At 63.7% G+C, this 46240-nt stretch carries 41 protein-coding genes, 1 tRNA gene and 3 pseudogenes; 21 read left to right on the top strand and 24 right to left on the bottom strand.

The window, feature by feature from the left end:
* Window positions 1-781: 781 nt before the first annotated feature.
* From BRA1253DRAFT_RS38935 to BRA1253DRAFT_RS46405, 4 genes and pseudogenes are all read right to left on the bottom strand, one after another.
* Window positions 782-1333 (bottom strand): recombinase family protein, encoded by a 552-nt coding sequence (locus BRA1253DRAFT_RS38935; protein WP_007603365.1) that lies wholly within the window; start codon window positions 1331-1333, stop codon window positions 782-784.
* A gap of 232 nt (window positions 1334-1565) precedes the next feature.
* Window positions 1566-3131 (bottom strand): porin, encoded by a 1566-nt coding sequence (locus BRA1253DRAFT_RS38930; protein WP_007603364.1) that lies wholly within the window; start codon window positions 3129-3131, stop codon window positions 1566-1568.
* Between the two features lie 474 nt (window positions 3132-3605).
* Window positions 3606-5834 carry a glycosyltransferase family 41 protein gene (locus BRA1253DRAFT_RS38925; protein ID WP_256375826.1) on the bottom strand — a complete coding sequence of 743 codons (2229 nt, stop codon included), beginning with the start codon at window positions 5832-5834 and terminating at the stop codon, window positions 3606-3608.
* Window positions 5835-5836: 2 nt separating this feature from the next.
* Window positions 5837-6082, bottom strand: a pseudogene (locus BRA1253DRAFT_RS46405) (tetratricopeptide repeat protein); the annotation flags it as partial.
* On the opposite strand from BRA1253DRAFT_RS46405, the gene BRA1253DRAFT_RS44840 reads away from it, so the two are divergent.
* Together BRA1253DRAFT_RS44840 and BRA1253DRAFT_RS38915 are read left to right on the top strand one after the other, a co-directional pair.
* Complete coding sequence (locus BRA1253DRAFT_RS44840; protein WP_035994775.1) at window positions 6041-6283, top strand: hypothetical protein; 243 nt, start codon at window positions 6041-6043, stop codon at window positions 6281-6283. The pseudogene BRA1253DRAFT_RS46405 and the gene BRA1253DRAFT_RS44840 overlap by 42 nt on opposite strands.
* Before the next feature lie 401 nt (window positions 6284-6684).
* Window positions 6685-6777, top strand: a tRNA-Ser gene (locus tag BRA1253DRAFT_RS38915).
* 154 nt (window positions 6778-6931) lie between these two features.
* On the opposite strand, the gene BRA1253DRAFT_RS38910 is transcribed toward BRA1253DRAFT_RS38915, so the two are convergent.
* The 9 genes from BRA1253DRAFT_RS38910 to BRA1253DRAFT_RS38870 form a co-directional block, all read right to left on the bottom strand.
* Window positions 6932-7198 carry a hypothetical protein gene (locus tag BRA1253DRAFT_RS38910; protein ID WP_007603354.1) on the bottom strand — a complete coding sequence of 89 codons (267 nt, stop codon included), beginning with the start codon at window positions 7196-7198 and terminating at the stop codon, window positions 6932-6934.
* Between the two features lie 1710 nt (window positions 7199-8908).
* Complete coding sequence (gene gatB / locus BRA1253DRAFT_RS38905) at window positions 8909-10393, bottom strand: Asp-tRNA(Asn)/Glu-tRNA(Gln) amidotransferase subunit GatB (RefSeq protein WP_007603352.1); 1485 nt, start codon at window positions 10391-10393, stop codon at window positions 8909-8911.
* Complete coding sequence (locus BRA1253DRAFT_RS38900) at window positions 10390-11286, bottom strand: class I SAM-dependent methyltransferase (protein ID WP_007603351.1); 897 nt, start codon at window positions 11284-11286, stop codon at window positions 10390-10392. The genes gatB and BRA1253DRAFT_RS38900 overlap by 4 nt, the downstream gene beginning before the upstream one ends.
* The gene (locus BRA1253DRAFT_RS38895) at window positions 11283-11588 is read right to left on the bottom strand and encodes a hypothetical protein (RefSeq protein WP_035994772.1); all 306 of its coding nucleotides are present in this window, start codon (window positions 11586-11588) and stop codon (window positions 11283-11285) included. The genes BRA1253DRAFT_RS38900 and BRA1253DRAFT_RS38895 overlap by 4 nt, the downstream gene beginning before the upstream one ends.
* Complete coding sequence (gatA, locus tag BRA1253DRAFT_RS38890; RefSeq protein ID WP_007603340.1) at window positions 11579-13054, bottom strand: Asp-tRNA(Asn)/Glu-tRNA(Gln) amidotransferase subunit GatA; 1476 nt, start codon at window positions 13052-13054, stop codon at window positions 11579-11581. Before gatA ends, BRA1253DRAFT_RS38895 begins: the two co-directional genes overlap by 10 nt.
* A complete protein-coding gene (locus tag BRA1253DRAFT_RS38885; protein ID WP_007603337.1) occupies window positions 13051-13263 on the bottom strand; it encodes a hypothetical protein in 213 nt (70 codons plus the stop codon). The genes gatA and BRA1253DRAFT_RS38885 overlap by 4 nt, the downstream gene beginning before the upstream one ends.
* 83 nt (window positions 13264-13346) lie before the next feature.
* Window positions 13347-13634: an Asp-tRNA(Asn)/Glu-tRNA(Gln) amidotransferase subunit GatC gene (gene gatC, locus BRA1253DRAFT_RS38880; protein WP_007603335.1), complete on the bottom strand. Its 288-nt coding sequence runs from the start codon at window positions 13632-13634 to the stop codon at window positions 13347-13349.
* 78 nt (window positions 13635-13712) lie between these two features.
* Window positions 13713-14789: a nitronate monooxygenase family protein gene (locus BRA1253DRAFT_RS38875; RefSeq protein WP_007603334.1), complete on the bottom strand. Its 1077-nt coding sequence runs from the start codon at window positions 14787-14789 to the stop codon at window positions 13713-13715.
* Between the two features lie 17 nt (window positions 14790-14806).
* Window positions 14807-15781 (bottom strand): nitronate monooxygenase family protein, encoded by a 975-nt coding sequence (locus BRA1253DRAFT_RS38870; RefSeq protein ID WP_007603332.1) that lies wholly within the window; start codon window positions 15779-15781, stop codon window positions 14807-14809.
* A 95-nt stretch (window positions 15782-15876) separates the two neighbouring features.
* On the opposite strand from BRA1253DRAFT_RS38870, the gene BRA1253DRAFT_RS38865 reads away from it, so the two are divergent.
* From BRA1253DRAFT_RS38865 to BRA1253DRAFT_RS38850, 4 genes are all read left to right on the top strand, one after another.
* Complete coding sequence (locus BRA1253DRAFT_RS38865) at window positions 15877-16767, top strand: LysR family transcriptional regulator (RefSeq protein WP_007603331.1); 891 nt, start codon at window positions 15877-15879, stop codon at window positions 16765-16767.
* Window positions 16768-16996: 229 nt separating this feature from the next.
* Window positions 16997-17803 (top strand): methyltransferase domain-containing protein, encoded by an 807-nt coding sequence (locus BRA1253DRAFT_RS38860; protein WP_007603330.1) that lies wholly within the window; start codon window positions 16997-16999, stop codon window positions 17801-17803.
* Between the two features lie 66 nt (window positions 17804-17869).
* Window positions 17870-18361 carry a Holliday junction resolvase RuvX gene (gene ruvX, locus BRA1253DRAFT_RS38855; RefSeq protein ID WP_007603328.1) on the top strand — a complete coding sequence of 164 codons (492 nt, stop codon included), beginning with the start codon at window positions 17870-17872 and terminating at the stop codon, window positions 18359-18361.
* A gap of 3 nt (window positions 18362-18364) precedes the next feature.
* Window positions 18365-19288, top strand: a complete 924-nt coding sequence (locus BRA1253DRAFT_RS38850; protein ID WP_007603326.1) for an AEC family transporter — start codon at window positions 18365-18367, stop codon at window positions 19286-19288.
* Here the strand turns inward: BRA1253DRAFT_RS38850 and BRA1253DRAFT_RS38845 are convergent.
* The 4 genes from BRA1253DRAFT_RS38845 to BRA1253DRAFT_RS38830 all read right to left on the bottom strand — a co-directional run bounded on the left by BRA1253DRAFT_RS38845 (window position 19285) and on the right by BRA1253DRAFT_RS38830 (window position 22875).
* Complete coding sequence (locus BRA1253DRAFT_RS38845; protein WP_035994769.1) at window positions 19285-20046, bottom strand: CPBP family intramembrane glutamic endopeptidase; 762 nt, start codon at window positions 20044-20046, stop codon at window positions 19285-19287. The genes BRA1253DRAFT_RS38850 and BRA1253DRAFT_RS38845 overlap by 4 nt on opposite strands.
* A gap of 23 nt (window positions 20047-20069) precedes the next feature.
* Entirely contained in the window at window positions 20070-21713 is a 1644-nt protein-coding gene (locus tag BRA1253DRAFT_RS38840) for an acyl-CoA dehydrogenase family protein (protein ID WP_007603320.1), read from the bottom strand.
* A 20-nt stretch (window positions 21714-21733) separates the two neighbouring features.
* Window positions 21734-22486, bottom strand: coding sequence for a M15 family metallopeptidase (locus tag BRA1253DRAFT_RS38835; protein WP_051058558.1), 753 nt, complete (start codon window positions 22484-22486; stop codon window positions 21734-21736).
* A 143-nt stretch (window positions 22487-22629) separates the two neighbouring features.
* Window positions 22630-22875, bottom strand: coding sequence for a hypothetical protein (locus tag BRA1253DRAFT_RS38830; RefSeq protein ID WP_007603317.1), 246 nt, complete (start codon window positions 22873-22875; stop codon window positions 22630-22632).
* Window positions 22876-23379: 504 nt separating this feature from the next.
* Between BRA1253DRAFT_RS38830 and BRA1253DRAFT_RS38820 the strand changes: the two genes are divergently transcribed.
* The 4 genes from BRA1253DRAFT_RS38820 (at window position 23380) to BRA1253DRAFT_RS38805 (ending at window position 27618) form a co-directional block, all read left to right on the top strand.
* Complete coding sequence (locus BRA1253DRAFT_RS38820; protein WP_007603315.1) at window positions 23380-24327, top strand: aspartate carbamoyltransferase catalytic subunit; 948 nt, start codon at window positions 23380-23382, stop codon at window positions 24325-24327.
* A complete protein-coding gene (locus BRA1253DRAFT_RS38815; protein ID WP_007603314.1) occupies window positions 24327-25634 on the top strand; it encodes a dihydroorotase in 1308 nt (435 codons plus the stop codon). Before BRA1253DRAFT_RS38820 ends, BRA1253DRAFT_RS38815 begins: the two co-directional genes overlap by 1 nt.
* 32 nt (window positions 25635-25666) lie before the next feature.
* On the top strand, window positions 25667-26263 hold the full coding sequence (plsY, locus tag BRA1253DRAFT_RS38810) for a glycerol-3-phosphate 1-O-acyltransferase PlsY (protein ID WP_007603313.1): 597 nt from the start codon (window positions 25667-25669) through the stop codon (window positions 26261-26263).
* A gap of 146 nt (window positions 26264-26409) precedes the next feature.
* Window positions 26410-27618, top strand: coding sequence for a patatin-like phospholipase family protein (locus tag BRA1253DRAFT_RS38805; RefSeq protein WP_007603312.1), 1209 nt, complete (start codon window positions 26410-26412; stop codon window positions 27616-27618).
* On the opposite strand, the gene BRA1253DRAFT_RS38800 is transcribed toward BRA1253DRAFT_RS38805, so the two are convergent.
* Window positions 27615-28859, bottom strand: a complete 1245-nt coding sequence (locus BRA1253DRAFT_RS38800; RefSeq protein ID WP_007603311.1) for an amidase — start codon at window positions 28857-28859, stop codon at window positions 27615-27617. The genes BRA1253DRAFT_RS38805 and BRA1253DRAFT_RS38800 overlap by 4 nt on opposite strands.
* Window positions 28860-28949: 90 nt before the next feature.
* Between BRA1253DRAFT_RS38800 and dprA the strand changes: the two genes are divergently transcribed.
* Window positions 28950-30092, top strand: a complete 1143-nt coding sequence (gene dprA / locus BRA1253DRAFT_RS38795) for a DNA-processing protein DprA (protein WP_007603310.1) — start codon at window positions 28950-28952, stop codon at window positions 30090-30092.
* Here dprA and BRA1253DRAFT_RS38790 read toward each other — a convergent pair.
* Entirely contained in the window at window positions 30089-30499 is a 411-nt protein-coding gene (locus tag BRA1253DRAFT_RS38790; RefSeq protein ID WP_007603309.1) for a helix-turn-helix domain-containing protein, read from the bottom strand. The genes dprA and BRA1253DRAFT_RS38790 overlap by 4 nt on opposite strands.
* Window positions 30500-30582: 83 nt before the next feature.
* Here BRA1253DRAFT_RS38790 and BRA1253DRAFT_RS38785 point away from each other — a divergent pair, with 83 nt between their 5' ends.
* Window positions 30583-31191 (top strand): FMN-dependent NADH-azoreductase, encoded by a 609-nt coding sequence (locus BRA1253DRAFT_RS38785; RefSeq protein ID WP_007603308.1) that lies wholly within the window; start codon window positions 30583-30585, stop codon window positions 31189-31191.
* Window positions 31192-31263: 72 nt separating this feature from the next.
* Here BRA1253DRAFT_RS38785 and BRA1253DRAFT_RS38780 read toward each other — a convergent pair whose 3' ends face one another.
* Both BRA1253DRAFT_RS38780 and BRA1253DRAFT_RS38775 read right to left on the bottom strand, forming a co-directional pair.
* Window positions 31264-31446 carry a hypothetical protein gene (locus tag BRA1253DRAFT_RS38780; RefSeq protein ID WP_007603307.1) on the bottom strand — a complete coding sequence of 61 codons (183 nt, stop codon included), beginning with the start codon at window positions 31444-31446 and terminating at the stop codon, window positions 31264-31266.
* A 178-nt stretch (window positions 31447-31624) separates the two neighbouring features.
* On the bottom strand, window positions 31625-32398 hold the full coding sequence (locus BRA1253DRAFT_RS38775; RefSeq protein ID WP_007603306.1) for an SDR family oxidoreductase: 774 nt from the start codon (window positions 32396-32398) through the stop codon (window positions 31625-31627).
* Between the two features lie 121 nt (window positions 32399-32519).
* Here BRA1253DRAFT_RS38775 and BRA1253DRAFT_RS38770 point away from each other — a divergent pair, with 121 nt between their 5' ends.
* Together BRA1253DRAFT_RS38770 and BRA1253DRAFT_RS38760 are read left to right on the top strand one after the other, a co-directional pair.
* Window positions 32520-32987, top strand: coding sequence for a helix-turn-helix domain-containing protein (locus tag BRA1253DRAFT_RS38770; RefSeq protein ID WP_007603305.1), 468 nt, complete (start codon window positions 32520-32522; stop codon window positions 32985-32987).
* A gap of 171 nt (window positions 32988-33158) precedes the next feature.
* Entirely contained in the window at window positions 33159-33713 is a 555-nt protein-coding gene (locus tag BRA1253DRAFT_RS38760; protein ID WP_007603304.1) for a flavodoxin family protein, read from the top strand.
* 319 nt (window positions 33714-34032) lie between these two features.
* Here the strand turns inward: BRA1253DRAFT_RS38760 and BRA1253DRAFT_RS38755 are convergent, their stop codons facing one another.
* Window positions 34033-34272 carry a hypothetical protein gene (locus BRA1253DRAFT_RS38755; protein ID WP_007603303.1) on the bottom strand — a complete coding sequence of 80 codons (240 nt, stop codon included), beginning with the start codon at window positions 34270-34272 and terminating at the stop codon, window positions 34033-34035.
* 227 nt (window positions 34273-34499) lie between these two features.
* On the opposite strand from BRA1253DRAFT_RS38755, the gene topA reads away from it, so the two are divergent.
* The 6 genes from topA to rpmG all read left to right on the top strand — a co-directional run bounded on the left by topA (window position 34500) and on the right by rpmG (window position 42675).
* The gene (topA, locus tag BRA1253DRAFT_RS38750; RefSeq protein ID WP_007603302.1) at window positions 34500-37244 is read left to right on the top strand and encodes a type I DNA topoisomerase; all 2745 of its coding nucleotides are present in this window, start codon (window positions 34500-34502) and stop codon (window positions 37242-37244) included.
* Between the two features lie 7 nt (window positions 37245-37251).
* On the top strand, window positions 37252-39603 hold the full coding sequence (gene rnr, locus BRA1253DRAFT_RS38745; RefSeq protein WP_007603300.1) for a ribonuclease R: 2352 nt from the start codon (window positions 37252-37254) through the stop codon (window positions 39601-39603).
* Window positions 39597-40031, top strand: coding sequence for a DUF983 domain-containing protein (locus BRA1253DRAFT_RS38740; protein ID WP_007603299.1), 435 nt, complete (start codon window positions 39597-39599; stop codon window positions 40029-40031). Before rnr ends, BRA1253DRAFT_RS38740 begins: the two co-directional genes overlap by 7 nt.
* A gap of 32 nt (window positions 40032-40063) precedes the next feature.
* Window positions 40064-40810, top strand: a complete 747-nt coding sequence (locus tag BRA1253DRAFT_RS38735) for an NUDIX hydrolase (RefSeq protein WP_007603298.1) — start codon at window positions 40064-40066, stop codon at window positions 40808-40810.
* 247 nt (window positions 40811-41057) lie between these two features.
* Window positions 41058-42383, top strand: a complete 1326-nt coding sequence (locus tag BRA1253DRAFT_RS38730) for an LLM class flavin-dependent oxidoreductase (RefSeq protein ID WP_007603296.1) — start codon at window positions 41058-41060, stop codon at window positions 42381-42383.
* 124 nt (window positions 42384-42507) lie between these two features.
* Window positions 42508-42675 (top strand): 50S ribosomal protein L33, encoded by a 168-nt coding sequence (gene rpmG / locus BRA1253DRAFT_RS38725; protein ID WP_007603295.1) that lies wholly within the window; start codon window positions 42508-42510, stop codon window positions 42673-42675.
* A gap of 1046 nt (window positions 42676-43721) precedes the next feature.
* Here rpmG and plsY (BRA1253DRAFT_RS38715) read toward each other — a convergent pair.
* A pseudogene (plsY, locus tag BRA1253DRAFT_RS38715) lies at window positions 43722-44405 on the bottom strand (glycerol-3-phosphate 1-O-acyltransferase PlsY).
* A 743-nt stretch (window positions 44406-45148) separates the two neighbouring features.
* The gene (locus tag BRA1253DRAFT_RS38705) at window positions 45149-46075 is read right to left on the bottom strand and encodes a hypothetical protein (protein ID WP_007603293.1); all 927 of its coding nucleotides are present in this window, start codon (window positions 46073-46075) and stop codon (window positions 45149-45151) included.
* Window positions 46076-46078: 3 nt separating this feature from the next.
* On the opposite strand from BRA1253DRAFT_RS38705, the pseudogene BRA1253DRAFT_RS43135 reads away from it, so the two are divergent.
* Window positions 46079-46240 (top strand): annotated as a pseudogene (locus tag BRA1253DRAFT_RS43135) (transposase); the annotation flags it as partial.

The following is a 46240-nucleotide window of genomic DNA, read 5'->3' as shown; positions in this document are numbered from 1 at the left end:
AGAACTTCTCGAATCTTCCGCATCGGCAATCTCTCGGCGGGCATCGGACCTCCCATTGCGTGAACCGCAAAAGGAGGGACCTTGCCCCGTTCAGATTGCCGACAACGCCCCCCGTCTCACCCTATCAACAGGGTGGCCGCCTTCGTTCGGATTGGGTGGCCGCTTTCGATCGGAATCGCTGGCCGCCTTCCGTCGGAATCGGTGGCCGCTTTGCCTCGGATTCCGCAGCCAACATAGGCTTCAGCTAACTATCTATTATTACTAGCTATAATTTGCTGGTATTGGCTATGGTGTATCTACCCCTGTTACCCCAGCGCAGGACCCTACCATATCGTGGAACGAATGTTTGGGGCCAAGCGGCCCGTATATGTGCAATAGGCCGCTGTACTAGCTTCGGGTGGATAAGGGGCATCCCTGCAAATGCCCCTGTGGGACTCTAGGAAGCCCGTGGGCGCCTTTGACGCTATGCCCAGGAAGACCGGCGGCTCGCTGTAGCGCCCACCAGAGGACTCCGCTGAATCTCCTAGGGGCATCGGCGCCAGAGTGCCCCTGCGGGGCGCCTGTTCCCATTGAGCCCCGGCCTGTTGGGTCCGACCCGGTACTTCTGGCAAAGCACGCCGCTCATGTCAGCCGAGCACAGGCCAAGGGCTTTAGCCCGAGCTTTTTGAAGGCGGGGCCCCGGCAACGATGGCCTAGGGCCCCACCGGGAGCCGGAGTCCCTTAGCTGCCGATTAGCTAGGCGGCAGCGCTAGCGAGGGAGCCGATGATCTTCCGCATGGGCTCAGCCCTCTTTGCCTTCCAGAGCGCGATAGACCGACGCACGGCCTATGCCAAGCTCCTTCGCGATGGCTGACGGCCCTTTGCCTTCCTCGTGCATTGCCTTCACCTTCGCAACATCCACCGAGGGCTTGCGACCCTTGTAGACCCCACGGGCCTTAGCGTCCGCTATGCCTTCCAGTTGGCGCTCGCGCCGTAGGTTGGTCTCAAACTCAGCGAATACACCGAGCATGTCGAGGAAGCATTTCCCCGCCGCTGTGCTCGTATCGATGGGCTGCTCTGTGGCTCGCAGGGAACCCCCACGGGCCTTCACCGTGCGCACGATGTCCTGAAGATCACCGATGCTGCGCGCGAGGCGGTCAATGCGCGTCACCATCAGCACGTCCCCAGCGCGAAGGAAATCGAGCACGGTGCGAAGCTCCTCCCGCCCAGCGGTGCTGGTGCCGCTGCGCTTCTCAGAGCGGATCAGGTCGCAGCCTGCCGCGCGCAATGCGTTCTCTTGGAGGTCGAGGTGTTGATCGGTGGTGCTCACGCGGGCGTACCCGATGATGGTCATTCGCCAGTCCTGTCTCATTAGGGCTTTAGACCATGAGACATTGATGTTTCGAAATTAAAATGTCAACCCTATTGAGACGGTATTTGTGTCTCAGGTGAATGTCTCGGGAGGGTAGGCCCATACGATCCGCTGTCGAGCTCTCGGACCGCTATTGCTCCTGAGGCGCCAAATGCAAAAAACCCCCGGCAGTTTCCTGCCGAGGGCTCTTGGAGGTTAGGTCGTTAGACCGAACTTACCAGTTGCGCTGAGCGCGCAGGAGCATAACGACCGAGTCTTGGTCCCTCAGCTCATAGGTCGCGATTGGCTTGGCCGCGACGCCGTTGATAGCCGTGGTGGTCACGACGCCAGCATACTTCTGGTCAAGGCGGGTCCAGGAGACGTCCGCCGAGAACGTCAGGTTCTTGACGGGCGTCCAGCGGGTGATGAGACCCACCGTGCCAAGCGCAAAGTCCGGATTGCAGGACGTCACGCCGGCAACACCCGAGATGATGCCCGCGGGTCCGCAGAGGAAGGTCTTCGCACCGCTGCCGAACTGAGCCTGAGCGTACGAACCGTAGATCGCCGTGTTCCAGTACGCATCCCAGTTATGGGTGTACGCACCACGGAAGCCCCAAGTCTTGATGGTTTCCTGCTGACCGCCCGTGACGAACACGGTGTCCGGAGCATTCGCCGCGCCCACGCTGGCGTAGGCAACGTTTGAGCTACCGTAAAGCGCGAACGAGCTACCCGCGAGGTTCTGGAAGTTGTAGCGGGTGGCACCGTCGGTGTAGACGCCCTGGATGTTGATCACGTCACCCGCACCGGTCGGGATGTTCTTGATCGACAGAGCAAGCTGAACCGCCCAACCCCACTTGTCATCGGGATGACCGGTGGGTTCGGTCGCGCCGTAGTAGGCAACGTGGTTGTCATGCGCAGCCACCGACGCCTGGAAGAGACCCCAAGCCTGGTCGACACGGACCATACCCACGAGGTTCGGCGAACGCGAGCCACCGATGGCATTCGAACCATAAGCGGCGCCAGTCACGCCGGCGAGGCCCGCCGCACCGCTCAGGTTGAGGTTGCCGGCTTGCATGTAAGCCGTCGGATCTTCCGCCGAGAACGCCGCCGTGACGCCCTGGCCGAAGTCAGCAGTGTAGCTGAACTGGTTGATACCGGTGACCGTGCCGCTACCGCCGGCGAGACCGTCGAAGTTGTTGCCGGGATAGTTGGTCCAGGGCGCGTCGAACTGCGACACGGCCTTACCCATCGTGAAGCCAGCGAACTGGATGAAGGCGTAGTACACGCCGAGCGAACCGCCCGAGGTGCCGCCGTCGGTCGGGTTGATCGACGAGCCAACGAGGGCCGGCGCTGCACCCGAGGTGTTGAGGGCCAGCGTGCTGCTGTAGGCGGTCGTGCCAGTCGCGCTGCCGGTGCCGTTGTAGTTACCGGTCGTCCACGAGAACACGCCGTCGAAGAAGGTACGGACAACGCCGTATTCAGTCGCGGTGCGGGTGTCGATGTTCAGGTCTTCACGAGCGCGCGCCGTGTAGTAGTTCGTCAGGCGGTTACGCGCGCCGTTGTTACCGGTGGTCTGCCAGTTGATGTCGCTGTTCGTGTTCAGCGCGACTTCAGCGCGCAGATAACCACCCAGCTTGATGCAGGTGTCGGTGCCCGGGATGTAGTAGAAACCCGCGCCGTAGAGCGAACAGATCTTCACGTACTCGACCGCTTTGGCCTTTACGGGAAGATCAGCCGCTTGTGCCCCACCAACGGCGAGCAAAGCTGCCGCGGAACCGAGCAAAAGGCCCTTGAACTTCATGTTAAACCTCCAAGTTGAAGCCCCGTACAATTCCTCGTACAAAGCCGTTTGAGCTACCCGCGAAAAGACGTTGGAAATCAACGCATCCTCGTATCGATGGTCTACTTAAGCGAACCACCTAAGACGGGACGACCTCGGGATGCCCCCCTCCGTCGCTCAGTCACAATTACCGAACGCCCTTGCACACACAACAACAGAACGCTTCAGAACCGGCCGATGCAGCGTGTTTTCCGACGGGTGTTGCACAAATAACACGCAGATGTGATCAGAGCGGCCTTGTAACACCTTGAACTTGCTGGATTTTTTCAACGGGTTTCATTTGGCGTCCAAAGTTCCGGCACGGGCCCCACATGAGCGGAGATGCTCTGTCGTGGGGCAGAGGCGTCCGAATCGTGGAATCAACCAAGGACCCGGCACGGACCAAACCCTCGGGAACTGGCTGCCCTGATTAGTAGGCGGCCGCGACGGCCGTCCTCATCCGCGCGCTTGAATGTCGATATGATCCGGCGGCAAGCCGGCCTGATGTCGTTGATACATAGCCTCGTAAGCCGTCTCGAGCCGCCTGGCGTAGAGCGCCGCATCAAACAGTGATGCGGTCAGGTGGTTCCCTTGCAGCCGTCCGCGAATATCCGCCAGCTTCTGTTTATCGAGCGCCAGCTCGATCGCGAGCGCTTCATAATCCGCAGGCGTTGTTGTGATCAGCTCAGGTAGGCCGACAGCGCTCAGCAAGCTCGCGGCCACGCGGCCGGCGAAACTATTCCCGATATGGGTCACCACCGGCAGACCGGCCCACAACGCATCGCTGGCCGTCGTATGTGCGTTGTAGGGCAGCGTGTCGAGGAAGAGGTCTGCGAGGCGATGGCGCGCCAGATGTTCGGATGAAGACGCAACGCGCCTTGCAAACACCAGTCGATCCGGGTCGACGCCCCGGCCCTTGGCCTCCTTCCGCAGATTCGATTTTGCGATCTCGCCCACGTCGGACAGCCACAAGACCGACTGATCCACGCTCTTCAAGATCTTCATCCAGGAGCCAAAGACAGCCGGATTGATCTTGTAGGCGTTGTTGAAGCAGCAAAACACCGTCCATTCCTGCCGCAAATCGTGATCGGCCCGATTGGGCGCAGCATCGTCGATCGTCGCGACGTGATTATCACGCGGCATGAAGCTGCCGGGCAGACGAACGACCTTCTCGTCGAAGAACTGGCTGTTTTGATCTGGCAGCACGATTGGATCGGCAATGATGTAGTGGAAGAGCTCCCTGCTCCCCAGCGTTCCCGCGAAGCCAAGATAGTTGACGACGATCGGAGCCGGGCTGGACGCAAACAACGACAGCCTGGCATTGTGCGTATGGCCAGCAAGATCGACAAGAATATCGATCTGCGCATCGTCGATCGCTTTCAGGACTTCACGGTCGAGCTTGTGCTCGCAATCGACAAAGCGATGAAATGACTTTTCGAGCCGCCTGCGCAGATCGCTGTTGTCGTCAGGACCGATTGAAAACGCGTAGGTCTCGAAGCGGTCGGCATCGTGATTCTCGAAGATCTCGGCAGTGAGATACCCGACCGGATGCTTGCGAAAATCAGGTGAAACATATCCGACCCGGATCTTGTCGTGGCGACGGACTTCACCCCCTGACCTCGTTTTGGAGACATGCGGGAGCTTTGCCCTGACCCAGGTCCTGGCGCAGCCGAGCTGATCATCGGGAGAATCCGTCAGGGACAGCAAAGCAAAGGGAGAGCTATTGGCCTTCCCGAGCCGTATTGCTGCCGTCAACCGGCCGATCTCTTCGTCCAGATTGTCCCAATTGCACAGGTTCATCTTCGCAAGAAGACGCAAACCCTCGATACCCTCGAGGTCAGGCCTGATCGACACCGCCTTGTCGAAGGCGATGAAGGCTTCGTCATAGCGCCCGAGCTCGGTAAAGACGTTGCCACGGCCGATCCAGGCCCCCTCGATGTCGGCCTTGATCGCGAGCGCCTTGTCATACGCGGCAAGAGCCTCCTCGTAACGCTTCAGCCCCCACGCCACATTGCCGCGACCGAGCCACGCCTCGGCGAGATCAGGCTTGATCGACAGCGCTCGGTCGTACGCAGCGAGTGCATCGTCACGGCGCTTGAGCTCGGTGAGAACATTGCCGCGGCCAAGCCAGGCTTCCGCCAGATCAGGCCGGATCGACAACGCCCTGTCATAGGCAGCCAACGCCTCGTCAAGGCGTTTGAGATCGAAGGACACGTTGCCCCGACCAAGCCACGCGTTCTCGAGGTCGGGCTTGATCGAGAGCGCCCTGTCGTAGGCTGCCGAGGCTTCGTCGTAACGCCTCAGGCTCCAGAAAAGATGGCCTCGGGCAACCCATGCGCTCTCGAGATCAGGCTTGATCGAGATCGACTTGTCGTACGCGGCAAGCGCCTCGTCGTGGCGCTTGAGATCGGTGAAAACTTCACCCCGGCCAACCCATGCACTCGGGAAATCCGGCCGGGCCGACAGCGCCTTCTCGTACGTGGCAAATGCGTCGTCGTACCGCCTGAGATTCCGGAGTGCATTGCCTCGACCAAGCCATGCAGTCTCCAGGTCAGGCCTGATCGACAACGCCTTGTCGTAGGCCACGAGCGCATCCTCGTAGCGCCTGAGCTTTTCAAGGCAGCCGCCCTTGCTTGCATAGGCATCGGCAAAGTTCGGATTGTAGAATGTCGCCCCTTGTCGAATTGCTCGATCGCTTCGCCATAGCTTCTCGCGAACTCGGCAAGGATCGTACCTCTGTTGTGATATGAAAGGGGATTGCGCGGATTCACCGCCAATGCGCGCGTGAAATAGGCCAGAGCTTCCTGAGGCCGGTTCAGCGCTTTGAGCGCATATCCATAATTGCTGAGGGCCTCGTCGCTGCTTCCGTTCAGGGCCACGGCCGCCCTGAGATGGATCTCGGCCTCGGCAAACCGGCCTTGTACGAGCTTCACCACGCCCAGGAGATGTTCGACTTCGAAGATGTTCCTGGAGGATTTTGCGATCTGCTGCAGTATTCTTTCCGCTTTGACCAGATCATGGGCGTGAAAGGCTTCGACAGCACGTCGAAATTTGGTCTGCAGTTCACCCGCCAAGTCCATTCCTCCCTCGGGACGTCGGTCAATCATATCATCGCCCCCGACATTGCAAGATGAGACCGTAGCGGCGTCGCGCGGCCGTCGAGGGATGAGCGAGCGTTCCAGCCCGGCCTTCGCTGATTACGGCGACGCCTGGCGCGGCGGAGCGGCTCCTGGGCCGGCGAGCGAGTTATCCCGACTAAACTAATAAGAGCGCCTGTCCCGCAACCTGACACGGGACCCTGTCGCCAATCGGAGAGCGATCACCGCTCCATAGCTTGGGGCAAATCGCGGAAAGATTCAACCAAATCAATCGCTTGCAGGTCGATCACTTGAGAGAATCGGTCGGTGACAAAGGCAATTGTCCCCCGCTCAAGCCCACCCGCCGCTTGGTTTCGGAATTCGCTGGGAATATTCGAGCAAAAACACACGCTTCCAAATTGACCAGCCCAAGTAATTAGATGCATAAGGCTCGCACCGGAGAGGTGGCCGAGTGGCTGAAGGCAACGCTTTGCTAAAGCGTCATACGGTCTCAAGCTGTATCGAGGGTTCGAATCCCTCCCTCTCCGCCACCCCGCGGCAGAATCCGAGATCTGTGCGTTCCTTCACCTGACACGCGACGGTGGCCTCATGCCGCCCCGAATCCGGTTGGCGGAGCACGAGGGAACCTGATTCAGCGAAAATCAGCTTTCACCTGCGAAACGACGGCCAGGACGTGATCTCCACTCAGTGGGCGGAAACCCATGCCCTCGCCTCGCGCTGGGCGGCCGAGATATCGGCGTCCGACATCTGCCCGGCGACTTCCTGGCGCAGCGTCACGGCGTCCTTGCGGCCCTTGAGCGCGGCGAGGTTGAACCATTTGTGCGCGGCGACGAGATCGACGAGACCGGAGCGTCCGCTCGCCCAATAGAGGCCGCGCTCGAACAGCACGTCCGACAGCGCGTCTGCGTCGATCGGCGTCGCGGTCTCCAGATCGAAAGTACCCTGAAACATAACGCATCCCCTTTTTTTGTGCCGTCCCGTCCCCCGAGCGCGGCTCCCGTCCAATCAACTGTTCAACTCATCCCCGAGGCTTCTTGCCCGTGCCGTTTGCCGGCTTGTTGGAGGTAATGATGGCGGGCAAATTTGAATGGCAGTTTAAACATCGCGATGAAGCAGACGTAAACGCGTCCGCCCCAGGGGCGTGCGACAAATGCAAGAAGTCCCAGTTTTGCAGGCACTTCTGCAATTCGTCAGATTCGGTTTACCTTGGGATTTTGGGAGAACGATAACCATTGCACACTGTGACGTCGGTTCTGCGGCGTCCCCGCCCGCTGTCGTCACCAGTATTCCAGAGACAGCAATGGTCCCACGGGAAGCTGCGGCGTCCTGGATCGCCCGATCGGAGCCGGGCGATGACGCCGCGAATGGACCAGCGGCGCGCGAACAGCGAGCAATTGCGCCGCAGCCTCCCTGCTCGAGCAGGGCGCGCATATGAAGAAACATATGGCTGGAAGCTCGACTGCGGCCATCCTTCGAGACGCCCGCCTGCGGCGGACCCTCAGGATGAGGGATGAGGATGCGGCAGCATTTCAACGCAGACGGATCCAGCTGAGCCTCATCCTGAGGAGGCCGCGAAGCGGTCGTCTCGAAGGACGAGGCGCTCGCTCAGGCGCCGCTGAGATCTCATATGCGATAGCCCTGCCTGCTCAAGACAGAACAGCCACGTCGCGGTCAGATCAACGATGTCGGGATAAGGGAATGCCGGCAATACCCCGGCCTCATGAGAACGAGGGCGTCGGCGAACACGTCAGGACCAGCTTCCACGTTGGCCCGAAGGCCACTTGTGAAATTGCGGAGCCCCTTACGGAGAACCGCACGAACGAAGAAAACTTGTTTCTTCTGCCGGACCGGCCTTTGGCGAGCGAACCCGCGAAAGAGAACGATCCGACCGTTGACCTGATGTCTCGCCGACACCCTCTATCGTCGACCAGAACCTTTTGAGAGGCGCTGATGACGTGCCGGCTCTCTAGGAGCCGGCAACTTCAAAAAGCGAAGTTACTTCTTCTTGGCGACCTTGCGGGTCTTCTTCGCAGTCTTCTTCACTGCGCTCTTCGCCTTCTTCGCCTTCTTTGCCTTCTTAGCTTTCTTGGCCATGTTGCCCTCCGATGTGTGAGATGGCTTAATCGCTGCATGCAGTCGGGGATCGAGTGCACACTCATCCCGAATACACCAACACAACGAAAAAAACAGCGTCTCGCTTAAAGAAGTGTTGACGACGCAACGCGCCTGCGCTTGGCGAAGGCGATGCAAGCGGTCTGCATGACGTGTGCTTGCGATCGCTGAGAGTGCCCGCAGCATCGACCTTTGCGAGAGATGCGATTGCAGAAAAACGCTATGCAGAAAGTATTTTTTTGCGCGCGCGCATCGCGCGCGATCGTTGCAATGACGCATCCTGCCGATCGCGCGAGCGCCTCGCGAAGGCGCTTCGCGGACTCTGAGTCGCGACTTTTGGCAACGAAAATATTTTCATGATTAACGGCGCGAACGCTCGTCAGAGCGCGTGCAAGTCGCCGTTTTGCGCGAATCGCGTGACGGCGATTCGGTCGGCGTATCGCGTTCGATCGGGATGAAGTTCGTCGCCGAGGATGCGCGCGAGCGTCGCATCGCGAACCGAAAGCGAGGTGACGACGCCTGTCCGTCACCTCGTTCGAACGCGCGAGGTCAGATGCCGAGCTTCGACTTGAGCAGCTCGTTGACGCTCTGCGGGTTGGCCTTGCCGCCGGATGCCTTCATCACCTGGCCGACGAACCAGCCGAGTGACTGCGGCTTGTCCTTGACCTGCGCCGCCTTGTCGGGATTGGCCGCGATGATGTCGTCGACAACCTTTTCGATCGCCGAAAGATCCGTGACCTGCTTCATGCCGCGGCTTTCGACCAGCGCGCGGGGATCGCCGCCCTCCTGCCAGACGATCTCGAACAGATCCTTGGCGATCTTGCCGGAGATCGTGCCCTCGCCGATCAGGTCGATGATCCCTGAGAGCTGTGCGGCATCGACCGGAGAGTCCGTAATATCCCGGCCTTCCTTGTTGAGACGACCGAACAACTCGTTGATCACCCAGTTCGCGGCGACCTTGCCATCGCGCGCGCGGTTGGCGAGCTTCTCCAGCACGGTCTCGTAGAACACCGCGCTCTCGCGCTCGGCGACCAGCACGCTGGCGTCGTAGGCCGACAGGCCGAGATCCGCGACGAAGCGCGTCTTCTTCTGGTCTGGCAGCTCGGGCAGCTCAGCCTTCAGCTCGTCGACGAAGCTTTGCGAAAATTCCAGCGGCAGCAGGTCGGGATCGGGGAAGTAGCGATAGTCGTGCGCCTCTTCCTTGGACCGCATCGACCGCGTCTCGCCCTTGTTGGGGTCGTAGAGCCGGGTCTCCTGGTCGATCGCGCCGCCGTCCTCGAGGATTTCGATCTGGCGCCTGGCCTCGTATTCGATCGCCTGGCCGATGAAGGTGATCGAGTTCATGTTCTTGATCTCGCAGCGGGTGCCGAGCGGCGCGCCCGGCTTGCGCACGGAGACGTTGACGTCGGCGCGCAAGGATCCCTTCTCCATGTCGCCGTCGCAGGTGCCGAGATAGCGCAGGATCGAGCGCAGCTTGGTCACATAGGCCTTGGCCTGCTCGGCATCGCGGATGTCGGGCTTGGAAACGATCTCCATCAGCGCCACGCCGCAGCGGTTGAGGTCGACATAGGACATGGTCGGCGACTGATCGTGCAGCAATTTGCCGGCGTCCTGCTCCAGATGCAGTCGCTCGATGCCGATGGTGGCGGTCTTGCCGCCGTCCAGTTCGACCACGACCTCGCCTTCGCCGACGATCGGCGACTTGTACTGGCTGATCTGGTAGCCCTGCGGCGAGTCTGGATAGAAATAGTTCTTGCGGTCGAACACCGAGCGCAGATTGATCTGCGCGTTCAGCCCGAGTCCGGTCCGGACAGCCTGCCTGACGCATTCCTCGTTGATGACGGGCAGCATACCCGGCATCGCCGCGTCGACCAGCGACACATGCGAGTTCGGTTCGCCGCCGAACGCGGTGGAGGCGCCGGAGAACAGCTTCGCGTTCGACGTCACCTGAGCGTGGACCTCCAGGCCGATGACCATCTCCCAGTCACCGGTTGAGCCCTTGAGAAGCTTGTGGGGTGCGGCAGGTGCGTTCATGGCTTGACTGGTTCCTTTACTGGTCCCTTGACCGCTCGCGCTTCACCGGCTTCGAGAAGCCCGTTGAGCGACCGAAGCACATCGACCGGCTGGCGCAACGCGATCTCGCGGCGGCCCATCACCTCAATCTCTCCGAACAGCGCGTCGACCTCCGGCGAGGAGGCGAACACGAAGCCGTCGAACGACGTGCTCTGCTCCTCGAAATCGCTGGAGATCTCAACGCGGTAGCCGTGCGCCTTGAGACGATCGACGACCTCGTCATGGAGGGCCTGCGAATGGGTTGCGATGAAGAGATAATCGACGCGGCGCTTGGCGAGCACGCTCTCCGCGCCTTGCAGCATCTCGACCTCGAAGGCCTGGATATCGGCATGCAAGATGTCGAGATGCTTAATCTTCCTGTCCCTGAAGAAGGCGTCGACCTCGAATTTGCCCTTGCCGACGAAGGCCTTGACGAATTCGGCCCGCAGTCCGTTGCGCGCGAAATTATCCTGACCGGTCTTCAGGCAAGCGGGATCCGGCTCGACCAGGATGACCTCTGCCTTGGGCCGCGCCTTCTTGAGCCACATCGAATAGTGGCCCCAATAGGCGCCGAGCTCGATCATCGAGGGCGCCTCGCCCAGCCGCTTCAGCAATTCCTGGAAGACATATTCTTCCAGCGGCTCGTGGACGCCGCGATTGATGATGAGCACACTGCTGAAAGGTCCGTAATAGACTCCGGGCCCGATCCCCGGAACCTTCAGGCCGTTATGCAGATAGACCTGGTCGCCTTCGACGAGGCCTGCCATCGGGACGCGTTCGATCAGGAGGTTGAGCGGATCGGAAACGATCTCGCGGAAACGGCCGAATAAATCCTCCGGCTTCGCTTTCGGACCCGTGAAACCAGGCTCGCTCATGCGGATGCACTCCCACCCAGCGTATCGGCGATGCGCTGCCATTCTGCTTCAAGCGAATCCGTGGCCACGGGCTGGCCAGCCTGGCGGTACCAATAGCCGGCATTGCCGAGGTCGCCCTCGACCCGGTGCAGATAGGCGTGCACCCAGGCGGCCTCGCGGCTGCTCTCGTCCTGGACGATCTTGTGCGCCTGGTCCCAGTCGCCTTTGGCGGCCCACCACAGTGCGGCGAGCGGCGCGCTGAGATCCGGCGGCGGCGCGACGCCGTCGAGGCTGGCGATATACGCCGCCATGTTCACCACCATTTCGCCGGCGTGAAGCGGCCGGCGGCCTGCTCGATCACCTCGCCGAGCGAGAACAGCGTCTCCTCGTCGAAGGGACGGCCGATCAGCTGCAGGCCGAGCGGCAGGCCCTGCGCGTCCTTGCCGGCGGGCACGGCGATGCCCGGCAGGCCCGCCATGTTCACGGTCACCGTGAAGATGTCGTTGAGGTACATCTCGACCGGGTCCGCGCCGCCCTTCTCGCCGATGCCGAAGGCCGCCGATGGCGTCGCCGGCGTCAGGATCGCGTCGACGCCCTTGGCGAAGCAATCCTCAAAGTCCTTCTTGATCAGCGTGCGCACCTTCTGGGCGCGCAAATAGTAAGCGTCGTAATAGCCGGCCGAGAGCACATAGGTGCCGATCATGACGCGGCGCTTCACCTCGGCGCCAAAACCATCTGCGCGGGTGTTCTCGTAGAGCTCGTTGATGTTCCGGCCCTGCTCGCGCAGGCCGTAACGCACGCCGTCGTAGCGCGCGAGGTTGGAGGACGCCTCCGCCGGCGCCACGATGTAATAAGCCGGCAACGCGTATTTGGTGTGTGGCAGCGACACTTCGACGAGTTCGGCGCCTGCCGCTTTCAGCCAGGCCGCGCCCGCCTCCCAAAGCTTTTCGATCTCGGCCGGCATGCCGTCGAGCCGGTATTCCTTGGGAATGCCGATCTTCATGCCCTTCACGGACTTGCCGATCGCGGCCTCGTAGTCCGGCACAGCCATGTCGACCGAGGTCGTGTCCTTCGGATCGTGGCCGGCCATCGAGCGCAACAGCATCGCGGCATCGCGCGTGCTGCGCGCGATCGGACCGGCCTGGTCGAGCGAGGAGGCAAAGGCGACGATGCCCCAGCGCGAGCAGCGGCCATAGGTCGGCTTGATGCCGACCGTTGCGGTGAACGCCGCGGGCTGGCGGATCGAGCCGCCGGTGTCGGTCGCGGTCGCGCCCATGCAGAGCAGAGCGGCCACCGCAGACGCCGAGCCGCCAGACGAGCCGCCCGGCACCAGCGTCGTGTTGGAGCCATCACGCCGCCAGGGATTGCCGACCGGGCCGAAGCACGAGGTCTCGTTCGACGAGCCCATGGCGAACTCGTCATTGTTGAGCTTGCCCAGCATCACCGCGCCGTCGCGCCACAGCTGCGAGGTGATGGTGGACTCGTAAGTCGGCACGAAATTGCCGAGGATTTTCGAGCACGCCGTGGTGCGCACGCCCTTCGTCGCGAACAGGTCCTTGATGCCGAGCGGAATGCCGGCGAGCGGCCCCGCATCGCCCTTCCCGATCCTGGCGTCCGCCTCGCGTGCCATGGTTCGCGCCTGGTCCGGCGTCTCCATGACGAAAGCATTGAGCACGCGCGCGGCTTCGATCGCGTTCAGATGCGCGTCGGTCAGCTCGAGGGACGTGAAAGTCTTGGCCGCGAGGCCCTTGCGGGCCTCGGCGAGCGTCAGCGATGTCAAATCGGTCATTTATTGATCGGGCTGCAGAAGAACGGAGACAGGGACTTGTCGTTGGCCGGGTCGTCTTTTTTGGCGGACGCTTTGGCCGCCGCCTCGATCTCGTCGAGCACGGCATTGACGGCGACATTGGGGTCGGCGGCCTTGCCCTGCCGCTCCATCTTGTCGAGATAGTTCATATAGGCCTGATAGGCCTTCTCGTCGTCGCAAAGCATGCACATCGGACCACGTCCTAAGACTCTTTAGTTTGACGCGTTTTCTTTACGCGAACCGGCTTCCACTTCGCTCGAAAACGCTATGCAAGTTACTCGACGACCTTTGGTACAAGAAAGAAGTGACCTTCGGTCGCGGGCGCGTTGGCAACGATATCGTCGGCGATCTCGCCGTCATTGACCAAATCCTGCCGCTTCTTCATCTGCATCGGGGTGACCGAGGTCATGGGCTCCACACCCTCGACATTGACCTCCGAGAGCTGCTCGACAAAGGCGAGCATGGCGTTGAGCTCGCCCTGCAGATGCGGAACCTCGCCCTCGGAAACCGCAATGCGCGCCAGATGTGCGATGCGGCGGACGGTAGCGGCGTCGACGGACATTATATAAGGCCTCTCACGGCAAAAACCTATGTGCCGTATAGCAGAGGCCGCTTTTGCGCCGCAACCGGCGGCGGGGACCTATCCGGCGAGAGCTTTCATGCGAGCCAGGGCCGTTTTGGCGAGATCCCGGGTCAATTCGGCTGCCGGGACCTCGCGGCCGAGGGCGATCGCCTGTCCGGCCCAGAGATTGGTGAAATCTACCCTGCCCTGCTTTTCGGCAGCCGCCTTCAGCGGTCCGAGCGCGGTTGCGGCATGGGGAAATGGCGGCGCGTCCGACGAAATCGGGCCGGCCTCGCGCATCAGGCGGTTCTGGACGCCGCGCGCCGGCCGCCCCGTCATGACATTGGTGATAACGGTGGAATCATCCCGCCCCTCGGCGAGCGCCGCGCGTGCCGCTGCACTGACTTTGGATTCCGGACAGCGCAGATAGGCACTCCCGATCTGCACGCCGGCCGCGCCGAGCGCGAAGGCGGCTGCAATGCCGCGGCCATCCGCAACGCCGCCGGCCGCAATCACCGGGACCTTCACCGCGTCGACCACCTGCGGCACCAGCGCGAAGGTGCCGGGCTGTTCCGAGATCTTGTCGGTCAGGAACATGCCGCGATGGCCGCCAGCCTCCGCGCCCTGTGCGATTACCGCGTCAGCGCCGTGCTGCTCGAGCCAGACCGCTTCCCTCACCGTGGTCGCCGAGGAGATGACGAGACATCCGGCCGCCTTGACCCGCTTGAGCAGCTCGGCCTCCGGCAGGCCGAAGTGGAAGCTGACGATCTCGGGCTTCAGCTCCTCCACGACCTCGCAGAAGCCGGCGTCGAACGGCGCGCGGTTTGCGGCATTGATGGGTGCGGCGGGATCGAGGCCTTGCTCGCGGTAGTAGCCCGCGAGGCGCTGCTTCCAGCGCTCCTCGGCCTCGGCCGTGAGCTCGACCGGTGTGTGGCAGAAGAAATTCATGTTCACCGGCGCGGAGACGCGCTGGCGGATGATGTTGACCTGCTCGCGCGCCTTCTCGGGCGACAGCATCGCGCTCGGTAGCGAGCCGAGCCCCCCGCCTTGCGCAACGGCGATCACCAGCTCCGCGTCCATCACGCCAGCCATCGGCGCCAGCACGATCGGGAATTCGGTCTTGAAGAGATCGATCAGTCGACGGTTCGGCCACATGGTTGTTCTCTCGCAGTTTAGGCGGACACGCTGGAATTTCGCCGGCCGGTTAGCAGTTGCTCGGCCTCGGTCGCAATCCGTTCGACGATTTCGGCGGCGGACGGAATATCATGGATCAGGCCGACAGCCTCGCCGGCAAAGACCGCGGCGACCTCGAAATTGCCCGCGGCCTTTGCCGCGGCATATTCGACGGTCACCTCGGCGGCGCGCTGCATCAGCTCGATCTCGCGGCCCGTCCAGCGCCTGATATGATCGTTGACCAGCGTTCGCGCGGTGAACGGGGCCGGCCAGAACAGGCTGCGCGACCAGTCGACGATGACGCCGCGCACCGTGTCATTGGGATCAGCGTCGCGAATGCGCTGCTTGGCTTCCTCCGCGCCATTGGCCTCCACGCTGGCATAGAAGCGCGTGCCGATCAGCACGCCGGAGGCGCCCAGCATCATCATTGCGGCCAGCCCGCGACCATCGGCAATTCCGCCGGCGGCAACCACCGGCACCCGCCCGGCCGCGAGATCGACGATCGCAGGTACGATATCGACGGTGGTGCGCGATGCGCCGTGGCCGCCGGCCTCGGTACCCTGCGCGATCAGGATGTCCGCACCGGCGTCGAGCGCCTGCTTCGCCATGTCCTCGCTCTGCACCTGGCAGATCAAGCGCACCCCGCACGTCCTGATGCGCGCTGCAAATGGCGCGGGATCGCCGAATGACAGCATGATCGCTTGCGGATTGGCGTCGAGTGCGATGTCGAGAAGTCTTGGTTTTTTTGCGAGGCTCCAGGTGATGAAGCCGATACCGAACGAAGCAAAGCCGCTCAGTTGCCTGGTCTCGGCCTCGAGCCGCTCCTGATCGCCGTAGCCACCACCCAGGATCCCGAAGCCGCCGGCCTCGCTGACCGCCCGCGTCAGCCGGCTGCCGGCGACCGTGTCCATTGGAGCCAGCAGGATCGGATGTTTGATCCCCAGGAGCTGGGTCACCGGCGTGATGATCGGCATGGCTCCTCCGCTCTCGACACGAACATTAGTCCAGAATACCATTCTCTAAAATTGAATTCTAACGAACGCTACCATCTCAAAAGAGAAACGATATTATGGAACTCAGCGACATCCAGACCTTCGCTGCCGTCGCCCGCACCGGCGGCATCACCCGCGCGGCCGAAGAGCTCAACACGGTGCAGTCGAACGTGACCCAGCGCGTGAAGGCGCTGGAGGCGGAGATCGGTACACCGCTGTTCGAACGCCATAGCCGCGGCATGACCCTGACCGGCGCGGGCAAAAGGCTGTTGCCTTACGCGCAACGGATGTCCGCACTCGCGCGCGAGGCCGTGCTCGCGGCCTGCGACGACGGCGAGCCCAAGGGACCGCTCGCGATTGGATCGATGGAAACGACCGCGGCGGTGCGGCTGCCGCCGCTGCTGGCCGATTTTCATCGCCGCTTTCCCGCCGTCCGGCTGAGCCTGCGCACCGCGCCCACCGCCGACCTCGTCGCTTGCGTGCTCGAAGGCACGCTCGACGGCGCCTTCGTCGCAGGTCCGATCGCGCATGCCGATCTCACCGCGACGAGCGCGTTCCGCGAAGAGCTGGTGCTGGTCAGTGCGCGGCGCTGGGCCACGCTCGCCGACCTGCGTGCCGGCACGCCGGAATCCGGCCCGACCGCGCTGACGTTCCGCACTGGCTGCACCTACCGGCAGCGGCTGGAACAGATCTTTGTCGAGTTCGGCTGGCCGTCAGCCGCACGCTTCGAGCTCGGCACGCTCGACGGCATGATCGGCTGTGTCGCCGCCGATATGGGTGTGACGCTGCTGCCGCGCGCCGTGGTCGAACGCAGCGCGATCAATGGCAGCGTGTCGATGCACGCGCTGAGCCATTCGCACGCGCAGGTCGAGACGCTCTTCATCCAGCGTCGTGCCGGACATCAAACCAGCGCGCTGAACGGGTTTTCCGCCTGCCTGAAGCAGGACGACGAATTCATCGCGGCCTGAGACCCCAGCGCCGCAGTGGCCCAGATCGCCTCGACCACGTCGAACGGCTAGGCCCCTTGCAGGAAGCCTTAAGCCGAACCGGGCACGCAGGACATGGCGAACAGCACCACGAACCATTGGCTGCGGTGTTCCAGGGACCAGCATCGCCGTCACGGCGAACATGCGATCCCGGCAGCCCCCGCAACTCGGTCTCCTCGACAATTCGTTCGACCCATAGTAGGGCAAGGCCATGGATTGGCGGCTTAAAGCACTTGCGTTCCGTGCGCTCGATCTCCCCGGCGGGGCTCAGGCGCACTACTTCTTGCAGCGCCACGTCACGCGGAACTGGCCTCGCCGAGATGCTACGCTTGATGCTCTTGCCGGAATCGCCCGGCGCGTTGTAGCGGACTACAGTGCCGTGAGCGATGCGCTTCCTGGATCGGTCTTGGAAATCGGCGCCGGACGCGATCTGGCCGTTCCTATCGCCCTCAGGGCGCTTGGCGTGCCGAAGATCATCGCATGCGACGTCGAGCGGCTGGCGAAGCTAGATCTGATCCGGCATGCAGGAAGCAGGCTCGGCGGCAAGTTCGAGACTTGGGATGACCTTGCGCGGTCGGGGATTGAGTATCGGGCCCCTTACTATGTGAACGATGACGGAACGAAAGTGGATTGCTCCTGCTCGAACGAGGTTCTGGAGCACGTGCCGGCAGACCAGCTTGTAACCCTTCTCAAGGGATTGCGCGCCGTCACCAATGGCCTCACGACGCATTCAATCGACTATAGCGACCATTATGCCAGGTCGGACAAGTCAGTTTCGAGACTGAACTTCCTCCGCTATTCGGATGAACAGTGGCGACCGTTCAACAGTGGCAAGCAGTACGTCAATCGGCTGCGCCACAGCGACTACTTGCGACTATTCCGCGAGGCAGGATTCCAGATACGGGAAGAGAGCTCGGTGATTGGTGAGCCGCCGCCGGGCTTGGAGGTTGCAGAGCAATTCAGGCGCTATGAGCCGCCCGATCTATTCGCAATTAAGGGGCGCATCGTCGCCGTCTGAGCCGCCTTTCGTGCGGCTTTTCCATGTTATAGCACCGCAGCGCGACGCGTGATATGCGCTAGTCCCATGCCGGCTCTCATCCTGCCTCTCGTCGATGCCGCAACCCACTGGCCCGAACGCGGCGGGTTGGTCGGCCTTGATCTAGGTACCAAGACCATTGGCGTTGCTGTGTCCAATCCGGACCGCCGGTTGGCGACCGGCGTCGAGACGATCCAGCGCAAGGCGTTCAAGCAGGACGCCGCCCGGCTGCTCGCGATTGCCAGTGAACGCAAGGCCGTCGGCTTCGTGCTCGGCCTGCCCATCAACATGGACGGCAGCGAGGGCCCGCGCGCGCAATCGACCCGGGCGTTTGCCCGCAACCTCGCCGGCCTGACCGCGCTGCCCATCGGCCTCTGGGATGAGCGTCTATCGACTGCCGCGGTCGAGCGCGAATTGATCGGCATGGACGTCAGCCGCGCCAAGCGCGCCGAAGTGATCGACGAGCACGCCGCGATCTTCATCCTGCAAGGCGCGCTCGACCGCCTCGCCAATCTGCGCGCAGCCCCGGGGCCTGACTGATCCATGGCCGTCGTGATCGCGGCGCTCCTCCCCGTCTTTATCCTGATCGTGCTCGGCGTGGTGCTGAAGCGCACGCTGATGCGGCTCGATACTCAATGGAACGGGCTGGAGCGGCTGACCTATTTCGTGCTGTTTCCGATGCTGCTGATCCAGACGCTGGTGAAGGCCGACCTGTCCAAGGTCCCGGTCGCAGGCGTCGGCGGCGCGCTGCTGCTCTCGGCGCTCGCGATGTCGCTGCTCTGCCTCGCGCTCCGCCCGGCCCTGTCGCGGCTCGATATCGACGGCCCCGCCTTCACCTCGATCTTCCAGGGCGCGATCCGCTGGCAGACCTATGTGGCGCTGTCCGTCTCCGCCAATATGTTCGGCGAGGTCGGGCTGGCGCTCGCCTCCGTCGCGATGGTGGCGATCATTCCGCTGGTCAACGTCCTCAGCGTCGCGGTGCTCGCCCACTACGCAGCGCCGAAGAAGCAATCCGCGCGCACCGTTGTCATGACGGTTGTTCGCAATCCCCTGATTTGGGCCTGCGTGATCGGCCTCGTCATCAACGTCGTCCATCTGCCGTTGCCGAAGATCTGGCATGAGGTGGCAGATGCACTTGGCCGCTCCTCGCTCGCCATCGGCCTGCTCGTCACCGGCGCCGGCCTGCATCTTGAAGGCCTGCTCCGCCCCAGCACGGGCGCCGCTATCGGCGTGGTGTTCAAGCTGGTGCTGATGCCCGTGATCGCGCTGGGGCTCGCCGTCTGGTTCGGACTGTCCGGCGACAGTCTCGCGATCGTCGCGATCTGCGCCGCGGTGCCGACCTCGACCAGCGCCTATGTGCTGGCCCGCCAGATGGGCGGCGATGCCCCGCTACTGGCGCAGATCATCACGCTGCAGACGATTTTGGCGGCGATCACGATGCCGATCGCGATCGCGCTGGTGGCCTAACTCCCCAACCACATCGTCAGCACCACCGCCGTCAGATTGTTCAGCGCATGCAGCACGATCGTGAGCCACAGTGAGTTGCTGCGATAGCGCATGTAGCCGAACCAGAGGCCGATGGAGAAGACCTCGGCGAGGAAGTATAGGTCGTATTGCAGGTGCACGACGGTCCACAGCAGCGACGACAGGATGATCGCGCCGGGGACGCGCAGGAAGCTCGCCGACCAGCCGCGGTAGAGGAAGCCGCGCGCCAAAACCTCTTCGGACATCGGCGCCGCCACGCTGAAGGCGAACAGCAGCATCACGGCGGCGCCCTTGTCACGGCCGGATTTCAACAGATCGGTCATGAAGCCCGGCGTCGCATCGCGGCCGAGACTCCGCGACATCGTCTCCCAGGCCACCACGATCAGAATCAGCCCGACGGCGCCGAACAGGAGTTGCTTCCATGACGGCCAATACAACGCGAGATAGTCGACGAAGGACGCCTTCTTGATGCGGATGGCCAGCCACACGGCGGCCAGCGTCGCCGGCAGGCCCATCGTGACCGAAAACGCGAGCGACGCCGGCTCGCCACCGACGTGCTGCAGTGATGCGAGGTCGATAGGGTCGCGGGCGACCCAGACCAGATAGACGATGGCCCCGATCTGCCCGACGAACATGGCTGCGAAGATAGCGATGCCCCACAGCGCCGTGCCCCAGAATTTCCAGACCCGCGGCGCCGGCGTCTCGATGAGCGGAGGATGATCGGGATTGAGGGAGTCCATTAAAGCGCTTTCGTTTGAGAGGCTCACGGCAGCGCCCGCTCCAGCAGCGCGCGCACATCGCCGCTCTCGAGCTCGACCGCGCCGTACATGCTGGCGTGATTGGCGGCGAGGCGTGTGGCGGAGAACAGTTCGGCTTGGCGCGGCGACACGCCGTTGAGCGCGGCGGCGGCCGCAAGCAGCGCCAGCTTCTCGACCGCAAGGCGGGCAACGCGCTCGCCGTCCGCGCGCCGGAAGGTCTTGCCGATGAACGAGACGGCATCACCTGCCCCTGGCAGACCGTTCGTTTCGGCAGCAAGCGCTTGCAGCACCGCCATCGCCGCCTCCGGCTCGCGCAACAGCGCGCGCAGCACGTCGAGGCACATCACGTTGCCCGAGCCCTCCCAGATGGCGTTGACGGGAGCCTCCCGGTAGTGGCGCGCCAGAATGCCGTCCTCGACATAGCCGTTGCCGCCGAGGCATTCCATGGCTTCGTAGAGGAACGGCGGCGCGCTCTTGCAGGTCCAGTATTTGATCGCAGGCGTCAGCAGCCGCATGTAGGCGGCCTCCGCCGGATCGTGCGGCGTCCGATCGAAGGCGCGACAGAGCCGCATCACCACCGCCGTGCTCGCCTCCACATGCAGCGCCATGTCCGAGAGTACCGCTTGCATCAGCGGCTGATCGGCGAGACGTTTCTGGAACACGCTGCGGTGCCGGGCGTGATGCAACGCGTGGGCGAGCCCCGAGCGCATCAAGCCGACCGAGGCGATCGCGCAATCCTGCCGCGTCAGTTGCACCATCTGGATGATGGTGCGGATGCCCTTGCCCTCGTCGCCGACGGCTTCCGCATAGGCACCGACGAACTCGACTTCGGACGACGCATTGGAGCGGTTGCCGAGCTTGTCCTTCAGCCGCTGGAACTGGATCGCGTTCACCGACCCATCCGGCGCGAAGCGCGGCATGAAGAAACAGGTCAGTCCCTGGTCTGCCTGGGCCAGCACCAGGAAGGCGTCGCACATCGGCGCCGACATGAACCATTTGTGGCCGGTGATGCGGTAGGCGCCTCCGTCGCGCACCGCGCGCGTCATGTTGGCGCGCACGTCGGTGCCGCCCTGCTTCTCGGTCATGCCCATGCCGAGCGTCATACCGCGCTTCTCCCACCACGGCGCAAAGCTGGGATCGAAGCTTTTCGTCGACAGCACCGGCATCACCCTGGCGAGCAGATCAGGCTGCATCGCCAGCGCCGCCACGGAGGCGCGCGTCATCGTGATCGGGCAGAGATGGCCGGTCTCGACCTGCGCGGCCATGTAGAATTTTGCCGCGCGGATGACCTCCGCGGCATCGCCCGCGGGTCTTCCATCCGCGGTCCAAGTCGAATTGTGCACGCCGGCACGGGCGCTGTGGGCCATCAGTTCATGATAGGCCGGATGAAACTCGACCTGGTCGCGCCGATTGCCCTTGGCATCGAAGGTGCGCAGCTTCGGCGTGTTCTCGTTCGCGACGCGCCCCCGATCGGCCATCGCTGCCGAGCCCCAATGCTTGCCGAACTCCGAGAGCTCCCGTTCCGCGGCCGCACCGCCATTGGTCCTGACCGCCGCGACCAGCGGCTGGTCCGCGGCGAACAGATCGACGTCCTCGAACGGCGGTGACTGGTTGAAGACCTCGTGGGTCGCGAAGCTGGGCTGGGTCATCTCGTGTCCTCGGCGCGGAATCAGTTCCGCCGCGGCTGGATCGGGAAATCATAGGCCGCCCCTCCCGCCCCCGGCAGTGAAAAGTGCCACCACTCCTTCGCATAGTTCACAAAGCCTTGCCTCGCCATCGCAGCCACGAGCCGCTTGCGCCAGGCGCGCTGATCCGGACTGATCGTCGGTCCGGCGGTGTGCCCTTTCACGTCGGTGCAGTCATAGCCGGTGCCCATGTCGACGCTGCCCTCCGGCAGTCGCGCCTCGACCGGCGCCGTGCAATCAGCGTAGGCCTTTGACGGGTCGTATTTGCCTGAATTGTCCGCCTTGAGATCGACCAGCGTGAGATCGAGCGCCGCCCCCGTCGAATGCTGCGAGCGGCTTGCGATGTAGCCGAGGCGGAACAGCTCGGTCTTGGGAATTTTGGGATTGTAGCGCCGCTCGGCGGCCGTCTCGTGGCCGTTCTGCGACCACCTGACCATGTCGAGCGAGGCCCGCGCCGGCCGGTAGCAGTCGAACATCTTCAGGGAGAGATTTTGCGCCGCCAGTTCCTGCTGCACCGCTTTCAGCCGCAGGCCAACCTCCCGCTTCACCACGCATTCGCCGGCCCCGTAGCCGGCGAGCGGACGGCCGACGAAATTGTTCGAGGTGGCGTAGCGGATGTCCTGGATGATGCTGGGATCGATGTCGTGCAAATAGACGAAACCGCCCGGGAGCGATTGGGCGTGAACGTATGAGGTCGACAGAATTGCAACAAGCGCAGTCAGAATCGATTTGGCCAAAAGCGTTCGAACTCCCCCAGTCTCGGACGCGAGCACAAGAGCGAACTCGAAGTCACGTGGCTCGATCGCGCGAACGCTGGCGTCATTGAACCGATGAAACTTGACCAATTCGGCGAACCACGCTGCGTTTCGCTCGATCTGGCCTACGGCTGCGGCGAGAGATGCCTCGGTAGAGGTTCTGAAGCCTTTACCCGCATGCCTTTCTCGGCTTTCTGGATCGCACGCTCCGCCTCGCCCAGGGCCGAGAGAATGTCCTCGTCAACGTGGGTTGAACCGACGATCTCCGGCTTGCGATCCACCCAGAGTTTCTTCGCCAGCCATCCCGTAAGCACGGCACCTACCGTGACCCCTACCGGGAAAAGCAAGGCGATCACTTGGTTGGTGGTCATCGGAGACCTCCCAGGAAAACGTGTCCAGCCAAGTGTACGGCGAAACCGAACACGACGCAAACCGCACCGATCCCAATCAATAGACCGTTGTCCGTGCCTGGCGGCAGAATGTTGAAGATGAACTGAGCCGCGGGCACGAAGGTTCCGGCCGTCATGATGGCTGCAGCCAATGTATTGAGCCAGTTGGCAAATGAGCTTGAGGTGTTCGTTGCGGATATCGTCGGACGTCATTGATTGCGTATCCAGCTCGCTTTTGGATTGCTGAACATATCCGAGAAAGCCAAAAGATGTAGGGCCTCAGGATCGAAATACAGGGCCATCCTGCTTGGGCCATAACTGCCTCGGCAGGTCACCGGCGTGCGATGGCACTCCGGATTTGCCGATTGCGCTGCTCTTGCTTCGCCTCGCCTTGGACTGACGACGAGGTACAGATCGGGGGATAACTCCCCGCCCCGGCATTGGCCCTTGCCCCCCCGGCCATCCCCGCCTATAGCTCTCGCTTTAATGACATCGAAATCGACCTTCGTCCTCGGCCACCGGCATTTGCTGGGCATCGAGGGCCTTTCCGCGGCCGACATCACCGGCCTCCTGGACCTGTCCGAAGAATATGTCGAGCTCAACCGCCAGGTTGACAAGAAGCGCACCGTCCTGCGTGGACGGACGCAGGTAAACCTCTTCTTCGAGGCCTCCACCCGGACCCAATCCTCGTTCGAGCTCGCCGGCAAACGGCTGGGCGCCGACGTCATGAACATGTCGGTGTCATCCTCGTCCATCAAAAAGGGCGAGACGCTGGTCGACACCGCCATGACGCTCAACGCCATGCACCCCGATATCCTGGTGGTGCGCCATCACGCCTCCGGCGCGGTGGAACTGCTGGCCCGCAAGGTCGACGGTTCCGTGATCAATGCCGGCGACGGCGCGCATGAGCATCCGACACAAGCCCTGCTCGACGCGCTGACCATCCGCCGCAACAAGGGCCGGCTCGAGGGCCTCGTGGTCGCAATCTGCGGCGACGTGCTGCATTCGCGCGTCGCCCGCTCCAACATCATCCTGCTCAACGCGATGGGCGCCCGCGTCCGCGTCGTCGGACCCTCCACGCTGCTGCCGCCGGGCATCGAGCGGATGGGCGTCGAGGTCGCGCGCGACATGCGCGAGGGGCTCAACGGCGCCGACATCGTCATGATGTTGCGGCTCCAGCGCGAGCGCATGAACGGCTCCTTCGTGCCGTCGACCTCCGAGTATTTCCATTATTTCGGGCTGGACCAGAAGAAGCTCGCCTACGCCAAGCCAGACGCCCTCGTCATGCATCCCGGCCCCATGAACCGCGGCGTCGAGATCGACACTGCGGTCGCTGACGGCGCGCAGTCCCTGATCCGCGAACAGGTGGAAATGGGCGTGGCCGTGCGCATGGCGGTGCTGGAAGCGCTCGCCCGCAACCTGCCGAACGCGTGATGCTCATGTTGACCGACCGCCGACCCATCCTGCTCGCCAATGCCCGCGTCGTCGACCCCTCCCGGGATTTCGATGGCCCCGGCGATGTCCTGATCGCCGACGGCATCATCCGGGAGACCCGCCGCGGCATTGGCGCTGCCGGCGTCCCCGAGGGCACCGACGTCGTCAACTGCGCCGGCAAGATCGTCGCACCCGGCCTGATCGACATGCGCGCCTTCGTCGGAGAGCCCGGCTTCAGCCATCGCGAGACCTTTGCCTCCGCGAGCCAGGCGGCTGCGACCGGCGGCATCACCACCATCATCTGCCAGCCTGATACCTTGCCGGTGATCGACAACTCGGCGACCGTCGACTTCGTGATGCGTCGCGCCCGTGACACCGCGATCGTCAACATCCAGCCGATGGCGGCGCTGACGAAGGGCATGCACGGCGAGGAGATGACCGAGTTCGGCCTCCTCAAGGCAGCCGGCGCGATCGCCTTCAGCGACTGCGACAAAAGCGTGATCAATGCGCAGGTGATGCGCCGCGCCTTGACCTACGCGCGCGATTTCGACGCGCTGATCGTGCACTACACCGAGGATCGCGATCTCGTCGGCGAAGGCGTGATGAACGAGGGCGAGTTCGCCTCGCGGCTCGGCCTGATGGGCATCCCGAACGCGGCGGAGGCCGTGATGCTGGAGCGCGACATGCGCCTGGTCGCGCTGACAGGCGGCCGCTATCACGCGGCCTCGCTGACCTGCATCGAGTCGCTCGACGTGCTCAAGCGCGCCCGCGACGCCGGCCTCGCCGTGACCGCCTCGGCCTCGATCAACCACCTTGCGCTGAACGAGAACGACATCGGCCCTTACCGTTCGTTCCTGAAGCTGTCGCCGCCGCTGCGCACCGAGGACGACCGCCGCGCGCTGGTCGCCGCCGTCGCCTCCGGCCTCGTCGACGTCATCATGTCCGACCACAATCCACAGGACGTCGAGGTCAAGCGCCTGCCTTTCGCGGAAGCAGCCCCCGGCGCCATCGGGCTCGAGACCATGCTCCCGGCGGGCCTGCGCCTCGTGCACAATGACGAGTTGGACCTCAAGACGCTGATCCGGGCGATGTCGACCCGGCCGGCCGAGATTTTGGGATTGCCTGGCGGAACCCTGCGCACAGGCAGCCCCGCCGACGTCATCGTGATCGACCCCGATGTGCCCTGGGTGGTCGATCCCGCCGATCTCAAATCGCCCTGCAAGAACACGCCTTTCGACGAGGCCCGCTTTACAGGCCGCGTGGTGCGCACCATTGTCGGCGGACGGACCGTGTACGAGCATGTCTGACGTGCGGAGCTGCAGCCAGGGAATTTGCAGACATGACGCTTGAATTGTTCCTGCCGGTGGCTTTCGTCATTGGCTACCTGCTCGGCTCGATTCCGTTCGGGTTGATCCTGACGAAACTCGGCGGCACACAGGATATCCGCTCGATCGGCTCCGGCAGCATCGGCGCCACCAACGTGCTGCGCACGGGGCGCAAGGGCCTTGCCGCCGCGACCCTGCTGTTCGATGCGCTCAAGGGCACCGTGGCGGTGGTAATCGCCGGCTACATCGCCGGTCCCAATGCCGCGATGCTGGCCGGGCTCGGTGCCTTCCTCGGCCATCTCTTCCCGGTCTGGCTCAAATTCCGCGGCGGCAAGGGTGTCGCCGTCTATATCGGCATCATGCTCGGGCTGTTCTGGCCGGCCGCACTGGTGTTCTGCCTGCTCTGGTTGGCGACCGCCTTTACCGCCCGCTATTCCTCGCTCTCGGCCCTGGTGGCCTCGTTCATCACCCCGCTGTTCCTGTTGTGGTTCGGCCAGCCCGCACTCGCCGCACTGGCGGCGGTGCTGACGCTGCTGCTGTTCTACGCTCATCGCGAGAACATCAAGCGGCTGCAATCGGGCAAGGAAAGCCGGATCGGCGAGAAGGCATAAGCCGGGAAACCACGGATACCGCGGCACCCCTTCTGCATTATATCGCAAATGGTGTTCGCAACTTGCAGCCGAATCACGGCTGTATGGACGAACGGGTTCCAGGCCTTGGCCCTGATCGTGGGCATGGCTCTACGCGGTTGCTCAGAATGAGCGAGAAGATTGTCAGCGCGCAAGAGGATGGCGATTTGCGAGGTGCTACCTGCACCGCGGCAAGCCGGCTGCTCTCGACGACGGATATCTGGTCTAGTGCGCCCTCGCCGGTTCCTGCTCCCAAGCCTGTGCCCGTTTCGCCACCGACGCCGCAGCCTGCTCGCATCGCGCAAGCTCCTCTGACTGTCGAGGCCGTGACCGCCGCGGCGCCAGTTGCGTCCGCGCGGCCCCGCGCCAACCCATGGCCGCCGCAAAAATTGTCGCTGGCGCTCCAGGGCGGCGGCACCTTCGCCGCTTTCACCTGGGGCGTGCTGGAGCGGCTGCTGGAAGAGCCATCGATCGCGATCGACACCATCAGCGGCGCCAGTGCCGGCGCGATCAACGCGCTGCTGCTCGCTTCCGGTTTCGCCGAGGGCGGCCGCGAAGGCGCGCGCGCGCGGCTGAACCGGTTCTGGATCCGGCTGATGCACGAGGCCTCGTTCCGATCGCTGATGCTGATCGGCGGTTTCTCGCCGGCGGGAAGCTCGGTCGCGTTCGGCCCGACGCTACGCTCCGGCCAGTTCGATCCGTTCGATCTGGATCCGCTGCGGCAGGCGCTGTCGCGCGACATCAACTTTTCCGCCTTGCGCGACCCCCGCTGCCCTAAGCTTCTGATCGCGGCGACCCGGATCCGCGACGGGCAGCAGCAGATCTTCCGCAATGACGCCATCACGGCCGACGTCGCGCTGGCCTCGACCTGCCCACCCTTGGTTCATTGCGCGGTGGAGATCGACGGCGAGGCTTATTGGGACGGCGGCCTCGGCGGCAATCCGCCCCTGCTGCGGCTCGTGCAGGACACGACGAGCGCCGAAATCCTGCTGGTCCAGGTCACGCCGGCGCGCGACAGCTACGTGCCGATCACGCTCGCGGCGATCGACCGCAGGCTGGATCAGATCGCGGCCAACGCCGCCCTCAATGCCGAGATCGCGGCGATCGAATGGGCGCAATCGCAGGCCGCATCGTCGCTGCGGCTCTCCAGGCTGGCCGCGGAAGATTTCGTCGACGGCCTGGCGCAGCGCTCGTCCACCGATCTCGGCCGCGGTTTCATTCGCGCGCTTCACCGCAGCGGCCGCGAGGCCGCCGGGCGCTGGCTCAAGCAAGGTACCGACCACAGCGCAGCGCCGGCCGCATCCGGCCAGCGCATCGTTGCCCTCGAACCTGCCTAGCCTGATCTCGCCAGCGCCTGCTCCAGGAACCACGCCGTCGCCAGCGCATGCGCGTCGTTGCCGAAGCGCGCGATCACCTGCACGCCGATCGGCAGGCCATTGGCCTTGAGCACCGGCACGTTGACGCAAGGGTTGCCCATCAGCGTCCAGAGCCGGTTGTAGCGGGGGTCGCCGGTGCTCGCGAGCTCCTTGGCCGGCGGCGTGCCCGGCGCCGAATAGGTCAGCAGCACGTCGAACCCCTCGAACAACTCGCCAAGCTCGCGGCGACCGCGGCGGCTGACCCGGCGTGCGTCGTCATAGTCCTTGGGTGTGAGACCGACCGTCGCATCGAGACTGGCGCGCAGCATCGGCGCGATCTCGTCGTGCCGTTCGGAAAATTCCCAGGCGAGCGCGCGATGCGCCTCGAAGTCCTGAATAATCGGATGGATGCGCCAGGCCTCCTGCACCGCTTCCGGCAGATCGATAGTCTGCACGCTGGCGCCGGCCCGCGTCGCCGCCTTGATCGCGGCTTGCAGCCCCTCCTCGGCGGCCGGCTCCACGTCGCCAGCGAACTCCTGCCTGATAACGCCGATGCGCGGCGCCTTCGCCGGGACGATGCCGGCGAATTCGGTGCGGCCGGTCATCGCCAGCAGTCCGCGCGCGAGATCTTCCGCGCGCGCGCCGAACAGGCCGACCGTGTCGAGCGCCCACGAATAGCATTTGACGCCGACCGTCGGCAGCATCCGGAACGACGGCTTGATCGCGGCGGTGCCGCAATAGGCGGCGGGCCGGATCACCGAGCCGCCGGTCTGGGTGCCCAGCGCCAGCGGGATCATGCCGGCACCGACGGCCGCGGCCGAGCCCGAGGACGAGCCGCCCGGCGTATGCCCGAGATTGTGCGGATTGAGCGTCGGGGTCGGATCGCGCGAGGCGAACGCCGTGGTCGTGGTCTTGCCGATGATTGTGGCGCCTGCCCGCTTCAGCATCATCACCACAGGCGCGTCCGCGCGCGGCTGCCAGCCGCGATAGATCGATGATCCCATCTCGGTCGGAAAATCGGCGGTGTCGATGATGTCCTTGATCCCGACCGCGATGCCGCGCAGCGGCCCGGCGCCTTGCGCCTTCGCGGATTTGTCGTGACGGACAAAGGCGTGAACGTCCTTCTCCCGCGCCTCGATGGCCGCATGCGATTGCGCGATGGCGGCCTCAGGCGAAAGCTCGCCTGCTTCGATGCGGCGCTGGAGATCGGCAAGTGAGATCATGGCATTACCCTTCTTATTGGGATCGCTTTTAGCATCGGGGCAAGGTCGCGCAAGCGTACGCAGCTGTTGCCCACGCCCTCAGGTTGTTCCATGCTGCGCCTGCAAGGAGCTGCCGTGGACGCCATCAATCCCAGCGTAGAGCTGACCGAGGCTGACAGGATCGACCGCCTGCGGCTGATCCGGTCCGACAATGTCGGGCCGCGCACTTTCCGGTCGCTGGTCGATCATTTCGGCACGGCGCGCGCGGCGCTGGACCGGCTGCCGGATCTGGCACGCCGCGGTGGTGCGCGGCAATCGGCGCGCATCTGCAGCGCTGACGAGGCGAAGGCGGAGCTCGCGGCAAGCCGCAAGTTCGGAATTGCCTGGCTCGCGCCCGGCGAGGACGGCTATCCGGCGCGGCTGGCAACGCTCGACGATGCGCCGCCGCTGCTCGCCGTGCGCGGCGACAATGCCACGCTGATGCGGCCGATGATCGCGATCGTCGGCTCGCGCAACGCCTCTGGTGCAGGCTTGAAATTCGCCGGTCAGCTCGCCCGCGAGCTCGGCGAGGCCGGCTTTGTCGTCATCTCCGGCCTTGCCCGCGGCGTCGACCAGGCCGCGCACCGCGCCAGTGTCGAGAGCGGCACCATCGCCGTGCTCGCCGGCGGACATGATTGCATCTATCCGCCCGAGCATGGCGATCTGCTCGCAGCGATCCTCGATCGCAAGGGTGCTGCGATCTCCGAGATGCCGCTCGGCCATGAGCCGCGCGCCCGCGACTTCCCCCGCCGCAACCGGCTGATCTCGGGCGCCGCGCTCGGCGTGGTCGTGGTGGAGGCGGCGCACCGCTCGGGCTCGCTGATCACCGCGCGCATGGCCGCCGAACAGGGCCGCGAAGTGTTCGCGGTGCCCGGCTCGCCGCTCGATCCGCGCGCCGCCGGCACCAATGATCTGATCAAGCAGGGCGCGACGCTCGTCACCGAAGCCGCCGACGTCGTCAACGCCGTCGCACCGATCATGGAGCGGCCGCTGATGCGCACCGCGAACGAGCCCGACAGCGAGCCGTTCGAAAGCGATCCGCAAGGACACGACCGCGACCAGATCACCGGCCTGCTCGGCCCTGCCCCTGTCACGATCGACGATCTCGTGCGGATGTCCGGCGCCTCGCCTGCCATCGTGCGCACCGTGCTCTTGGAGCTCGAGCTCGCCGGCCGGCTCGAACGCCACGGCGGTGGCTTGGTCTCGCTGCTTTAAGGAGAGTTCCGCTCGTCGAAGCGCGTGCGCGCCGAGGCGATCTGCTGCTGATGCGCGATCGCCCATTCGCCAAGTGCCCTCACCGGCTGTTGCAATCCGCGGCCGAGATCGGTCAGCTCGTAATCCACCCGCGGCGGAATGGTCGGGAAGATCGTGCGTGTGACCAGGCCGTCACGTTCGAGCCCGCGCAGCGTCAGGGTCAGCATCCGCTGCGAAATGCCGTTGATCATGCGCTTGAGCTCGTTGAAGCGCTTGGGCCCGTCACTCAGCATCATGATCACGAACACGCTCCATTTGTCGCCGACGCGCGCGAGGATCGAGGCGACGCCACGGCAGTCGGCGTGGTCGCGATCCGGCATCGGCGTGGCAGGCAAATCGATGTGCGCAGGTTTCAAAGATGTGCCCATGGCTCAAAAAGGTGCGTTCTTGCGGGGATTTCGATAGTCACTCATGTAGCTCTGGTTACAAATTTATACCAGGGTGATCCCGAATGAAACTCCTCCATCTCGACTCCAGCGTGCTCGGCCCCCACTCCGTTTCCCGGCAGGTCTCCGCCGCCATCGTCGACCGTCTCAGGCAGGCGACGCCATCGCTCGACCTCGTGTATCGCGACCTGACGCAGAGCCCGCTCGCCCATCTCTCCGGCTCGCATCTGGCGGCCGCGCAAGGCGCGCCTGCGCCGGCGGAACTCGGCCCCGACCTCGCCGCCAGCAAGGCCGCGCTGGACGAGTTTCTTGCGGCGGACATCGTCGTGATCGGCGCGCCCATGTACAATTTCACCATTCCGAGCCAGCTCAAGGCCTGGATCGACCGGGTCCTGGTGGCGGGGAAGACGTTCAGCTACGGCGCCAATGGCCCACAGGGCCTTGCCGGCGGCAAGCGCGTGATCTTCGCGATCTCGCGCGGGGGCTATTACGGCGCGGGCACGCCCGCCGCATCGCTGGAGCACCTCGAAAGCTATCTGCGCGGCGTGTTCGGTTTCATGGGCATCCATCATCCCGAATTCATCACCGCCGACGGCATCCAGGTCGGGCCGGAGCATCGCGAGAAGTCGCTCGCAAGCGCGCTTGAGGCGGCAACCAGCCTGCGCGCGGCCTGAGGCAACGCCCACATCATCAGCCGCCGCAACATTGCCTGCGGCGGCTGATCGACCGGTGCGCGATCGGCGAAGCTAAAACCAGGAGCCCTGAATGCCGAGGATGACGGCGACGAGGGAAACGAACAGGCCGATGCCTGAGAAAAGAGCGACCCCGATGAACTCGGAGGTGTCGGAACGCTTGGCGGGAATGGTGGAGTTTTCGGTGTAAATACGCGGTGCTGAAATCGGGGAAGTAATACGAGCTGCCTTTGGCATATCGGGCTCCCTTGAAAATGAGTCTTCGTGACCCCCTGCCCGTAAAAGTGTCTTGGCAGCGCAAGCGAAGGTTCAACGCCTCACGCAAGGTTCAGAAAATACAGCTCGCGAGACGTGGGAACCGGCCGGCGCAACCACTCGCCGCTGCGCCGACCGATTCAATTTGCACCAAGATTGATCAGCCGCGATAGATCGGCGCGCCGCTCGGCGAGGCAACCGCGCCGCCGTCGACGAAGATTTCCTCGCCCTGCACATGGGCGGAATCGTCGGAGGCGAGGAACAGCACGGTCTTCGCGACGTGATCTGTTTCACCAATGCGCCCCAGCGGCGTCGTCAGTGCGATCCGCTTCTCGAACGCCTTCTCGGCTTCCGGTGTTGCGGTCGCAGGTCCCCAGATCGGTGTGCGGATCGCACCCGGCGCGACCACGTTGACGCGAATGCCGCGCGGCGACAGTTCAGATGCCATGATCCGCGCCATCGCCCGCACGCCGGCCTTGGCGGCGCCATACGCCGAATAGCCGGGAATGCCGAGCACGGAGATCACCGACCCGCTGAGGATGATCGAAGCGTTGTCGTTGAGATAAGGCAGCGCGGACTGCACGGTGAAGAACACGCCGGTCAGATTGGTGCTGATGACCTTCTCGAAGACCTCCAGCGTGGCCGACCCCAGCGGCGTACCGCCGGCGATGCCGGCATTGGCGAACACGATGTCGAACTTGCCGAACTTTCCGGCGCCCTTCTTGATCGCAGCTTCGGTCGCGGCAATGTCGGTGGCGTCGGCGGTCAGCGCGAGCGCGTTCGGCCCGAGTTCGTTCGCGGCCGCCTCGAGCGTCTCCTTGTTGCGCCCGGTGATCACCACTTTGGCGCCCTCGGCCACGAACAGCTTTGCCGTTGCCAGTCCAATGCCGCTATTGCCGCCGGTGATCAGGGCCGTCTTGTTCTTCAGTCTCACGTTCGCCTCCAGTGGTTGCATCATAAAACTATGATTGCCATCTAGGCTATCTGGTTTTAATATGCAACCACACGAGCGCGTGAACGGCGACTGGACCGTGCGATCGCGAAAGGACCCGACCATGGTGAAACGAACGAGCTTCGAGGGCGACGCCTGCCCGATTGCACGCTCGCTGGAAGCGATCGGCGACCGGTGGTCCCTGCTGATCATCCGCGAGGCGCTGTTCGGCCTGCGCCGCTTCGGCGAGTTTCAGAGTAAGCTGGGCATGGCCAAGAACATCTTGTCGGCCCGGCTGGGCTCACTCGTGGACCACGGCATTTTAGCAACCGCCCCGGCGTCCGACGGCAGCGCCTATCAGGAATATGTGCTGACGCCGAAGGGCCGCGGCGTCTTCCCGGTGTTGGTAGCGCTGCGCCAATGGAGCGAGGAATTCGACGATCGCCCGTCGGAGATCGCGACCATCCTGGTCGATCGCGAGAAAGGCCGCCCGGTGCGCAAGCTGGAGCTGCGCGCAGTGGACGGGCGATTGCTCACGCAAGCCGATACCACGCTGAAGCCGCGGCCCGCGCCGCGACGGCGGTCGGCCTAGTAACGTCGAACTGCCACCAGCCCGTCATTGCGAGCGCAGCGAAGCAATCCAGACTGCCACCGCGGAAAGACTCTGGATTGCTTCGCTGCGCTCGCAATGACGGCGTGGCGGGACTTGTACAAGACATCGACAGCGTCAAAGATGGCGAGGTCCCACCAAAGTGGCACCACCATGCCCCTGCTCGCCATCGTCTATTTTTCCATCTCAGGCACCACCGAGAAGCTGGCGCATGCGGTTGCGCGCGGAGCGGATGGCAGGGCGCGGGTCTCGCTATGTCGCATCACCGGCGGCGACATCGTGTCAGGCCGCTTCCAGAATGAGAGGTTACTGGAGACGATCGACCGCGCCGACGCAGTTGCGTTTGGCAGCCCGACCTATATGGGCGGACCAGCCGCTCAGTTCAAAGCGTTTGCCGATGCTTCAAGTGATCGATGGAGCCGGCAACAATGGGCCAACAAGATCGCAGCCGGATTCACGACGGGCGCATGCGCTGGCGGCGATCAACTCCACACACTGACCTACTTTTCCATTCTGGCCGCGCAGCACGGCATGCTCTGGTGCGGGCTGGATATTCCCGGTGGGGAGGATCCGAGTGGCCGCAATCGTTTGGGCAGCCAGCTTGGCCTTGCGACGCATCTGGTCGACAGCGCCTTGCCTCAGACCGACCTCAGCACGGCCGAATATCTCGGTCAGCGATTGGCCAAAATGGCAAGCCGCAACGGCTAACCTCACCCGTCATTGCGAGCGTAGCGCCTATCAGGCGCATGTGCTGACGGAAAAGGTCCGTGGTAGCTTCCCGACGCGGATACCACGCTGAAGCCGCGGCCGCCGCCGCGGCGGCGGTCAGCGGGTGCGCGCCATCTCTCCAACGTCGTCCTGGCGAAAGCCAGGACCCATTATCCCAAGCAGGAGTTTGGCGAAGACTCGTCACCCGGAATTCGCACCGCACTCAGGTCGATAGACCTCGCGGTATGGGTCCTGGCTTTCGCCAGGACGACTCCGGAGGGAGAGAGACAGCGTAATCGATTCCGCTCGGCATCCCCCCTCACGACAGCTTGCGCTTGCTCCGCAGCCGCAGATGCTCGTCGGCCTCGAGCTTGGTCATTCCCAGGAGATAGTGCAGCACGTCGAGCTTGTGCCGCTCGGCCAGCTTGCGCAGCGCCCCGACCTGCTCGGCGATGAAGGCGACCGCCTCCTCGACGCCGCCCTCCCCCGGTTCCTCGTGACGCGAGCCTCCCGCCGCGCGCGATGCGGCGCCGGCCCGTTTCTTTCCTGGCTTAGTCACCAGCCCCCACCCGAATCCATGCCCCCTAGAAACATTACGCCGACATCGGCCGCAACTCAAAGGTGGTATTTTGCAACTTTCTCGATATGAAACTTTTCCCATCGGGATAGCTTTCAACACCCCTCGATTTGACAGCGAGGGCCTCACCACCCATGTTCGGGACGAAAGGGCCGACCCGAATCTCATCGAATTCGGCCCCAAATTTCCCCATAAGTTACTGGAACTACATGAATATCGTCATTGTGGAGTCGCCGGCGAAAGCCAAGACGATCAACAAGTATTTGGGCTCGTCCTACGAGGTTCTGGCCTCGTTCGGCCATGTCCGGGACTTGCCGGCGAAGAACGGCTCCGTCGATCCCGACGCCAATTTCAAGATGATCTGGGAGATCGATCCCAAGGCGGCCGGCCGGCTCAACGACATTGCCAAGTCCCTCAAGAACGCCGATCGCCTGATTCTCGCCACCGACCCTGATCGCGAGGGCGAGGCCATCTCCTGGCACGTGCTGGAGGTCTTGAAAGAGAAGCGCGCGCTCAAGGACCACAAGATCGAGCGCGTGGTGTTCAACGCCATCACCAAGCAGGCGGTCACGGACGCCATGAAGCATCCGCGCCAGATCGACGGTGCGCTGGTCGACGCCTATATGGCGCGCCGCGCGCTGGACTATCTGGTCGGCTTCACCCTCTCCCCCGTGCTGTGGCGCAAGCTGCCGGGCGCCCGCTCGGCGGGCCGCGTGCAGTCGGTGGCGCTGCGGCTGGTCTGCGACCGCGAGCTCGAGATCGAAAAGTTCGTTGCGCGCGAATACTGGTCGCTGATCGCGACCCTGCTGACGCCGCGCGGCGACGCCTTCGAGGCACGTCTGGTCGGCGCCGACGGCAAGAAGATCCAGCGGCTCGACATCGGCACCGGCGCGGAAGCCGAAGACTTCAAGAAGGCGCTGGAAGCCGCCAGCTACGCCGTGACCACGGTCGATGCCAAGCCGGCCCGGCGCAATCCGCAGGCGCCCTTCACCACCTCGACGCTGCAGCAGGAAGCCAGCCGCAAATACGGGTTTGCGCCGGCGCATACCATGCGCATCGCGCAGCGGCTCTATGAAGGCATCGACATCGGCGGCGAGACCACCGGACTCATTACTTATATGCGTACCGACGGCGTGCAGATCGATCCGTCCGCGATCACCCAGGCCCGCAAGGTGATCGGCGAGGATTACGGCAACGCCTATGTGCCGGACTCGCCGCGCCAGTACCAGGCCAAGGCCAAGAACGCCCAGGAAGCCCACGAAGCGATCCGGCCGACCGACATGTCCCGCCGTCCCGACAGCATGAGCCGCAAGCTCGAATCCGACCAGGCGAGACTCTATGAACTGATCTGGAAGCGCACCATCGCGAGCCAGATGGAATCGGCCGAGCTGGAACGCACCACGGTCGACATCACGGCGAAGGTCGGCGGCCGCACGCTGGACCTGCGCGCCACCGGCCAGGTCGTCAAGTTCGACGGCTTCCTTGCGCTCTATCAGGAAGGCCGCGACGACGAGGAGGACGAGGACTCCCGCCGCCTGCCCGCGATGAGCCCCAACGACGCGCTGAAACGGCAGTCGCTCGCCGTCACCCAGCACTTCACCGAGCCGCCGCCGCGCTTCTCCGAGGCCTCGCTGGTCAAGCGCATGGAAGAGCTCGGCATCGGCCGACCCTCGACCTATGCCTCGATTCTCCAGGTCCTCAAGGACCGCGGCTACGTCAAGCTCGAGAAGAAGCGCCTGCATGGCGAGGACAAGGGCCGCGTCGTGGTCGCGTTCCTCGAAAGCTTCTTTGCCCGCTACGTCGAATACGACTTCACCGCCAATCTGGAAGAGCAGCTCGACCGCGTCTCCAACAACGAGATTTCCTGGCAGCAGGTGCTGAAGGATTTCTGGACCGGCTTCATCGGCGCGGTCGACGAGATCAAGGATCTGCGCGTAGCCCAGGTGCTCGACGTGCTCGACGAGATGCTAGGCCAGCACATCTATCCGGCGCGCACCGATGGCGGCGACATCAGGCAATGCCCGAGCTGCGGCAACGGACGGCTGAATCTGAAGGCCGGCAAGTTCGGCGCCTTCGTCGGCTGCTCGAACTATCCGGAATGCCGTTACACCCGTCAGCTCGCCGCCGACGGCGAGGCCACGGCCGATCGTTCGCTCGGCCAGGACCCTGATACGGGTCGCGATGTCTGGGTCAAGGCCGGCCGGTTCGGTCCCTACATCCAGCTCGGCGAACAGAAGGATTATGCGGAGGGCGAGAAGCCGAAGCGCGCCGGCATTCCGAAGGGGACTTCCCCTGGAGATGTCGAGCTCGACCTTGCGCTCAAGCTGCTGTCGCTGCCACGCGAGATCGGCAAGCACCCGGAAACGGGTGAGCCCATCACCGCGGGTCTCGGCCGCTTCGGGCCGTTCGTGAAGCACGAGAAGACCTATGCCAGCCTCGAGGCCGGCGACGAAGTGTTCGACATCGGCATCAACCGGGCGGTGACGCTGATCGCGGAGAAGATCGCCAAGGGCCCGAGCCGCCGCTTCGGCGCCGATCCCGGCAAGGCGATCGGCGATCATCCCAGCCTCGGCACCGTCACGGTGAAGGGCGGCCGCTACGGCGCCTATGTCACGGCGGGCGGCGTCAACGCGACGATCCCGAGCGACATCGAGAAAGACGCCATCACGCTGCCGCAGGCGATCGCGCTGATCGACGAGCGCGCGGCCAAGGGCGGCGGCAAGAAGCCGAAGAAGGCGGCCAAGCCCGCCAAGGCCAAGAAGGCTGCGGCGAAGGCCGCCGACGGCGATGACGCCGCGCCAAAAACCAAAAAGCCGGCCGCGAAGAAGGCGGCCAAACCCAAATCCGAATCCACCAGCAAGGCGCGCGCCGCCGTGTCGTCGACGGCCAAAACGTCGCCGACCAAGGCAGCTGGCGCCAAAGCTCCGGCCAAGAAAAGTGCCGGCACCAAATAGAGGTTAAGTGAAACGCAAGAATGACCGTGGCTTTCCCGACAGGGCAGCCATCGTCGCCTTCATCAAGGCAAATCCCGGAAAGGTCGGAACCCGCGAAATTGCGCGCGAGTTCGGCCTGAAGAACGCCGACCGCATCGAGCTCAAGCGCATGCTGCGCGAGCTCGCCGACGACGGGCTCGTCAAGAAAAAGCGCCATACGATTTCAGAGCCGGACAGCCTGCCGCCGACGCTGGTCGCCGACATCACCGGCCGCGACGCCGACGGCGAGCTGGTCGCCTCCCCCACCGAATGGGACGAAGTCGAAAGCGGCGAACCGCCAAAGATCCTCATCACGATGCCGCGCCGGCCGAAGCCCGGCACCGCGGCCGGCGTTGGCGATCGCGCGCTGCTACGGGTCGAGCGCTCCGACGAAACCGAAGGCCCGGCCTATCGCGGCCACATCATCAAGGTCTTCGACAAGACCAAGAGCCGCATCCTCGGCGTCTTCCGCAGCCTGCCCGAAGGCGGCGGGCGAATCATCCCCGTCGACAAGAAGTCCGCCGACCGCGAGCTGAACATCGCCGCGACCGAGACGCACGGCGCGCAGGACGGCGATCTCGTCAGCGTCGACATCATCCGCTCGCGCGGCTTTGGGCTGGCGTCGGGCCGCGTCAAGGAGAAGCTCGGCTCGGTCAAGTCGGAGAAGGCGATCAGCCTGATCGCGATCTACGCCCACGACATCCCGCTGCAATTCCGCCCCGCGGCAGAGCGCGAAGCCGAAGCGGCGGAGCCGGCCAATTTGAAGGGGCGCGAGGACTGGCGCGACGTCCCACTCGTCACCATCGATCCGCCGGATGCCAAGGATCACGACGACGCGGTGCACGCGCAGCCGGATCCTGATCCCAACAACAAGGGCGGCTTCATCGTCGATGTCGCCATCGCCGATGTGAGCTTCTACGTGCGACCGGGCACCGCGCTCGACCGCGACGCGCTCGACCGCGGCAACTCGGTCTATTTCCCCGACCGCGTCGTGCCGATGCTGCCCGAGCGCATCTCCAACGATCTGTGCTCGCTGGTGCCGGGCGAGCCGCGCGGCGCACTCGCGGTGCGGATGATCATTGCGCCCGACGGGCGCAAACGCTCGCACAGCTTCCACCGCATCCTGATGCGCTCCGCAGCCAAGCTGAGCTACGCCCAGGCGCAGGCCGCGATCGATGGGAGGCCGGACGACACCACCGGCCCCCTGCTCGATCCGATCCTGCGGCCGCTTTATGCCGCCTATGCCTGCGTCAAGCGCGCGCGAGACGAGCGCGATCCGCTCAATCTCGATCTGCCCGAGCGCAAGATCCTGTTGAAGAGCGACGGCACGGTCGACCGCGTCGTCGTGCCCGACAGGCTCGACGCGCACAAGCTGATCGAGGAGTTCATGATCCTCGCCAATGTCGCGGCAGCCGAGATGCTCGAGAAGAAATCGCTGCCGCTGATCTACCGCGTGCATGACGAGCCGACCCTGGAAAAGGTCCACGCGCTCGCGGAATTCCTGGAGACGCTGGACGTTCCCTTCGCGAAATCAGGCGCGTTGCGCCCCGCTCTGTTCAACCGCGTGCTGGCGCAGCTCGAAGGCCACGACCATTTTCCGCTGGTCAGCGAGGTCGTGCTGCGCGCCCAGGCACAGGCCGAATACTCCTCGGAGAATTACGGTCATTTCGGCCTGAACCTGCGCCGTTATGCGCATTTCACCTCGCCGATCCGCCGCTATGCCGACCTCGTCGTGCACCGTGCGCTGGTTCGCGCGCTCGGTCTCGGCGAAGGCGCGCTGCCCGACACCGAGACGCCGGAAACGTTGAGCGAAGTCGCAGCCCACATCTCGGTCACCGAGCGGCGCGCGATGAAAGCGGAGCGCGAGACCGTCGACCGCCTGATCGCCCATCACCTCGCCGACCGCATCGGTTCGAGCTTCCAGGGTCGCGTCTCCGGCGTCACGCGCGCCGGCCTGTTCGTCAAGCTCGCTGAGACCGGCGCCGACGGCCTGATCCCGATCCGATCCCTCGGCACGGAATATTTCAACTATGACGAGGGCCGCCACGCCCTCGTCGGCACGCGCAGCGGCACCATGCATCAGCTCGGTGACGTCGTCGACGTCCGCCTGATCGAAGCAGCTCCCATCGCAGGCGCGCTGCGCTTCGAGCTGCTGTCATCGACGGGTGAGACCGCGCCGCGGCACCGCAGGTCCTCCGGTCCGCAACGCCGCCCCTCGTTCAAGGCGCATCCGGGGCGCAGTCCCGACAAGAAGCGCAAGCCGGACAAGCCGAAGCCCGGCAAAGGGAAAAAGACAAAGGGAAAAAGCAAGGGCAAGGGTCAGAAGGGCAAGGCATGGTGAGCACAGCCCCGAAGATCTGGACCCGCGAGACCGGCCTCGTCGAGAAGCGCGACGTCTTTGCTGCGATAAGGCGCGGCTTTCGCGGCCGCTGCCCGCGCTGCGGCGAAGGAAAGCTGTTCCGCGCCTTCCTGAAGACCGCAGACAATTGCGCGGTCTGCGGCCTCGATTTTACGCCGCACCGGGCCGACGATCTGCCCGCCTATCTCGTCATTGTCATCGTCGGCCATATCGTGGTGCCCAGCATCCTCTGGATCGAGACCAATTACACCACGCCGGTCTGGATCAGCTTCGCGGCCTATCTGCCCTTCACCTTCGTCGCCTCGCTGGCGCTGCTGCAGCCGGTGAAGGGAGCCGTGGTCGGATTGCAATGGGCCCTGCGCATGCACGGGTTTGACGAGAACCCGACGGATGGTATTCCGCCGGTGTAAGCAAAATAAGCAAAAGTGGTTTGGGTGAGGACATGACGGATACGGCGCAGGCGGAAAAGGCGAAGATCCACGAGGGCAAGGAAGCCGACCATCATCCCTATTTCCGCCCGCGGGATGCGGCGACACTGATCCTGGTCGACCGCAGCGGAGCCATTCCAAAGGTCCTGGTCGGCAAGCGCCACGACAAGGTGGTGTTCATGCCCGGAAAATTCGTTTTCCCCGGCGGCCGCGTCGACAAGGACGATTTTCGCGTGCCGTGCGCGGCGCCTGTAACCGCCGAGCTCGAAGCCAATCTCGCCAAGGGCAGTCCGAAGACGCCGGCCTCGCGCGCCAAGTCGCTGGCGATTGCCGCGATCCGCGAGGCCTGCGAGGAAACCGGCCTCTGCCTGGGACGCAAGGCCGAGGGCAAGGCGAAACTGGAAGGCGCCTGGAAGCCGTTCGCGGATGCGGGCCTGTTGCCCGATCCCTCTAGCCTGTTCCTGATCGCGCGCGCGATCACCCCGCCCGGCCGCGTCAAGCGGTTCGACACGCGCTTCTTCACGGCGGACGCCTCCGCGATCACCCATCGCGTCGACGGCGTGATCCATGCCGATGCCGAGCTTGTCGAATTGGTCTGGGTCGAGCTCGGCTCAAAGCCGCTCGCCGATCTGCATCCGATGACGCGCAATGTGCTCAACGAGCTCGACGCGCGCCTTGCCGCCGGCCCGCTCCGCCATGATGCGCCGGTGCCGTTCTTCCATTTCTACGGCGGCAAGATGCAGAAGGATATTTTGAGCTGACTGGCCGCGCGGGCCCACGTCTCTCCTCCGTCATTCCGGGACGCGCGTAGCGGCGAACCCGGAATCCATTCAACACCGTCCTTGCTGCTCGATGGATTCCGCGTTCGCCGCTACGCGGCGCCCCGGAATGACGCGAATGTGCTGAGCGCGCATCGAAAAACAAAATAATCTTCCCGCCTCCCCCGATGGCGGAGTTCCTGGGCATGCCTATGTCTTCCGGAACGACACCAAGAACGGACACCGGGCGATGGCACAACGGCAACTCAAGCTTGGCGCGTTCATGCGCCCGATCAGCATCCACACCGGCGCCTGGCGCTATCCCGGGGCCTGGCCGGACGCCAATTTCAACTTCGGCCACATCAAGACGCTGATCCAGAAGCTCGAGGCCGGCAAGTTCGACGCCTTCTTCATGGCCGATCACCTCGCCGTGCTGAACATGCCGGTCAATGCGCTGAAGCGCAGCCACACGGTCACCTCGTTCGAACCGTTCACGCTGTTGTCGGCGCTCTCCGCCGTCACCGAGCGGATCGGCCTGATCGCGACGGGCTCGACCACGTTCGACGAGCCCTATCACGTCGCGCGGCGCTTCGCCTCGCTCGACCATCTCAGCGGCGGGCGTGCGGGCTGGAACATCGTCACCACCTCGAACCCGGATGCGGCGCTGAATTTCGGCCTCGACGACCACATGGAGCACGCCGAGCGCTACAAGCGCGCCCGCGAGTTCTACGACGTTGTCACCGGCCTGTGGGATTCCTTTGCCGACGACGCCTTCGTCCGCGATGTCGACAGCGGCGTGTTCGTCGATCCCGCCAAGATGCATGTGCTCGACCATCACGGCAAATATCTGAAAGTGCGCGGTCCCCTCAACATCGCCCGCCCCGTCCAGGGCTGGCCGGTGATCGTGCAGGCCGGCGCCTCCGAGGATGGCAGGCAGCTCGCCGCCGAGACCGCGGAAGCCGTCTTCACCGGCGGCGGCAGTCTTGCCGACAGCCAGAAACTCTATGCCGACATCAAGGGCCGCATGGAGAAGGTCGGCCGCGATCCCGAACACCTCAAGATCCTGCCCGGCGCCTTCGTCGTGGTCGGCGACAGCGTCGACGAGGCCAGGGAGAAGCGCGCGCTGCTCGACAGCCGCGTGCATTACGACAGCGCCATCGCCTCGCTCTCGGTCATCCTCGGCACCGATACCTCCGGCTTCGATCCCGATGGACCGCTTCCCGAAATTCCCGAGACCAACGCCAGCAAGAGCGGCCGCCAGCGCATGGTTGACCTCGCCGCTCGCGACAAGCTCACGGTGCGCCAGCTCGCCCAACGCGTCGGCGGCTATGGCGGGCTATCCTTCGTCGGCACGGCCAAAACCATCGCCGACCAGATGGAGGAATGGCTGGTCGGGCGCGGCTCCGACGGCTTCAACATCATGTTCCCGTTCCTGCCCGCCGGCCTCGACGATTTCGTCGACAAGGTGGTCCCGGAGCTGCAGCGCCGCGGGATTTTCCGGAAAGAGTACGAAGGGCCCACTTTGAGAGAGAATCTGGGCCTGCCGCGGCCGAAAAACCGGTTCTTCGAGGCCTGATTGGCGCGATTTGAGTGCTTTTCGAGCCCTAAAATCTTGACATCAGGCGGTTTCTGGCTAGGTTGCCGGCCAACGCGGGCCATTTGGCCGGCTCCAGATTCCCTTCATTCCTGAGGTACTGAACATGGCCAAAGCGGTCACCATCAAGGTCAAGCTCGTGTCCTCGGCCGACACCGGCTTCTACTACGTCGCCAAGAAGAATTCGCGCACCATGACCGACAAGCTGGTCAAGAAGAAGTACGATCCCGTCGCGCGCAAGCACGTCGAATTCCGCGAAGCCAAGATCAAGTAAGAAGATCAAGTAAGATCGCGGAACGTAGAAGACTTTTGCGGGGCCCTTTCGGGCCCCGTTTTATTTTGGCCCCTCTCTCGTGTCCCGGACGCGCAGCAGCGCCCCGTGGACGTGACGCTGCGCTGCGACCGGGGCACGAGAGCTGAGCTCGGCGCGCGAGTCATCGCCAGTTATTCTATCAACCCTCGGTTGCCCGCCTCCAAATGTATGTTACCGTGCACTTGCCGGGCGGAATGTCCGTCCCGGCTTTGGAAGGACATGGTCATGAGATTCTCATCAAGCCTTGTCGTGCCTTCAGCCGTCGCTGCCTTGTCGACCGTCTTGCTGTGCGCGCCGGCAGCGTCGCAAATCCCAACCGGCTCCGCCGCCACGATTCCCCCCGTCACGGTCGACGCGCCGAAACAGGTGGCAAGGCCGCATCTGTCGGAGCGGGGAGTAAACACAATTGCGCCGCGTCGGACTGTATCAACAGCTCGAACGCCAACCGCGCGCACGCCTTCCTATGCGCCGGGTTCTGTGATGGGGAGGATTGCCAGCCTGGAGAAAGTCGCCAGCAGCTGCAACGGCGGCTGTGCATCAAGCTTCCGGCACGGCAACGAGCCCTGGATTGGATGCAGCGAGTCGGGCGGTAACGTGAACTATGGACCTTTCTCGCCAACGTGCCGAGACACCATCACCCATACATCCTACGAGAATTGCGTCGAGACGAAGGTGTTCCTGGGCGAGTTTCGAAACAGAGCTCACTGGTTTTGCAGCAGCCTGCAGGCCGGCAACAGGTTCAAGGTCGCCGATCTCAAGCGGTCAGGACGCACGCGTTAGTCCATGCTGCCAGCTGGTCGCGCGCGGGCACGTCGGATTCAGTGAAGCCAAGACAAACAGGATCGCGGGATAGACTACGGACTTTCGACGGGGCCCGGTGGGCCCCGTTTTGTGCGCTCTGGTGTCCCGGGCGCGCTGCGACGCGCAAGTCACCCGCACAGCGTTCAGGCCCGTTCGACGACCGGGCGTTGCGGCACCTCAATAAGCGGCCGCCGATGAGTCCTGTGCTAAACCTGCGCTTCCGCTTTCGTACCCTGGCCATTTCGAACCAGACGCGGCTCCGTTCCCGCCAAAAGCCTTTGGATGTTGGCACGATGGCGGATGATCACGTAGAGGCCGCCTCCGATCACCAGCAACCGATACGGCAATGGGTGCTCGACCGCGCAGACAAGAACAATTGCCGTCAACGCCGCGAGCATCGAGTTCAAGGAAACGATCCGGGTCATAGCCAGCACGAAGCCAAAGGCGGCTGCAGCCCCCAATCCCATGGGCCACGACATCGCCAGCAACACACCGAGCCCGGCCGCGGCCGACTTGCCGCCCGTGAAGTTCAGCCAGATCGATCGGCTATGTCCCAACAGCACGGCAATTCCAGCCAGACAAAACAGCCCATGGCACCCAGACCTGCAGATCAGACGCTGTCGCCGGCGGGGATAATTCCGCGTACAGCCAAGGACAGAACGAACGCGCGACGATAATGGCACCCACGCCCTTCAGCACATCGCCGACGAGCACGAACAAGGCAGGCCATTTGCCGAGAGTGCGCAAGACATTCGTTGCCCCGGTGGACCTGGAGCCATGCCTTCGGATGTCGATACCCCTGAGCAGTTTCCCCGCCAGATAGCCCGTGGGGACCGAGCCGAGGAGATAGGCCATCAACAACCCAACCGCGCCGCTGTCCAAAAAGCCATGGGTCTTAGGTCCAGTTTGAACGCTGTTCTATCCCCGACTTCGTCTGACCGCCATGGGTCACAAGCCGCCGCCGATGCAGGTTCAGGTCGGCGTCCGGATGACCGGCGAGACCGGACTTCGCGGCGGCTCGGGCGTTCTTCGGCTTAAGGCCAAAAGCTCGCCTCGCGCCAATTGCTCAATTTCTCCGAACTTGGTCGACTGGATCTTTAACGAGGCGAGGCTAATTGCGAGAATGGTAGTTAACCCGGGAACGAACGATGAGATGGCTCAGGTGGCAGTTCACGCACAGTGACGTCTTCGTCGTCCTCTTTGCCGTTGTTCTGATATGTGTCTGTACTGTCGTTCTTGTTCGATATCCGTCCGTTCATCAGGCGTCTGGCTTCGGCCCAGATTGGGATTGCAAGAGCGTCCCCAACAGTGAGCCAGTTTGCATCAAGAAAACTAGCCATTAGCTTGACGACTGCTATGGGTCACAAACGGTCCTCCACCGGCTGGGCGCGGCAGGTCAGCTACGGGCCATAAGCGGTCCTGGACCGGTTGCTTGTGGCAGGTCGGCTATGGGTCTTGGCTGTGTGAAAACGCCAGGACGCTTGGCGGCGATAGAACAAGTTATTCGCTGAAGACCATCTTCGCAGTCGAACGCGAAAGTGCATTGAACTTAGAAAGCGAACTGAAGAATGTAATTCTAGCTCGGTTTCGATCTTGGTCGATTCCCACTGGATCGTAGCCGCTCGCGCGACGCCTAGATCAAGAGGTCATGCGGCGCGAAAATGAAATCCTGAGGCCTGAGTGCTTCCTCGCTATGCACCACAAGGTCATTGCCTGAGCTGAGCGTGATCGTGCTTTCATGTGTCGTGGGATCAAACGCTGAGATGGTAACTCCACTGAAGTCCTCGATGCCAAGCGTAGATACATCGATGTGGTCGGCTCCCAAATTCGAGAGACCCTGGCCGAAGTCCTCGATCTTGTCGTGTCCATTATTGAAGTTGAACACGAAAGCATCGTTGCCTCCGTTGGCGTCGCCTAGCATCACCTGAGCGTCACCCCACATGTCGTCGTTTCCGGTGCCGCTAATTAGCTTATCATTGCCGCCACATGCATTGTCCGCCATGGTCTGGGCATCCCCGAACAGGGTGCTGTTAAACGTCCCGATTGCCTGTGCAGCCGTCACATTCAACCCTGTAAGAATGTCGCAGCCCCCGTAAGCACTGTCCGACATAGTTTGGCCGTCGCCAACGAACACGATCGTGCCATGTGCTTGAGCAAAAGAGGGAGGTGCGGCAGTTAACAGGTCATTCCCGCCCTGAGCATTGCCAGACATGCTTTGTGCGTCGCCTACACCTAGACTGCTTCCGCCGGATTGACCGATAACCAATGTGTCGTTGCCGCCGCGAGCGTTGCCGGACATTGTCGATGCATCGCCATAGATTAGAGCGGTGGAATCGGCAGCCCCGCTGAATGTGTCGTCGCCGCCAACGGCCTGGTCGCCGAGGTTGCCGCCCGCGTCCCCATAGAAGAATAGACGGCCATCATTGCCTGCGATGAAGTTGTCATTGCCACCATGCGCGTGGTCCGACAGGCTGCCGCCCGCATCGCCATAGAATGTGCAATCACCTTGCCCGCTGCTGTTGATGACCGTATCGTTGCCACCAATGGCATGGCCGCTCATATTGCTCCGCGTGGGATTGATCTCATTGCGGCTGTGGGGGTGCTGGCTGAGATCGGTGATCTATCCCGCTTTCAAAATCCGCGCGAGTTGATGGGCTATCTGGGTCTGGTGCCCACGGAAAACTCGACTGGCGACCAAGTCAAGCGAGGCGGCATCACCAAAGCC

Origin of the sequence: Bradyrhizobium sp. WSM1253, from assembly GCF_000244935.1 — a bacterium.
Taxonomy (GTDB): domain Bacteria; phylum Pseudomonadota; class Alphaproteobacteria; order Rhizobiales; family Xanthobacteraceae; genus Bradyrhizobium; species Bradyrhizobium canariense.
This window is presented reverse-complemented; position numbering and strand designations above follow the sequence as displayed.

What these genes read in the sequence shown, in the direction of transcription:
- BRA1253DRAFT_RS38870 (WP_007603332.1), bottom strand. Translation starts at nt 15,781, where the DNA reads ATGCCGATCATCACGCCGGTGACCCAGCTCCTGGGGATCAAACATCCG.
- BRA1253DRAFT_RS38895 (WP_035994772.1), bottom strand. Translation starts at nt 11,588, where the DNA reads ATGGTGGTGAACATGGCGGCGTATATCGCCAGCCTCGACGGCGTCGCG.
- BRA1253DRAFT_RS38805 (WP_007603312.1), top strand. Translation starts at nt 26,410, where the DNA reads ATGAGCGAGAAGATTGTCAGCGCGCAAGAGGATGGCGATTTGCGAGGT.
- BRA1253DRAFT_RS38885 (WP_007603337.1), bottom strand. Translation starts at nt 13,263, where the DNA reads ATGTGCATGCTTTGCGACGACGAGAAGGCCTATCAGGCCTATATGAAC.
- gatC (WP_007603335.1), bottom strand. Translation starts at nt 13,634, where the DNA reads ATGTCCGTCGACGCCGCTACCGTCCGCCGCATCGCACATCTGGCGCGC.
- BRA1253DRAFT_RS38780 (WP_007603307.1), bottom strand. Translation starts at nt 31,446, where the DNA reads ATGCCAAAGGCAGCTCGTATTACTTCCCCGATTTCAGCACCGCGTATT.
- BRA1253DRAFT_RS38845 (WP_035994769.1), bottom strand. Translation starts at nt 20,046, where the DNA reads ATGGACTCCCTCAATCCCGATCATCCTCCGCTCATCGAGACGCCGGCG.
- BRA1253DRAFT_RS38875 (WP_007603334.1), bottom strand. Translation starts at nt 14,789, where the DNA reads ATGTGGCCGAACCGTCGACTGATCGATCTCTTCAAGACCGAATTCCCG.
- dprA (WP_007603310.1), top strand. Translation starts at nt 28,950, where the DNA reads ATGCTGCGCCTGCAAGGAGCTGCCGTGGACGCCATCAATCCCAGCGTA.
- BRA1253DRAFT_RS38900 (WP_007603351.1), bottom strand. Translation starts at nt 11,286, where the DNA reads ATGAGCGAGCCTGGTTTCACGGGTCCGAAAGCGAAGCCGGAGGATTTA.
- gatB (WP_007603352.1), bottom strand. Translation starts at nt 10,393, where the DNA reads ATGAACGCACCTGCCGCACCCCACAAGCTTCTCAAGGGCTCAACCGGT.
- BRA1253DRAFT_RS38935 (WP_007603365.1), bottom strand. Translation starts at nt 1,333, where the DNA reads ATGACCATCATCGGGTACGCCCGCGTGAGCACCACCGATCAACACCTC.
- ruvX (WP_007603328.1), top strand. Translation starts at nt 17,870, where the DNA reads ATGCCGGCTCTCATCCTGCCTCTCGTCGATGCCGCAACCCACTGGCCC.
- BRA1253DRAFT_RS38790 (WP_007603309.1), bottom strand. Translation starts at nt 30,499, where the DNA reads ATGGGCACATCTTTGAAACCTGCGCACATCGATTTGCCTGCCACGCCG.
- gatA (WP_007603340.1), bottom strand. Translation starts at nt 13,054, where the DNA reads ATGACCGATTTGACATCGCTGACGCTCGCCGAGGCCCGCAAGGGCCTC.
- BRA1253DRAFT_RS38760 (WP_007603304.1), top strand. Translation starts at nt 33,159, where the DNA reads ATGCCCCTGCTCGCCATCGTCTATTTTTCCATCTCAGGCACCACCGAG.
- BRA1253DRAFT_RS38770 (WP_007603305.1), top strand. Translation starts at nt 32,520, where the DNA reads ATGGTGAAACGAACGAGCTTCGAGGGCGACGCCTGCCCGATTGCACGC.
- BRA1253DRAFT_RS38910 (WP_007603354.1), bottom strand. Translation starts at nt 7,198, where the DNA reads ATGTTTCAGGGTACTTTCGATCTGGAGACCGCGACGCCGATCGACGCA.
- BRA1253DRAFT_RS38785 (WP_007603308.1), top strand. Translation starts at nt 30,583, where the DNA reads ATGAAACTCCTCCATCTCGACTCCAGCGTGCTCGGCCCCCACTCCGTT.
- BRA1253DRAFT_RS38735 (WP_007603298.1), top strand. Translation starts at nt 40,064, where the DNA reads ATGACGGATACGGCGCAGGCGGAAAAGGCGAAGATCCACGAGGGCAAG.
- BRA1253DRAFT_RS38860 (WP_007603330.1), top strand. Translation starts at nt 16,997, where the DNA reads ATGGATTGGCGGCTTAAAGCACTTGCGTTCCGTGCGCTCGATCTCCCC.
- BRA1253DRAFT_RS38930 (WP_007603364.1), bottom strand. Translation starts at nt 3,131, where the DNA reads ATGAAGTTCAAGGGCCTTTTGCTCGGTTCCGCGGCAGCTTTGCTCGCC.
- BRA1253DRAFT_RS38830 (WP_007603317.1), bottom strand. Translation starts at nt 22,875, where the DNA reads ATGACCACCAACCAAGTGATCGCCTTGCTTTTCCCGGTAGGGGTCACG.
- BRA1253DRAFT_RS44840 (WP_035994775.1), top strand. Translation starts at nt 6,041, where the DNA reads ATGGATCTCGGCCTCGGCAAACCGGCCTTGTACGAGCTTCACCACGCC.
- BRA1253DRAFT_RS38815 (WP_007603314.1), top strand. Translation starts at nt 24,327, where the DNA reads ATGCTCATGTTGACCGACCGCCGACCCATCCTGCTCGCCAATGCCCGC.
- BRA1253DRAFT_RS38820 (WP_007603315.1), top strand. Translation starts at nt 23,380, where the DNA reads ATGACATCGAAATCGACCTTCGTCCTCGGCCACCGGCATTTGCTGGGC.
- rpmG (WP_007603295.1), top strand. Translation starts at nt 42,508, where the DNA reads ATGGCCAAAGCGGTCACCATCAAGGTCAAGCTCGTGTCCTCGGCCGAC.
- BRA1253DRAFT_RS38740 (WP_007603299.1), top strand. Translation starts at nt 39,597, where the DNA reads ATGGTGAGCACAGCCCCGAAGATCTGGACCCGCGAGACCGGCCTCGTC.
- BRA1253DRAFT_RS38840 (WP_007603320.1), bottom strand. Translation starts at nt 21,713, where the DNA reads ATGACCCAGCCCAGCTTCGCGACCCACGAGGTCTTCAACCAGTCACCG.
- BRA1253DRAFT_RS38705 (WP_007603293.1), bottom strand. Translation starts at nt 46,075, where the DNA reads ATGAGCGGCCATGCCATTGGTGGCAACGATACGGTCATCAACAGCAGC.
- topA (WP_007603302.1), top strand. Translation starts at nt 34,500, where the DNA reads ATGAATATCGTCATTGTGGAGTCGCCGGCGAAAGCCAAGACGATCAAC.
- BRA1253DRAFT_RS38800 (WP_007603311.1), bottom strand. Translation starts at nt 28,859, where the DNA reads ATGATCTCACTTGCCGATCTCCAGCGCCGCATCGAAGCAGGCGAGCTT.
- BRA1253DRAFT_RS38730 (WP_007603296.1), top strand. Translation starts at nt 41,058, where the DNA reads ATGGCACAACGGCAACTCAAGCTTGGCGCGTTCATGCGCCCGATCAGC.
- plsY (WP_007603313.1), top strand. Translation starts at nt 25,667, where the DNA reads ATGACGCTTGAATTGTTCCTGCCGGTGGCTTTCGTCATTGGCTACCTG.
- BRA1253DRAFT_RS38865 (WP_007603331.1), top strand. Translation starts at nt 15,877, where the DNA reads ATGGAACTCAGCGACATCCAGACCTTCGCTGCCGTCGCCCGCACCGGC.
- BRA1253DRAFT_RS38850 (WP_007603326.1), top strand. Translation starts at nt 18,365, where the DNA reads ATGGCCGTCGTGATCGCGGCGCTCCTCCCCGTCTTTATCCTGATCGTG.